Origin of the sequence: Acinetobacter sp. AOR34_HL (genome assembly GCF_027854795.1) — a bacterium.
Lineage (GTDB): Bacteria > Pseudomonadota > Gammaproteobacteria > Pseudomonadales > Moraxellaceae > Acinetobacter > Acinetobacter junii.
This window is the reverse complement of the sequence record NZ_JAKTID010000039.1, coordinates 1-57,671: the sequence shown is the minus strand read 5'-3', so window position 1 is coordinate 57,671 and position 57,671 is coordinate 1. Positions and strand designations below refer to the sequence as shown.

Sequence of the window (57,671 nt, the reverse complement as noted above, 5' to 3'; positions counted from 1 at the left end):
ATTATGATTTTCTTTAGCTATGATCTCGAGTGCTTTACTGATTTCAGCATCATATTCTCTTAAATCAAGTACATAATACAATTTCTGATGCGGAAGCTTTGAACGACCATATTTTCTTAGGTCGAGCGCATAAAAGTCATAACCATGTTGATTAAATTTTTCAGCCATTTCAGTTTGAAAAAAATAATCAGCAAAACCATGAATATACAAAACAGCTTTTTTTGTTGGGTTGTGGGCTTTTTTTCGAATTAATGTTGCCACGACTTTGCCATCGTAATCATCAGCAAAATTTAAAGTCAGTTGCTGATAATCCTCACCTAATATATCTGTTTGATATGTATGAAGGTTTGAAGTATTCATTGTTATAGATCGAGTCAAAATTCATTAGCAAACACATTAAATGAAAACCATAAGTTGTCAATCCAAATCTGCGACATTGGCAGTTCTCTAAACAGCTAGATTTTTATTTTTCTTAAAAAATCGTTAAGCTATGTGCTGTTGTTTTTGACTGACGAAATTATGAAACAAGAAACTGCACTGAATATACTCAAAGCTGGGGAAAATGTTTTCCTAACAGGTTCAGCTGGTGCAGGTAAAACCTATACGCTCAATCAATACATCATGTACCTCAAGGCGCGTAAAGTTCCAGTAGCGATCACTGCATCCACTGGAATTGCCGCGACGCATATGAATGGTATGACTATTCATACTTGGGCAGGGATTGGAATTAAAGATAGCTTGAGTGATGATGATCTTAAGCGTATGAAAGAGCGTAAGTATTTAAAAGAACATTTAGAAAATGCTCAGGTTCTTATCATAGATGAAATTTCAATGCTGCACGCTAAGCAGCTAAATCTTGTTAATCAAGTCTTAAAATATTTTAAAGAAAGCGATGAGGCTTTTGGTGGCATACAAGTGATTGTTGCGGGAGATTTTTTCCAGTTACCACCCGTAGGTCGAAACGGTGAAGCCAACCGTGATAAATTTTGCTTTATGTCTGATGCATGGGTTGAAGCTAAATTTCGAGTTTGCTATTTAACCGAACAACATCGTCAAGACGATGAAATTCTTAACCAAATTTTAAACGCTATTCGTGCTCAAAGTATTGAAAATCACCATATCTCAGCTTTGCAGCAGTCTAAACATCACGATATAGGTGAGACGTTTACACGTCTTTACACACACAATATGGATGTTGATAACATCAATTATCAGCATTTGAATGAAATTGATAACGAGAGTCATCAATTCAATGCGGTTGTTGATGGGAATGAAAAACTGATTGAAACCTTGAAATCATCTGTTCGCGCCCCTGAAGAACTTACCTTAAAAAAGCATGCCAAAGTTATGTTTGTAAAAAACAATTTTGATATGGGATATATCAATGGAAGCTTGGGAGAGGTGATTGGCTTCGAGGAAGATGATACACAAGGGATCTTGCCAAAAGTTAAATTGACGGATGGAACAACATTATTGGTTGAGCCAGAAACATGGTCAATTGAAAATGAAGCAGGCAAAGTGATTGCAAGTTTTCAACAAATTCCATTACGTCTAGCATGGGCGATTACGATTCATAAAAGCCAAGGAATGACTTTAGAAGCTGCCGAAATCAATCTTACCCATACTTTTGAAAAAGGTCAGGGGTATGTGGCTCTTTCGCGTTTAAAATCACTAACAGGTCTAAAACTTCTTGGATTTAATGAGCAAGCTTTAGAGTTGGATAGTTTAGCAATAAAAGCTGATCGCCGTTTTCAAGAGCTTTCGAGTGAGGCGGAAATCAACTTTGAACAAATGGATTTGACAACTCAACATAATGCCTTTATTCGACACTGTGGGGGGACTTTGAACCCGACTGAAATTAGTCGAAATGAGAAAAAATTAAGCAAAGGAGCTAAGCAAAGTTATGCGGCTGCTACTTTGGATGAAACGAAGGCATTGTTTGAGGGTGGTTATGAAATTGAAGATATTGCTCACGAGAGAGGTTTGACTCCAGCTACCATCATCAATCATTTATCGCGCCTTCACAAAGAGCAAGGTTTGGATATTTCAGTTGCACATCCTGGTGATGAAGTTGTTGAGGAAGTTCGAAAAATCTATAAACGATTGAGCAAGCGTAAAAATCCAGAACATTTTACGGATGATGGCTCTATTAAATTACGCCCGATTGTTGAAGCAACTAGTCCGAGAATGGCTTATGATCAGGTGCGTTTGGCATTGTTATTTATAGAATAGGATGATTGTATGCCTCATATCATAGTGAACTATTCAGCAAACTTGATTGATTTAGATGAAGTTCAATTATTAGAGCAAATTAATTCAACATTACTTGACTCGAAGCAATTTGTCGAACAGGACATTAAGTCACGAATTTTCAAAGATCAGAGTTTTTTAATAGGTATAGATCTGCCTTTAGAAGCATATATTCATCTCAAGTTATATCTGTTAAGTGGTCGAACTGCAGAACAGAAAAAGCAACTTGGTGAAGCACTTTTACAGGCACTTAAAATAAAAAAATATTTACAATCTGATTCAGATTTTAAAACACAAATTTGTGTTGAAGTTATTGATGTAGATAAAGAAAATTATTTTAAGTCTACCGTATGATTGAAATTACGAGATTAATTTTGAGAATTCAACAGATTAGTTAATTTGTTGCAATAAATTAACATTAAAAATATAGACAGATTAGTCTATGGTTTATAGAATGCGCGAAATTTAAGTCAATATTAAATAACAAGAGATGTTGAATAATATATTTCGCGCATTAGATCAATTAGGCATCACTTCACAAAAACGTGCCCTCCATATTCAATTTTCCAATCCTATATTAAATGCCGAAGTCTTTTTACAACGCATAGATGGGCAACATGAAATCAATCAAGGCATCCGTGCGGAACTGATTTGCTTATCCACTGATGCTACGATTTCATTAAAACAATTCATTGGTAGCCAAGTCGCGGTTGATCAAGTCACTGACTCAGGACAATTGTTTCGCACTACAGGTCTTATTACTCAGGCCTTTCAGGGCCAATCCGACGGCAGTTTAAGCCTCTATAAACTTACACTTGAAGATCCTACTGCACTGTGGAAAAAACGTCGCAATAGCCGTGTGTTTATCAATAAAACTGTGGTTGATGTTATAGAGATTGTATTTAAAGAATGGCAACAAAAAAGCCCACTCTTCGCTGCGAGCCTAAGCCTTGATTTAAATGGACTACAACAAGACGATGGTGTCCGTCCATTTATCATGCAACACAACGAAACGGACTATGAGTTCTTAACTCGATTATTACGTAGTGAAGGCATCAACTGGCTTATTGATGAAGCACTGCTGATCGTGCCAAACAGCAGTGCAGCCATCCAACCCCAAAAACTCCGTCTGATTGATGACAACAGTCAATACCGAACTTTAGCGCGTCGACAGATTCGATACCATCGCAGTAACGCCACAGAAAAATATGACAGTATGACTAGTTTGATAGGACAACGCTCACTGCAACCCAATAGTGTGTATATCCAACGCTGGCAAGCTGATGTACTGAAACAAGAACAGGGTGCAGGACGTGTACAAAGTACCCATCAACATAGTGCACACTACGACAATGCCAGTCTCAGCTTAGAGGATGCATGGCACTTTAGCCCAGCATGGATGCAAGACCTCAACGGAGAAGATGGAGCGACCGCATCAGGCAACTCACAAATCGAAAAGTTTAACCAAATCTTAGGACACTATCACGACCTACAATCCAAATACTTCACCGCTCAAACTACGGTACGTGATACACAAGTAGGCTACTGGTTTCAACTGACTGAACATCCTGCAATAGACCAACACAGTGGATCAGATCAAGAATTTCTGATTACAGGCAAAAGCTACTATAATCAAAACAACCTTCCCAAAGATCTGAACCAGCAAATTAACCAATTGCTGCAACAAAGCAATTGGCAAAATGCCAATATCCAAACCAATAAAGAAGAACGCCAAGCCAATACACTGACCTTACAACGCCGTAACATCAAAACAGTCCCTGAATATCAACCAGAGCAACACCGACCCACAGTACACCCACAACGCGCTAAAGTGGTAGGGCCAAGCGGTGAAGAAATCCATGTGGATGAATGGGGCCGTGTCAAAGTCCGTTTCTTGTTTACCCGTAGTGAAGACCATAACCACGATGGTGGTGCGGGGGCCAATGACAACGATACCGATTCAGCCTGGGTCGATGTACTGACCCCTTGGGCTGGTGAAGGCTATGGTGCACGCTTCCTGCCACGTATCGATGAAATCGTGGTAATTGACTTCTTTGATGGCAACATTGACCGTCCATTTGTGGTCGGACGCATTCACGAAGCCCATCGCAGTCCAACCAAGTTCGACAATGCCGGCAAGCTGCCAGACACCAAAAAACTGGCAGGGATTAAGTCCAGAGAATATCAGGGCGAAGGTTTTAACCAACTGCGTTTTGATGACACTACAGGTCAGATCAGTGCGCAACTGCAAAGCAGTCATGCTGCCAGCCAGTTGAATCTTGGTAAACTGAGCCACCCAAAAGCTACAGCGGAAAGCGAAGACCGCGGTGAAGGCTTTGAATTGCGTACAGATCAATGGGGTGCAGTACGTGCAGGTGAAGGTTTACTCGTTTCCACGCATAAACAGGATAAGGCGCAAGGTGAACATCTTGATGTACAGCCTGCCAAGCAGCAGCTGGAAGGCAATCAAAACAATGCCAAAGCCTTAAGTGAAGTGGCCAAGAACCAGCAGACCGATGAAATTGAATCCGTTGATCAACTCAAAGAATTCGCTGAGCAGATTCAAGATAAAATTGCTCAATTTAAAAAATCACTATTATTGCTGAACTCACGTGCGGGTATTGGTTTAAGTACCAATGAAGATATTCATTTATCTGCGGATGGGCAGATCAACCAGTTTGCAGGTGATAGTATCAATTTAAGTACACAGAAGGACCTGGTTACGCATGCACAAAACAGGATTAGCCTGTTTGCCGCAGAGAGTGGGATTAAGCAGGTTGCTGCCAAAGGTAAGTTTGAGGTTCAGGCTCAATCGGATGGCATGGACTTACTGGCCAAGCAAGGCATTCAGATTATTTCAACCGAAGACCGCATTGAGATCACTAGCCCCAAAGAAATTGTGATTACTGCCGGTGGTTCTCAGATCAAACTGAATGGTTCAGGTATTTTCCCTGTGACCAGTGGCAAGTTTGAAGCAAAAGTAGGGCAGCATTTGTTTATGGATGGGGCAACTATATCACCACAAATGCCTGTTTTGCCTGAAATGGATAACCCCTATATTCTTCAATATTTAGTTAAAAATAAAGAAAATCAGGCATTAATGAAAAGACCTTATCTTCTTATTGATGAAAGTGGGAATATCCAAAAGGGTGTAACGGATAGAAATGGGTTTATGAATTTAAAAACCACGGCTTCAGCTCAATCCCTGACAACAAGGGTCATGGTCAATGAGATTGAAGAAGCTGAAGAAGCTGAAGAAGATGGAAATGCGGAAGAATAAGGAGCAGATATGCATCACAGTCGATTAAAGCTTAATGTACAAGCTCCTTTAAAGTTAAAAGATTTGACATATAAGTTTGTTGTTCATAACAAAAGTACGAATAAACAAACAATTTTTGAAGGCCGTTTTGATGAACAAGGTTTTACTCAATGGTATGAAATTCATAATATAAATACTGTTTTGATTTATGAGGTTTATATTCGGGGAGAGCCACTGCAAAAAATTTCTGCCAAAGCCTATTCAACAAAAAGTAATTGGAGTGCTTTTAGCATAAAAACGACAAGTGCGATTACTAAAAAAGCTACTGAAAACATTAAAGAAATTTATTTAAACGATGGTAAAGTCGGTTGGTATTTGGTTAAACAAAAAGAAACAATGATGGATTGGTCTAAACGAGTATTTAAACGTCCATTAACATGTTCTGATTGGGATGTTTTAAGAAGTAACAATGCACACATTGAAAATATCGCGCCTATAAAAATTTTAATACCAGGCCAAATTCTTATTTTGTCTAACAGTACTACTGCAAAGGACTTAGCTGATTATCGTGTAAAAGCAAGTCAAGCTGAGTCTAAATTAAAATCGCTGTTAAAAGACTCGAGTTTTGATCCTTTATATTTTGCTAACACATACGATCAATTACAAGAAATAAAGAAACAGAGTGATCTAGTTGGTTTTGTAAAGGAACCCATAACTCCTGATTTTCATGAACTTTTTGCAGAAAATTTAAAAAAAGATCCATTTGTTTTTGCTGCAAAAGAAGGGGTGGATAGTGCCGTTAATTTAATAGGACATGCAAATAAGGAAGCTGCTAGTAGCTATACTGCTTTACTTAAATATATGGACTATGAAAAAAGTATAAAAAGTAAAATATCGACAAGGAGACACTTTGCTGGCTTTGAAAGGCAATATGCCAGTGATATAAAAAGAATGAACCAAGCTGCAGGCCAAAAATTTTTTTCATGGAATCATGGAATTAATTATAAGAATGATAGAGATGCAATAAGACGTACTGTTTTTGTTCGAGCTAAAAATAATAGTAGTATTGATGAATATATTAAAAATATGGATGAAACCTCGAAAGTTAGTAAAGGTTTAAAATATGGTGGTCGTTTAGTTTTTGCTTGGGATATTATTAGCAGCGGGCAATCTGTTGCAGATGCTTATAAGACTGGTGATTCAGAGGCTACTAGAAAAGAAATTATTAAGCAAACTGGAAAAATTGAGGGGGGGCTTATTGGTGGAGTTCTGGGAGCTAAAGCTGGAGCTGCAGTTGGTGCTATTGTAATAGGTGTTGCTGGAGGAACTGTTGGACTTCCAGTCCTTGTTGTATTAGGAGTAGCTGGTGTTGTATTTACTTTGGGTGGAGGATATTTGGGTGGAGTTACTGGTGCGACAATTGCAGAATATAGCTATGAAAGACTTAAATAATTGGGATTTATATGTTGCTTAAAGATTTATTAGTAATTTATTTATTATTATCTGTTGTGTTGTGGGCGATTTTTCACCAATTGGCTGCAAGATACGTGAATAGTAATGAAGGTTTGAAGAGTATATTTTATGGAAACTTGTATAAAAACAAATCAATGGATGTTGCTAATATTGAGGCAGTAATTTTAGGTGTTACTTTTATCAATATAATTTTCTTTATTTCGGAAAAAAGCTTAGAAAACTTTTTTGAAAAAAGAAAACTATTCTATGGGTTGAATTTTAACTCGGCAATAGAAGTAATAGATCAACATAAAAAAATATGGTTTTATATTAAGTCGTCAATGTTTTTTGGTTTTGCAATAGTAATAAGTTCCATTTTGTTCTTTTGGTTGTAAACGGCTTTGTTGCACAAAGGTTTGAAAGATAATGCTACCCTAATTGAGCTAAATTCAAGTGACAACTTCGGTATGAGGGCGACCTAATTCTGTGAATTTATTCAAAACTGCTACATGTGCATGAATCTCATTCACATGAATAGGAAAACTCCTTGCTGTTAATTTATCGTCTAATAATTTGATGCAATGCATTTTGGTTTCCGCTAAACTTCGACGATGATAACCAGACCATTTTTTCCAAAGTAACCTACCTAGTCGTTTGACTGTTTTTAATAATTCATTCCTCTCTAAAGATCTCAATTTCTTATCTTTCCCAAGGCTTTGCATTCTTCCTAGGTGGAATGGCTGCATGTGCATCTCGATCTAAAATGACTTGTCGGCAGTGCTTTGTGTCATAAGCACCATCTGTATAGACTGAATCAATTTGTTCATTCAACGGAATTTGATCAAGCAAATCACCAAGCACCTGTGAATCACTCACATTGTTTGTTGTGAGCTGAACTGCTCGAATTTGAAGGGTCTTAGCATCTATACCAATATGCAGTTTGCGCCATTGGCGACGATATTCAGGCTGATGTTTCTTACGCTTCCATTCGCCTTCATCTAAAAAATTTTAACCCTGTAAAGTCGACGAGTAGGTGTAACCCGTCACGACTTTTCTGATAGCTTATCGCAATATCAATATGCTTTTGTCGTCTACAGAGGGTGGAGTAATCTGGTGTGTCCACTTCAAACCACAGAGTTTAATCAGGCTTTGAGCAAAGCCAGTGACCATATGTTTAAAAAGACAGAATAGAGATTTAATCATTAAACAGCATTAAATCGCTGTATCGAAGCCTTCAAGAATAGCTTTGTGCAACAATGCCGTTTGAACTCAACTGATAGCCTTAATATTTATTTTTTTAAAATTCTATGGCTCATCCATAATTCGGATTATAACAATTCAATATCGACATATTGCCGAATCAAATTATCATCCAACATATGTACATAATCTAAAAATGCGACATTGAAACTACCCACAGTCTGAGCATGTTCATACGCCAATTTTCCAGCTATAGCAAAATGTATATGGGATGCAAGTGCAGCAATTGTAGGCGTGCTTACAGCGTGATACGCAGCAGTCAATGCGCCTAATGCACAGCCTGTTGCCGTTATTTTAGGTTGAAGATAGCAACCACCATTCACCTGAATCACTGTATTTAGTTGTTTTGAAATGATGAAATCGGATTCGCCAGAAATCGCAATACACTCTGAATATTGCAATAAGCTTTTTGCTTGTTCATAAACATCTTGGCTGTTTAATGTGCTGTCTACACCTTTCGATTCTGTTTGATTACCAGCTAGGGTGCTAATTTCAGAAGCATTTGCCCGAATAATATTGGGTTTAAAGTTTAATAACTGGTCTACTGTCTCGCTCCGCCATCGCAAAACTGCTCCATAACCTACTGGATCAAGTACCCAAGGCGTTTGCTGCTGCTGTGCTGTCCGTGCAGAAATGAGCATCGCTTGCGTTTGTTCCGTCGTGGGGGTCCCAGTATTGATACTAAGCGCGGAACTAATTTTAGTGAATGCTTCAGCTTCAAAAGGATTGTCGATCATGGCTGGAGAAGCACCAGCAGCAAGCAAGATATTCGCAGTGTAATTCGTTGCAACGCTATTGGTGATACATTGAACAAGAGGAACTTTGTCTTGTAAGGAATGCCAAGCCTCAATCACTTGATCAATAAGCTGTTGTTTTAAAGACATATCGAATCCTTACTTTATGAAACTAGTTGCTAAATTTTAGCGTGTAAAATAGTGGTCTTGATGTTTACATTGGCGACAAATCAACGAAACATAATCTTTTGCATCATAATCAACCGCAAGATCATTCGAACCACAATACATACAACGCTTTACTGAATAAAAATTTAAACGTGGTTCAATCTTGCGCCATGACTTCCAAATTGGTTGGAAAAAAATACTTTCATCATAACCAAGAAATTTAAATAACAAGACTTCACTCATTTTACTCAACGGAATGTTATGAGGTCTTGGTAAAGTGCTTGTTTCCCAACGCTCAGTTGTTGCTCGTTCTCGATACTGCTCTAAGGTTTTTTTCAAGAGATTAGTGTTAATAAACTTTTCATTTTTAACTTGTAGCGCTTTTTGCTTATACAAATATTCCAATGCAGTTTGAATCAAATAAAAGAGTTGACCAACAGCTAGATTTTCCATTAATCGATAGCAAAAGCCTTGAAAAGAGCGATTACCTGCAATTTGGATACCCCACGTACGACAGTAAAATTGCATAAACTGGACAATTTCTTGATATAAAACAAGATAAAGTGCATCTTTTACTTCATCTACTGTTTTAAATGGAATACCTAAACTTAAATTTTCGTAAAACCAATATCGAAGTTGCTGAGCAACACTGAATAAACTCGGATCAGAATAGCCATCAAGTCTTATATTTAAGTAAAAACTTTCTGTCTCGATACTTGAATCTGGAGATTTTAAGATTCCACTATTTAATAGCTCTTTAACAATTTGATTTTGAAATAAATAGTTTGGAGTAATCTCATGGTACTTAATATTTTTCCAATGAATGAGTTCATCATGTTGAACATCTTCACGGGCATATCCATCAAGTAGACTTAATAAGAACAACTTATGAATAAAGCTGAGCTGATTCAAGCTGTAGATGACTTCGTCTTTGACTTTGTATTTACGTTGTTCTTGAATTTTTGTTTGTTGTGTTTGTTTCTTACGCTGAGCTGTACATTGATCACAATGGCAATTTAACTTACTGCTATTTGTAAATACTCGATGTTGGCAATGGCTACATTCGTGAAATTGAATTTCTTGTGAATATTGTTCAGCTTCAATCCAATACATTGAAGCGTGGCATAAAGGGCAATGGCTACTTTCATCTAACTGTTTTTGTAGAATCTGTAATTCCATTGAATTATTACCTCTGAACCTCAAAACGGTAATTATACATGTAGAGCATATTCTATGATGTAAAGATTAAAATAGATTTACAACGATGGGAGGAGTTGTATATGTGGCAATAGTTTTGAGGTGAAATTGAAGATATTTAGATTGGATAGAATCTCAAATGGTGTTGTTGAATAATGCTAAAATGTGAAGTGGTTAATATTAGTTTTTCAATATGTGATTTTATTAAGAAATATTTTGATTTTAAGTAATTAAATATGCTCAAGTCTGATTGACTGCCAGTCAGCATTGTAATACATATGTATCTTAGATGGATCTATTTTGCATTACGGAGCGATTTATGCAAAAAAACTCACTCATGAAAGGACTCATGAGCATGTCATTAGCCTTATCTAGTTTGATGACTTTTGCAGCTACACCTGAAGGTTTTTGGAAAAGTATTGACGATCGAACAGGCGAACAACTTTCAATTATCGAATTAAAAAAGAAACCTGATAATACGTATACTGGAACGATTGTGTATCGCTATCCAGTGCCAGGTGGAGCAGTATTGACGAACTGTGTTAAATGTCCTGAACCTTTTAAAAATAAACCAATCTTAGGACTGCAAATCGCTTGGGGTTTGAAAGAAGATCCTAAGAAACCGAATCAGTATATTGATGGTCGGGTCTTAGAGCCTAAAACTGGTAATATTTACAAAGGTAAAGCTCAGTTAAGTGCAGATGGTAAGCGTATGCGTATGCGAGGCTATATGGGCATCTCTGCACTAGGTCGTACGCAGGTATAGATTCGTACTGAACGATTAATCATGTTGCTTTTATAGTCAAAAGAACTCATGCGTACAGTGTAAATTGTTTAAAACTATGTTAGTTTTCGCGCATTAAATCTATAAAGATGAATAATTTAGTTTTTAAAATGACGGGGTTAATATGTTGAATCAAATGCTCATGAAAGGAATCATGGGGCTTAGTTTATCGTTTGTGAGTGCGTTAGGTTTTTCTGCGTCTATCGAAGGTTACTGGAAAAGTATAGAAGAGCGTACAGGTGAGCAGCTTTCAATTGTTGAGATCCGTAAAGGAAATGATGGGCGTTATCACGGGAAAATTGTCTATCGTTATCCAAATTCACATGGTATTGCCTTAACAAACTGTTCAAAATGTCCTGCACCTTTTACCAATAAGCCGATATTGGGACTGCAAATTCTTTCAGGATTTAGAGAAGATCCAGATAAACCTGACTCATATATTGATGGTCGTGTGTTGGAACCGACTTCGGGTCGCATCTACAAAGGCAAGGGTGTTGTGACTGGCGAAGGAAAGCGTCTTCGTATGCGTGGTTATATGGGTGTTTCTGCTCTCGGGCGAACGGTTGTTTGGCTAAGAACGGATAGTGCTAATCCATAACTTCTAAATGAATAAAAAAACCTCGATTAATTCGAGGTTTTTTGTTGGGTTGAATTTGATTAAACAGGGCATGGTAAATTTTCGTCCTCCTGACAGATTTTTTTAGCAGCGAGTAAGGCTTGTACTTTTTTTGTTGGGACTTTTTCTTTACCTAAGGCATCGTAAGTATTCACAATATTTGTTACTTCAATTGGTGTAATACAAATGCCTTCTGCTGATAAAAAGACTGAAATAACTTGATGATCAATTCCAGCCGTTGCGAGATCGTGAATTGCTTTAATGTTTTCTAAACGATATAGATGCGCTTTTAATTCCATAATAAAACCCTCACTTGTTATTTTTACATACCTACTTTGGCATATATGATTAAGCAATAACCGTGCACAAAATGTTAAACACAGCAAAAAAATGTAAGTTAGTCGATGAGTGACATTTGCTTTTGTATTTTTGATTTAAGAATGGAAAACAGTGTTGTAATTTTGTCTAAACGATAAGTTGATTCAACGTTTAAATTTGAAATTCGTTTATACAAACCCAATACTGTGGTTCTAAAGACAGGATTTATAAGTTGGCGTATGATTTGCAAATCAAGAAGTCTTGCCAACAAGACCATCTAACGACATGATGAAAGATTAAGGATTACTGATGAATATTGCGGCGCAACCTCCTGTACAAGCAGATCAAACCATTTATTTGAAAGACTATCAAAAACCATCTTTTTTTGTTGAATCAATCAACTTAGATATACAAGTCTATGATGATCATACGATTGTTGATTCAACATTAGTGATGAAGAGACAAGCGGCAGGTGCTTTAATCTTATTAGGACGTGATTTAGAACTTAAATCTATTCAACTCAACGGTGAATTATTAACTGCCGATCAATATGAGTTAGATACAGAGCAATTAAAGATCACCGATGCACCAAATGAGGTCATTATTCAAACTCAGGTGATCATTCACCCAGAGTCTAATACCCAACTGGAAGGTTTATATAAGGCAGGTGATTTATTTGTTACCCAAAATGAACCTGAAGGTTTCCGCAAAATTACCTTTTATCCAGATCGTCCTGATGTATTGTCTGTCTTCACAACGCGTGTAGAAGCAGACAAAAAATATCCTGTTTTATTGGCAAACGGTAACTTACTGGAAACGGGTGAGGCAGGTGAAGATCGTCATTTTGCAATTTGGCAAGATCCAACCAAGAAACCAAGTTACTTATTCGCCTGTGTCATTGGTGATTTAGCGGTATTGAGAGATCGTTATACAACTTCTGAAGGTCGTGATGTTGCCTTAGAAATTTACGCGATCGAGAAAGATATTCCAAAATGTCATATTGCGATGGAAGCATTAAAGCATTCGATGCGTTGGGATGAGGAACATTATGGTCGTCCTTATGATCTCGACAACTATATGATTGTGGCTGTCAGCCAATTCAATATGGGTGCGATGGAGAATAAAGGCTTAAATATCTTTAATACTTCTTGTGTACTTGCTGATGAAGAATATACGACTGATGCTGCAATCATGCGTGTTCAATCGGTGATTGCACATGAATATTTCCATAACTGGACTGGTAACCGTATTACTTGTCGTGATTGGTTTCAGCTTTGCTTAAAAGAAGGCTTAACTGTATTCCGAGATCAGTCTTTCTCTGAGGATTTACAGTCGGCAGCAGTACAGCGTATCGATGATGTTGCTGTATTAAAAGCACATCAATTCCCTGAAGATGCAGGTCCTTTATCTCATCCTCCTCGTCCAGATCATTTTGTGGAAATCAATAATTTCTACACAGCGACAGTTTATGAAAAAGGTGCGGAAATTAACCGCATGATGGCAACACTTTTAGGTAAAGAAAAATACCGTAAAGGCACAGATGAATATTTCCTTCGTCATGATGGTCAAGCGGTTACTGTTGAAGATTGGGTTGCTGCACTCAGTGCAGGCTCAGGTGTGGATTTATCAAATTTCCTTACGTGGTATAACCAACCTGGTACACCTAAGCTAGAAGCAAAAGGTGAATACGATGCGGCTGCAAAGACCTATCGTTTAAGCTTGAAACAAAGTCTAAAAGCACATCCTAAATATCCAAATTTGAAAGCTGTGCCAATCCCAGTTGCTTTAGCATTGTTCAATGCAAAAACAGGTGAGCAGTACACTTTGAATAGTGCTGATCTGTTTGTAAATGATGTAAAAGATGGCGTTTACCTATTTGATCAAGATGAAGCTACTATTGAATTCACAGATGTGACCGAACAACCAGTCGCTTCATTACTACGTAATTTCTCTGCACCAGTGAATTTAAGCTTTGATTATTCAAATGATGATCTGGCTTTCTTGATTCAACATGAAACCAATGGTTTTAACCAATGGCAAGCGACACAAACGTTGCTAGAACGTATTTTATTAGAAGATCATCAAGCAGATACCTACATCCAAGCAATTAAAAATACTTTGCCTGATTTGGTTAATAAAGATCCTTTACTTGCATCACGTTTGTTTGATGTTCCAAGTGAAAGTTACTTAGGTAGCCGTATCGATCAAGATTATGAACCAGAATTAGTACGTGAAAAACGTGAAGCAGTTATAAATCGTTTGGCACGTGAACTTGGCTCGTTCTGGAAGGAAACCTATTTAGCGCTTGATCCTGACTTGCAGAAAGAGTTTTCTTTGGCTATGGGTGTACGTGCACTGAAAAACATCATGTTAAATATGTTGGCACGTCAAGGTGATGAATCTGCTTTCGATTTGGCTTATCAGCAATATCAGCAAACAGGAAATATGACTGAGCGTTTAGGTGCTTTGCGGGTTCTTGTTTGGAATGATGCACCTCAAGCCCAGTCGGTATTGGATGATTTCTATAATCGTTTCAAAGATGAAGCTTTATCTTTAGATCAATGGTTTACGATTCAATCATCTAACCCTAATGCGACTGCAGAAACCATAGAATACCTCACTAAGCATCCTGATTATGATCTAGGTACACCGAATCGTATTCGCTCTGTGAGTGGTGGATTATCTAATAGTCCCGTGAATACATGGAGTTTTGGCGTTGAACATTTCATTAATCTTGCGACTTATCTTGATGAGAAAAATCCAATTTTAGGTTCTCGTTTATTACAAGTGTTGTCACGTTGGTACACCTTAGCCGAACCTCAGCGTTCTCAGGTACAGCAAGCACTTAAAGCGATGCAGCCGAAAGTTAAATCTAAGAATGTTTCTGAAACACTAAATTCTTTACTCAGTATTTAATCTAAAGTAAGTTTTACCTTTAACCACAATCGTTTACGGTTGTGGTTATTGTTTTTTATCATTTATAGAATTTCCCTCAATTAAAAAATTATAAAAAATAGAAATGGGAGCATTATAGGAATAATCACACATGGCTTTGAGTGTATTTGATCTTTTTAAAATCGGTGTAGGTCCTTCAAGTTCACATACTGTCGCACCGATGCGAGCAGCATATCGTTTTGTCGAGGTATTGCAACAACGCCGTGATTTAGAAAAGGTCAAACAGATTAAAATTTACTTATACGGTTCATTATCTTCAACAGGAATCGGTCATGCTACAGACAAAGCAACTTTACTGGGGCTAATGGGTAATGATCCTGAAACAATCAATATTCTAGAAAGTCATTTAACTCTTGAACACGATTTAAACTCTAAAATTTTAAAAATTGCAGGGACTCACTCCATTCCATTTGATGCAAATCAAGATATCCTCTTTATAGATGAAGCTTTGCCTTATCACCCGAATGCAATGAAAATTATTGCATTTGATCAGCAAAACAATGAAGTCTATGCCAATACTTATTATTCGATAGGGGGCGGTTTTATCTTAGATGAGAGTCATATAGACCAAGGAAGTTTTATTGAAGATAAAACTCGGATTCCTTATCCATTTCAAAGCGCAAAGGAACTTTTAGCACTTTGCAAAAAGTATCAGTGCAGCATTAGTTATTTGATGCTAGAAAATGAAAAAAGCTGGCGAACTGAAACTGAGATACGTGAAAAAATCATGGCAATTTGGCATGTGATGCAATCTTGTATTCAAAGTGGTTTACAGCATGATGGCATTTTGGCAGGTGGATTAAATGTAAAACGTCGCGCGAAAAGTATTCACCAACGGTTATTAAGAAAAGAACATAGCAATCTGATCGCGACCACTTTTAATGCAATGGAATGGGTGAATTTATTTGCACTTGCAGTAAATGAGGAAAATGCAGCAGGTGGTCGAGTCGTGACTGCACCGACCAATGGTGCGGCTGGCATTATCCCCGCAGTTTTATCTTATTACGTGAATTTTTCCGAAGATGAATCTGAGGATACGATTGTAAAATTCTTTTTAAGTGCCGCAGCCGTTGGGATTTTATGTAAATTGAATGCTTCTATTTCTGGTGCTGAGGTTGGCTGTCAGGGTGAGGTCGGTTCAGCATGTGCAATGGCCTCAGCTGGTTTAGCTGAAATTCTAAATGGAACACCTGAACAAGTTGAACATGCTGCCGAAATTGGATTAGAACATAATCTAGGACTGACTTGTGATCCTGTGGGTGGCTTAGTACAAATTCCATGTATTGAGCGTAATGCTATTGCTGCTGTAAAAGCCATTAACGCAGCACAGATGGCGCTCAATGGTGATGGTGAGCATTATGTTTCTTTGGATAAAGTCATTCAAACCATGAAAGAGACAGGCAAAGACATGTCCGATAAATATAAAGAAACCTCGAAAGGAGGTTTAGCTGTAAATTCGATAGAGTGTTAAGCATCATTTAAATGATTGAAAAACAGAAATTGGAAATCTCATAGAAAGGATGTTTATAGCATCTTTTTTTATTTGACAATTAATATTGTCATAAATAGTATGTGATTAATTTTAAAACAAGATGGATCATTAACATGGAAATAAAAACAATCACATTACCCACACGTGACATAGAAGTAGAAGTTTATGCACCTGCTGAAAAATCAGAAAAAGTACCTGCTATTTTATTGCTACATGAGTTGTTTGGCGTACTTGATGTCTATCGTGAAGATGCTCAAGATTTAGCAGACCGCGGCTATTTGGTTTATGTACCCAATTTATTTAGTGGAGGTGCAGTTAAATACTGTATTCGTGCAATGGTCAGTAAGGCTGGGCGGATCAATGCCGCTGATAGTGATGTTAATCAAGAGATTCATGTATTACTTGATGCATTAAAGGCTGACCCACGCTCAAATGGTCGACTTGGTATGCTTGGTCAATGCTTAACAGGTGGTTACGTTATCCAAATGGCAAAACGTGAGGATATGCTTGCACCTGTGGTTTATCATCATTCTTTGGGCATTCAGGGTGCAGGTGTACCGAAAAAAGAATCCTTAGATGATATCCGAATTCTACAAGGTCATTGGTCAACTGTAGACCCATTTTGCCCAGCAACGAAACGTAACAAACTCATTAATCAGTTAGGTGATCGTGTAGAAGCTTATACTTATAATATGCCGCATGGTTTCCGCAGTGTGAGTCGAGGTTTACCCGAGGCGAAAGTCGTTTGGCAGCGAACCTTAGATTTCTTTGAAAGAGAACTAAAACAAAATTCAATATAAATAAAATTAAGAGAAGTTTATTATTCTTCAATGTTTATGAATATTTACAAAGAAAAAGGAGAGGGGTAAATGTCTTATAAATACGAATATGCTGGTTTTTGGATTCGTTTAGTTGCTTCCATTATCGACTCAATCATTGTCGTTGTTGCTTTGCTACCAATTACGCTTTTATTTGGTAGGGAAGCAACGAGCTATTCATTTCAAATGACTACAGCATCAGATTGGTTTTGGCAAATTTTGATGGCAGTGTTCTATATTTTTTGTTGGGTTAAATTTGCAGGTACACCTGGAAAACGGTTATTACGTTTAAAGGTACTGGATGAAAAAACAGGTGAAAACCTGACGGTTGGGCAAGCCATTCTTCGTTATATCGGTTATTTCCCATCTACGCTGGTTTTCTTTCTAGGTTTTATCTGGATTGCATTCGATAGCAAAAAACAAGGTTGGCATGACAAAATCGCAAAAAGCGTAGTGGTGCGTGAGCTATAACTTTAGATTTTCAAGATGAACACAAAAAAGTCGTCATGGTTGACGGCTTTTTTGTTTCTATCCGCATGAAAATAAATGAATTGATAGGTTATGTCTCATAAATGATATATCAGTCTTTTAAGCTTTCACATAGAATAAAATCGCATTGATAAAAATGAGAACAACATGAGTTCAGAGGCACATTCAATTAGCTTAATTGCACCCGTGGTTTTATTGGCCGCGGCTGTGATTGCAGTCCCTATTTTTAAACGAATAGGTTTGGGGTCGGTATTGGGTTACTTAATTGCAGGCTTGATCATTGGACCATTTGGCTTTGCTTTTTTCCACGACTCCACATCAATTTTACATATTGCAGAATTAGGGATTGTCATGTACCTGTTTGTGATTGGTCTAGAAATGCAGCCTTCACATTTATGGGGACTCAGACGCGAAATCTTTGGCCTGGGGACATTGCAGATAGTAGTCTGTGCGACCGCATTAACAGGTGTGGGGCTATTATTTGGCTTCACATGGCAGGTGGCTTTTATTGGGGCGGCTGGTTTTGTACTCACTTCAACAGCAATTGTGATGCAGTCACTGGGAGATCGGGGTGATATTGCCCAGCCACAGGGCCAGAAGATTGTTGCCATTTTATTGTTTGAAGATTTATTGATTGTACCTTTATTGGCTATCGTAGCATTTATGGCGCCCAACCATGTGGTTGAAAGTACCTCGGCGCGTTTAGAAAATATTGGTATTGGTTTAATTGCAATTGCAGGTTTGATTGCAGCAGGTTACTGGTTGCTGAATCCTCTGTTTAGATTGCTGGCGGCTGCAAAGGCGCGGGAAGTCATGACCGCAGCAGCGCTGCTGGTTGTGCTGGGTGCTGCATTGCTGATGCAAGTCAGTGGTTTGTCTATGGCGATGGGTGCTTTTCTTGCAGGTGTGTTGTTATCTGAATCAACATTCAGGCATCAAATCGAGGCGGATATTGAACCATTCCGAGGGCTGTTACTGGGCCTGTTTTTCCTCGGGGTCGGGATGTCGCTTGACTTGTCCGTGGTTGCCCAAAACTGGCAGCTTATTCTAAGTGGTGTGTTGGCGATGATGTTTGCCAAGGCACTGATGATCTATATTGTTGCTCGCCTGACCAAAAGTAGGCATACGGAAGCTTTGGATCGTGCTTTATTGATGGCTCAAGGTGGTGAGTTTGCCTTTGCTCTGTTTTCTACTGCTGTCTCCGCTCAAGTCATTGATAATACCGTTAAGTCGAATCTAACAGCAATTATTGTACTGTCTATGGTATTGACTCCAATCTTAGGCATTGTGTTTAAACGTTTTACCGAAACCAAAGATCAGATCAATTTAGACAATGTCAATATTGCTGAAGGCTTGAGTGGCAGTATTCTAATGATTGGTTTTGGCCGTTTTGGACAGGTGACCAGTCAATTATTACTGGCAAGAGGCGTTGATGTCACCATTATTGATAATGACATTGACATGATTCAAAACGCGGAAAAATTCGGTTTTAAAATCTATTATGGTGATGGTTGCCGTCTGGATATTCTGCATGCTTCAGGGGCTGCTACGGCGCAGGCAATCGTGGTGTGTGTCGATAGTAAAGAAACCACCAATCGAATTGTGAAGCTGGTGACGCACGAATTTCCACTGGCCAAGCTGCTGGTACGTTCCTATGACCGCGAACACTCACTTTATTTAGTCAAGCAAAAAGTGGATTATATGATTCGTGAAACCTTTGAATCTGCAATCAAGTTTGGCGGCGTGATTTTGCAAGAACTGGGTGTCGATGAAGATGAGGTTCAGCGCATCACCGATGAAATTCGTGAGCGTGATGATGAGCGTTTTGAAACAGAAATCGCTGCGGATGACGTTTATGCAGGTGTGGGTCTGCAATATACCAATGCACATCCACGTCCAACTGCACCATTAATTCGACCTAAACAGGCTGGACGCATTTTAAATGATGAAGAGGCGCAGAAAGATTTGGATGAAAAATAACGGTTAGCCAATTATATTCTTAAATAAGCCTTAGGATACTAAGGCTTATTTTTGAGTTTAAACTTGAATAAGATTAAAACAAAAATACCTAAGATCAATCCCCAAAAAGCAGAACCAATCCCCCAGAACTGCACACCAGAAGCGCTACATAAAAAAGTCAGCAAGGCGGCTTCACGTTCTTCGACATCGGCAAAAGCAAGTGCAACGTTATGGCTAATGGTTGCAAACAGGGCAATTCCAGCCAACGCCACAATAAAGATTTGTGGAAATGACATTAGCAGGCTAACCAGCGTTGCTGCAAACAGTCCCATCAAAATATAGAAAACGCCGCAACTGATGCCAGCAATGTAACGTTTGGCGGGGTCAGGGTGAACTTGATCATCCAGACTGACAGCCGCACTAATCGCAGCCAAATTTATCGAAAAACAGCCAAACGGGGCAAAGATGGTATGGGCAACACCCGTCCAGCCGACCAGTTGATTGACATGCGGTTGATAGCCATAACTCTTGATCATCGCAATCCCAGGCAAGTTTTGTGAGGTCATATTAATTACAAACAAGGGTAATGCTAAACCAAGAATTGCGGACCAAGAAAATGACGGCTGCATCCAAATCGGTTGAGTGAGTGACCAAGAAATTGCTTGAAGTTTAAAATCAATAAACAGTGGGCAAATTGCTGCACCTAAGATTACGGTAAATACGATGCTATATCGAGGAAATAAGCGTTTTGAAACCAGATAAATAATGAGCATGCTAAGAATGAAACCAAGGTGAGTTTCTAAGCTACTAAATATCTGAATTCCAAATTTTAATAAAATTCCTGCCAACATGGCACAAGTTAGACTTTGAGGAATATGTGCTAATAACTTTTGGAAAATACCTGAGAATCCAACTAGTGCGATTGCAACCCCACAGACAAGGAAAGCACCTATAGCCTCATATAAATCGTAATGTCCTGTAGAAGCGATAATCAACGCAATCCCAGGGGTCGACCATGCTGTTGCAACGGGATATTTATATTTCCATGACAGGATTAAGCCTGATAGACCAATTGCCAAACCCAGTGCCCAAAACCAAGAGCTGATTTGTGCTGTATTTGCCCCTAAAGATTGTGCGCCTTGGATCACCAAGACCGCAGAAACGCTAATCCCGATTAAAAAGGTGATAAAACCAGCAAATACCGCAGGAATGGAAAAATCTTGAATAAGGCGTTGCATCTATGCATCTATAGTTGATTAAAATTTGTTGAAAAGTATATCGTTAATATCCGCTAAATCGTAGTTCTAAAATGATTGGATAAATTGATCATTCGATCAAAAGTAGCATTAAGCCAGCGTTGAGCTTGCGAGTTTAAGACCGAAACCAAAAAACAGGATACCGACCAGACAAATACCACTTGCTGCCAGTTTAAGGTTATGTTTAAAGAAAGCTGCCAATTTAATACCAGAAAAGATCAAGGCGGTTAAATAACTAAAGCTAATCAATTGCAGAATAATCGCCAGAATTAAAAAACTTAATGCAGGATAGGCATAGTCTGGCTTGACGAACTGCACAAAGAAAGACAGAAAAAATAGGATGGCTTTGGGATTAAGCAAGCTGATACTCAATGCTGTACGGTAAGGATGAACTTGATCTAATTGAGGTAAATCAGGCAGTTCAGCATGCTGTTGTGGTGTGTTCCATGTTTGATAAGCGCCCTGTAATAATTTAAAACCTAAATAGGCTAAGTAGGCACCCCCGATTATTTTTAAAATCACAAATAAAATTGGAAAAGCTTGTAACAGGGATGCTGCTCCAAAAATAGTCAGCAGGATTAAAATAGAATCACCTGTTAATACGCCTAATGCACCCCAAAAACCTGTTCGGATCCCATAACGTGAGGCAACCGACATTACATATAACGAGTTGGGGCCAGGTAATAAGATGATCAACACTGTACCAATGATGTAAGCGGTTAAATCTGTGATACCAAACACAATCAACTCATTAAAAAACCGATTCTTGCTATAGTAACAAAAATCGGTTTTTTATAGTTGAAAAATCGACTAATTAAGGCTTGATTTCAGCATCAATACCAAAAGATTGGCGCAGTAATAAACTGAGCTGGTCACGCGCCTTGATAAAGCCATCAATACCGCTTTGCAGTAACTGGAAAGCCATCAAGTCGTGTTCAAGTTCTGCCTTAAAGCTTTCTTTGCTTTGGGCAGGACGTTCAATTTTTTCTGCCTGTTGTGCTGCTTCGGTACTGAGTTGAGCTGTAACCGTTTGCTGATCCTGTTCCAGTTGCGCCAATAAATTTGGCGCAATGGTCAATAAATCACAACCTGCCAAGCCTAAAACTTGCGCTGTGCTGCGGAAGCTTGCACCCATGACCTGTGTTGGAATGCCGTGTTGTTTGTAGTAGTTATAGATTTTCTTAACCGACAGCACTCCAGGGTCTTTTTCAATAGGATATTGATCAACACCCTCAGCTTTTTTATACCAATCCAGAATACGACCTACAAATGGGGAAATCAGCGTGACTTTGGCATCTGCGCAAGCTTGTGCCTGATGCAAACCAAACAATAATGTTAGGTTACATGGAATCCCTTCAGCCTCTAAAACTTTAGCTGCTTGAATGCCTTCCCATGTTGACGCAATCTTGATCAGGATGCGTGACTGTTCAATGCCATAGCCCTGATAAAGCTTGGAGAGTTCACGTGCCTTGGCAATCGTCGCTTCGGTATCATAAGACAGTGAGGCATCTACCTCAGTTGATACACGGCCATCAATCAGCTTTAAAATTTCAACACCAAATTTCACAGTTAAAATATCAATGGTGCGTTCAATCAGTTCATCACTTTGATAACCTTCTTGTTTTGCCTGTGCATAGGCATCTTCAATCAGTTCTTTACTTTCTGGTTGTTCAGCAGCAGCCGTGATCAGAGATGGATTGGTAGTCGCGTCCAAAGGGCGGAATTTTTCAATCGCTTCCAGATCGCTACTATCAGCAACCACAGTGGTTAATTTTTTTAATTGATGTAATGCAGATTCAGTCATTGCTATAGGTTTCTTGCTAAACAATATTATTGGTAACTTCTGTTATAGCATAATCTCCGTGAAAGCAAAGCCCTGCTTTCATTACAGATTAAGATTTATCTATTCGCTTTTGATTATTTGTGGTCAAGCTGACGTTTTTGGCGAACATGTTCAATTAAGAAACGTGCTGCTGCACCCAGATCACTTTCACGGCTCCAGACCAAGTCTACATAATATTCAAACTTTGGCGTAAAATCATAAAGTTCCATGATTTTTAACTTTTTCTTCAATTCTGGATTTTCATTAAACATTTCAAGAGGCAATACTCCCCAGCCAAGATTTCGCACAATCATCATGCAGGCGGAATGATGGTTATCGGTGCGCCAGTAATCTTTGGAAAATAACAGTTCAGGCTTGATGGTATGGTCTCGACTCGCCACCACAATCTGACGGGTTTGCACCATTTGCTCAAATGACACTTGTTTGAGTTGAGCAAGAGGATGATGTTTTGCAATAACAGGAACCAAAGCCTCTCTTTTTAATTCAACAAACTGTTCCCGACTATCTAAATGCTCCCGTTCAAACATCAGTGCTAACTGGGCGGTTTGATCAAGTAGCATTTGCAGGGCATCTTCCTGTGGGGCAGAGACAATATTGATTGCTAAACTCGGAAAGTTTTGTTCGAGCAATGTGATGTAATCTGTCCAATTGGTGTGCAATAGTTCTGATACCACGACAATATTTAATGTGGATTCCAGACCATTACTCAACTCGTGAGCATGCTGTTTCCATTGATTCATTTCAATCAAAAGCAAATGAGTTTTTTCATACAGCATTTTTGCTGCATCAGTAGGAATAGGTTCTCGTCCGATACGGTCAAATAAATTGAGGTTTAAATCAATTTCTAAGTTTGCAATCGACATGCTTATCGCAGATGGGACTTTACCTAACTTTCGTGCTGCTGCTGAAAATGAACCTGTTTCCATGACGGTTTGGAACATGAGTAGTTGTTCTTGATTTATATTCATCTGTCAATAAAACTGAAAGAATCTGATTGGATTGATCAAAATTATAAAAATAAAATGAGCCATATCCAAACAAAAGAGTGTTTTAAAAATGTTGATTTCCAAAAGAAGGCTCATTCATGCGATCAGTTATGAAGTGATTTTATTGGTCATCATCGCTATCGCGTTAAGTTTTATTTTTAGTATGCCACTTGAGATCACAGGTGTTTTAGGTGTGATCATGGCTGTTATTTCAGTGATCTGGAATATGATATTTAATCACTATTTCGAGAAAATTGAGTTTAAATATCAGTGGGAAAGAACGATACCTGTTCGTATTATGCATGCTATTGGGTTTGAGGGCGGTTTGATGCTCGCAACTATTCCAATTATTGCTTATATGATGAATATGTCATTTATCGAAGCATTGATTCTAGATTTTGCTTTGACCATGTGTATTCTGGTTTATACATTTATTTTCCAATGGTGCTATGACACGATTGAAAACCGTTTCTTTCCAAATGCAAAATTTGCTTCTTAAAAGTAAATGAGTTTATAAAAAGCACTTTTCTGAGTGAGTTGAAGAGTGCTTTTTTTATGCAAAGAGATTCAATTTAGTGAGCATAAAGCTTGGATTATAAATTTAGATTTTAAAATTGAACTATCAAAATGCGATCTTTTTATTAATCTTCAAAAATAGCCTAAGTGAAATTCAATGATAATTATCAAATATAGAATTTCTTATTTATCTAAAAAACATCATGCTAAACTAAGCCACTTGTCCTTTAAATTGCACGATTTTCTCTATGTTTCAACAAGAAATCTCTCAATTAAACTTACAACAATTCAAAGCTGGCGAAAAACGCTGGATTGGTTCGCTTCTTGGGTCATCTGCTGCACTACTATTCAAAGAAATTGCCACTCAGAATTCTAATTTATATGTAATTGTTGCACGAAATAATCAACATCTTGCACAGCTTGAAAGTGAGCTTGAATTTTATGGCATAAAACCAACAATCTTTCCTGACTGGGAAATTTTGCCATATGATCGCTTATCTCCGCACCAAGATATCGTCTCCGAGCGTTTGGCTATTTTATCTAATATGCCACAAAAGGGGATTTTATTAATTTCTGCTAGTACTTTGGCTCAACGTGTTGCACCTTACTCATGGGTTGTTGGTGAGCATTTTGATATTAAAGTTGGTCAAAAACTTGATTTAGAAGCACAGAAAAAACAATTAGTCCAAGCTGGTTATCGCTTAGTTGATACTGTTTATGATCATGGTGAGTTTGCAGTTCGTGGCAGTATTATGGACATATATGCATCTGGACAAGATCAACCTATTCGTATCGACTTATTTGATGATGAAATTGAAAGCCTGAAGTTTTTCGATCCTGAAACGCAAAGAACAACTGAATCATTAAAGAATTTTACTGTATTACCTGCCAAAGAGTTCCCTCTCAAAGAAGGTAGATCAACATTCCGAGATCGCTATGCGGAAAGTTTTCCTACCGCAAATCCCAAGAAAAATCCTATCTATCAAGATGTACTCGAAGGTATAGCAACACCGGGGTTAGAGTTTTATTTTCCTTTATTTTTTGATAAAAAGTTAATGGAAGCGCAAAGTATGTTAATGACATACTTACCAAAGAATTGCGTTGTCATTACAAATAATGAAGTTGAAGATGAATTAATTAGTTTTTGGAAGGAAGTCGTTCGTCGTTACGAAGATCGTCGACACAATATTGATCAACCGATCCTACCTCCTGAAGATCTATTTTTAATGCCTAATCATGTTTTGCAGGCATTAAATCAATTTCCAAGAATTCTTGCTTCGGCAGATACTTTCGACGAGAAAGCTGGTGTTCTAAATTTATCAGCAGAGCAACCTCCAAAACTCGCTGTAGATCCTAAAAAAGAGCAGCCTTTTCAAGCTGTTAAAAATTATATCGATCAAATTAAATTTCCTGTGCTTTTAGTCGCTGAAAGTGCAGGACGACGCGAAACTTTAAAAGATGCGCTGCGCTCAGTTTTAGGAGAAATTCAAACAGTCGATAGCTTTGCTCAATTCCAAAAGGATAAGCTAAAAGTTGCGATTACCAGTGCTCCTTTAGACCGTGGTTTACTTCTCACAGATCAATTATCAGTTATATCTGAAAATCAACTTTACGAACACAGAGTTGTTCAACGTAGACGAAAACGTCAGCAAGAAGTTTCCGAAGAGTTTTTAATTCGGAGTTTAACCGAACTGAGTATAGGTGCGCCTGTCGTACATATTGATCATGGTGTTGGACGTTATGCTGGATTAGTCACTTTAGAGATTGATCAGCAAGATCATGAGTTTTTACAACTTGATTATGCTGATGGGGCTAAGGTCTATGTTCCTGTCACCAATTTACATTTGATCAGTCGCTATAGTGGTGGAGATCCTGATCTTGCACCTTTGCACAAGTTGGGTACAGATACATGGAGTAAAGCTAAGCGCAAAGCCTTAGAGCAAATTCATGATGTAGCGGCTGAGTTATTGCATATACAAGCTCGTCGACAATCAAAACCAGGTTTTGCATTTGAGCTAGATCACACGGCATATATGCAATTCGCAAGTGGCTTCGCTTATGAGGAGACACTAGACCAAGCCAATGCGATTGAATCAACTCTTCATGACATGCAACTTGCGAAACCTATGGATCGTTTGGTTTGTGGTGATGTTGGTTTTGGAAAAACTGAAGTTGCGATGCGAGCAGCCTTTGTAGCAGTACAAAACAATAAACAAGTTGCAGTTTTGGTACCGACGACCTTACTTGCGCAACAACATTATGAGTCATTCAAAGATCGCTTTGCGGATACAGCAGTTCGTATCGAAGTTTTATCACGTTTCGGAAGCAACAAAACGCATCTAAAAATCATTGAAGATTTGGCTGATGGCAAAGTTGATATCGTGGTCGGAACCCATAAAATTCTGCAAGAAAATGTACAGTTTAAAAATTTAGGTTTAATGATCGTCGATGAAGAACATCGTTTTGGTGTGCGTGATAAAGAGCGTATCAAAGCACTTCGTGCCGATGTGGATATGCTTACGCTCACAGCAACCCCAATTCCTCGTACCTTGAATATGGCATTCTCTGGAATGCGTGATTTATCTATTATTGCGACGCCACCAGCACGCCGTTTAGCCGTAAAAACTTTTGTTCAAGAGCATACGGATGACTCTGTGAAAGAGGCAATTCTGCGTGAATTATTGCGTGGTGGACAAGTCTACTTCTTACATAATGAAGTCGATACAATAGAACGAGCTGCAGAAAGTATTCGAACCTTGGTTCCAGAAGCTCGTGTAGCAGTTGCTCATGGACAAATGCGTGAGCGTGAACTTGAACAAGTCATGCAGCAGTTCTACCACAAAGAATACAACGTACTGGTTTGCTCTACGATTATAGAAACGGGTATTGATGTACCGAATGCCAATACAATCATTATAGAACGTGCCGATAAACTAGGTTTGGCCCAGTTGCATCAACTTCGCGGTCGTGTTGGGCGTTCACATCACCAAGCCTATGCTTATTTGCTCGTACCATCACTCAAACATTTGAAAGGTGATGCCGAAAAACGTTTAGATGCAATTCAAAGAGCTTCAACACTTGGTGCTGGTTTTATGCTGGCGACAGAAGATTTAGAGATTCGCGGTGCTGGTGAGCTCTTAGGTGAGCAGCAAAGTGGTTCAATGCAAGCAATTGGCTACAGCTTGTATATGGAGATGCTTGAAAAGGCAACCAAGGCGATTCAAAAAGGTAAAACTCCTAATTTCGATGCTCCGCTTTCACTTACCGCTGAAATTAACTTACATATGCCAGCATTGATTCCAGATGATTATTTGGGCGATGTTCATCAACGCTTATTGTTCTACAAGCGTATTAGTAATACAGACACACAAGAGAAACTGGATAATATCCGAATGGAGTTGATTGACCGTTTTGGTATTCCACCTCAAGCAGTTAAACAGTTGTTCAGCGTTCATCAAGTGCGCCTTAAAGCGGAACAACTTGGAATTACAAAAGTCGATGTGAATACAAACGGTGGGTATATCGAGTTTTCTCCTGATACACCTGTACAAGCAATCAGTATCATTCAGTTGATGCAGAAGAATCCAACTCACTATCGTATGGAGGGTGGTCAGCGATTGAAATTGACAGTTCATTTGTCAGAATATGAAGAGCGTATCCAGTTTATTGTGACCTTGTTGAACAAGTTATTAAGTGAGTTGAATGGCTAATTAGAAAATCAGATTTGAGGGGAGAAGTATCATTCGATACAGAATCATTTTTTGGTCGGATGATGCATCAATAACTGAGGAAAATCATTGTTATTTGTAATCAAACAGGTTACTAATAATATTCACATCACAACTGATGTGATAGTATTGACCATTATTATTTTGCATCATTTATAAAGATATGTTTAGTTTGCATCCACAACTTGCTCAAGATACATTTTTTGTAGGCGACTTTCCGCTTTCAACATGTCGTTTAATGAATGATATGCAATTTCCTTGGCTAATTCTTATACCACGTGTTCCTGGAATCACTGAGTTATATGAACTCAGTCAAGCTGATCAGGAACAATTTTTACGTGAATCGAGTTGGTTGTCTAGTCAGCTTTCTCGCGTATTCCGTGCTGACAAGATGAATGTAGCGGCACTTGGTAATGTTGTACCACAGCTTCATTTTCATCATGTTGTACGTTATCAAAATGATGTTGCGTGGCCTAAACCAGTTTGGGGTACTCCAGCTGTACCATACAGCAGCGATGTTCTTGCTCATATGCGTCAAACCCTTATGCTTGCATTACGTGGTCAGGGTGATATGCCATTTGATTGGCGCATGGACTGATTTAGTCAAGAGGATTGTAGGTCTTCTTAGATAAGGAAGGAGTAGAGGGTGCCACTAGATAGGTTAATCGATAAAGAACCTAGACAGTTCGCTTATTTCCATCGTTTGATGGGATATTCGATTTTGTCATTAATTTTGGTTATTTATACTTTTACTTCTTCTAGCGCTAATCACCAACTCTATATTCTTCCAATTTTATTAGTTTTCTTTTTACTGTCTCCTAAGCTTGAAAAATGGCTTCAATACAAATTTGATCGTGATACAGAGAAGAACGTTTTATTTGGCATAGAAGCTGTTATCGTTGCCATTGTTTTAGCTGGATTACATTTAAGCCTAGTACCTACATTTACAATCCTATTTGCACTACTTTATGTAGGTTTAAACAATAAAATTACTTTGCCAGTAGCATCATTAATTATTTTGATTGGTGTGCTGACCTTTTATTTTTCAACATTTTTTATATTTGGTGCGGAAGAATATTTTGAACCGACTAATCCTGAACTTACAGTGGTGAGTTTACTTGGATTGATGATGTTCATTGTGATTGGTAACTACTATCAACATCGTCGTTTGAATATTCTAGGTCAGCAACGTCAGCATTATCATAATCAGATGACTCGTTATATTGCCTTTGCAAATCAACTAAGTCGTTATGCTCCATTACAGTTGTGGCAGTCGATTATGCGTGGCGAGGCTGAAGCTAAAATTGAATATAAACGTAAAAAATTAACGATCTTCTTCTCTGATATTCAAGGTTTTACAGAGCTTTCTGAAAGCTTAATTCCAGATGATTTAGCCTTCTTATTAAATGATTATTTAAGTCATATGACGGAAATTGCAAAACAGTATGAAGCAACCGTCGATAAGTTTATGGGTGATGCGATCCTGATTTTCTTTGGTGATCCAAACTCTCAAGGCGTAGAACAAGATGCGAAGTCTTGTGTTGAAATGGCTATCGCAATGCGCCAACAGATGAAATTGCTACGCGAACGCTGGAAAAAAATGGGTTATCCAGCATTACATATTCGCATGGGAATAAGTACGGGATATTGTCACGTTGGAAATTATGGTGCTTCACATCGTATGGCATATACGATTGTAGGTCGTGATGTAAATCTGGCAGCCCGTTTGCAATCAGCTGCTGAAGTTGATGAAATTTTGATTGCAGATGATACACATCAGTTAATTAAAAATGAATTTCTGTGTGTTCCTAAAGTGCCGATCTATTTGAAAGGGATTCAAGGTCCTGTGAAAACATGGCAAGTCATGGAGAAATTCACAGGCAAAAAATCAGATACACAAAAATGGTTTGATTTTGAATATAAGGGTTTTCATTTGGTGCTGAATTTTGAAGAAGTACAAAATTATGAATACCCTGAGCTGGTAGAAATTCTAGAGAAAATGATTCAGAGAATCAAAACACAGCAAAAAATTACCAATGCACAAGGCATTCCACGTTTAAATCTCGATGATGAGGTTAAGCAATAGATTATTTTTTTTCTTCTGTATGCAAAACTCTACCACATAAAAAAACTCCTCATTTAGAGGAGTTTTTTTATGTCACTAATTTTTGAAAATTTAGTGATTTTCTGAAGCATGGTTGATTGTGTATTTAGGAATTTCAATTTCTAAATCTTCATCAACAATTTCAACTTGACACGAAAGGCGAGAGTCTGGCTCCAAACCCCATGCACGGTCAAGTAAATCGGCTTCCACGTCATTCATTTCTTCGAGACTGTCAAAACCTTTACGGACAATGACGTGACATGTGGTACATGCGCATGACATATCGCATGCATGTTCAATTTTGATGCCTTGCTTAAGTAAGCTTTGGCATAAATTTGCATTTTTTTCCACTTCGAATTCTGCACCTTCAGGACAGAATTGAGCATGAGGGAGAACTTTAATACGTGGCATATTGATCACCTATACCTTTAGTTTGAGTTTGACCAATCTTCGAGTTTTGTACCCTTTAAGGCATGGTCAATATGTCGATTCATACGAAGTGCTGCAAACGCATCGCTGTGAGTTTTAAGTTGTTGAACAGCATTTTCAATTGCTTCTAACTCATTGGTTTTCAAGCGAGCTTTAAGTGCTTCAGCAGCAAGAATTAAATCACGAGCTTGTTGCTGAGAAAGTAAATCTTTATCAGCTTTTAAAGCTTGTTCTAGAGCTTCTAATTCACGTTCTGCTTCAACTTTTGTTTCTTGCAAATGGCGAAGTTGTTTATCTTCTTCAGCATGCTGGAAACCTTCAATTAATAGACGTTCCGTATCTGCAGCTGATAAACCATAAGAAGGTTTGATATCAATTTGTGCTTGAACACCAGAAGTTGTTTCTTTTGCAGATACTGTTAGTAAACCATCAGCATCAACTTGGAATGTAACTTCAATACGCGCTTGACCAGCTGTCATCGGTGGAATGCCATGCAAAACAAAGCGACCTAGTGAACGACAATGTTCAACTAAATCTCGTTCACCTTGTACGACATGAATCAGCATGGCAGTTTGTCCATCTTGATAAGTCGTGAATTCTTGACGGCGAGCTACAGGAATTGCTGTATTGCGCGAAATCAAACGCTCTACCAGACCGCCCATAGTTTCTAAACCTAATGAGAGTGGAGTAACATCAAGCAATAAAGAGCCATCTTGGCTGTTACCGATGAGCTGATTTGCTGTGATTGATGCACCAATTGCAACTACTTCATCTGGATTAATTGTACATAAAGGTTCACGTTTAAATATATCGCGAACTGCTTTTTGTACTGCATAAGAACGAGTAGAACCACCAACTAAAACAACATGTTCAATTTCATCTAATTCAAGTTTTGCATCGCGTAATACGCGTTTGCATACACTGATTGTTTTATCGAGTGCGACCTGAATGATTGATTCAAATGTTGGACGATCCAAAACTAGACGATCATCGAATAATTTTAATTCAGCAGATTCATAATCAGTGAGTTGTTCTTTAGCTTGGCGTGCAGCAACGACAAAAACTGCGTATTCTTCATCACTTAGAGTTTCAATGCGAAGCTGTTTTTTTGCCCATTTCACGATTAAGCGGTCGAGGTCATCACCACCTAATGCAGTATGACCACCTGTGGCTAATACTTCAAACACACCTTGTGAGAAGCGCAAGATAGATACGTCAAACGTACCACCACCTAGATCATAAATTACATAATTACGATCTGTACTGAGATTGGTATCCTGATCTAAACCATAAGCTACAGCAGCAGCTGTTGGTTCATTGAGTAAGCGCAATACATTTAAACCAGCTAATTGAGCAGCATCACGAGTCGCTTGACGTTGTGCTTCATCAAAATATGCAGGAACGGTAATAACTGCACCATTAACTGGATTTTTTAAGCTTGCCTCAGCACGTTCTTTTAATTCTTTTAAAATCTCAGCGGAAATCTCAACAGGTGTTTTTCGACCTGCAGCAGTTTCAAATGCTGGCATTTCATTTTCAGCACCAACAAGCACATAAGGATGTTGGAATTTAATATCTGCTTGAGAACGTCCCATGAAACGCTTAACAGAAACAATTGTATTTTTAGGATCAGTCAACATGTACGGCTTAGCTTCATAGCCGAATGTAGTTGTATCCTTTGCATAATGAACGATAGAAGGGAGTAAAACTCGGTCTTTATCGTCTTGTAGAACTTTCGGTTTTCCCGATAGCACTGTCGCCACTAAAGAGTGGGTTGTTCCTAAGTCTATACCGATCGCAATTCGATGTTCGTGCGGCGCAGTAGATTGACCAGGTTCAGCAATTTGCAAAAGTGCCATGCGTGAGGTATCCCTTGAAAATAATTGGTAACGGCAGACTAAAAATCATCATCTAAGTCGAAGCTATCTTCTTCGTCTAACATGCGATCTTCGGCTTTATCAATATCGCTCATTACGCGTTGGAAAAAGCGTAATTTACGTACCGTATCACGAGCTTCAGCCCAATCTTCGTCAGCATAATCAATTTTGAATTCGCGGACTAATCCATCAATCCATTGTTGAACGTCTACTTTTAATGTACGTAATTGATCTGTTGATCTAGCCTCATCAAGTTGCTCGCGCATCTCAAGTGCTGATTGTAGAAATTCAAAATCATTGATGGATTGATCAAGATGGTGATCTTGCTTTTTTAAAGCAAGTAAATATGCAGCACGACTATCAACTTGTGAAAGTACTTTAAACGCTTGATTGATTTCACTTGACTTAATTAACGCCTGATCTTTGTCAGCAGCTTTATCTGGATGATATTGCTGTTGCAAATTCAAAAACTGTTTTTTTAAAGCTGCCAAATCTATATCGAGTGCTTCGGGTAATTGGAACAACTCAAAATGATTCATGGGAGATGAATTCCGCTATTGATAAATACATTAAAACAGTGCGGAACACACTGTTTTAATGAATAAAAAAGAGGGTGATGTAGTTTTAGACTGTAAATGATTCACCACAGCCACATTCACCTTTTTGATTTGGGTTGTTGAACTCAAAGCCTTCATTGAGACCATTTTTAACATAGTCCATCTCTAAACCTTCGAGATAAACTAAGCTTTTAGGATCCACAAAAACTTTAACACCGAACTGCTCAAATACTTGATCATGTGTGTCAACATCGTCAACAAACTCAAGTACATAAGCTAATCCAGAGCAACCCGAAGTTTTCACACCAACACGAATGCCTTCACCCTTACCACGATTCTGTAGGTAATTGCTGATGTGAGTCGCAGCATTTTCAGTTAAATGGATCATGAAAACTCCAATGTGTTACGTCGTTAAACTATTAAGCTTTCGCTTTTTTGCCACGATAATCTTCAATCGCAGCTTTAATCGCATCTTCAGCCAATACAGAGCAGTGTACTTTTACTGGTGGAAGGGCAAGCTCTGTTGCAATATCAATGTTTTTGATTGCTTGAGCTTCATCAAGAGTTTTACCTTTTAACCATTCAGTTACAAGGGAGCTTGATGCGATTGCAGAACCGCAACCATAAGTTTTGAAGCGAGCTTCTTCAATTACGCCATTATCATCGACTTGGATTTGTAAGCGCATTACATCACCACAAGCTGGTGCACCGACCATGCCTGTGCCAACGTTTTCAGCATTTTTATCCAAAACACCCACATTACGAGGATTTTCGTAATGATCAATTACCTTTTCACTATAAGCCATTTTGCTTCTCCAAACCTCGGGGTCAGCCTAATATTAATATGAGGGTTAAAACACGTTTTTCAATTCAAGTTCAATGAATTAGTGTTCAGCCCATTCAACTGTTGAAAGGTCGATACCTTCTTTGTACATATCCCAAAGCGGAGAAAGTTCACGAAGTTTCTCAACAGCAGCTTTGGTAATTGTCAATACGTGATCGATATCAGCTTCAGTGGTGTACTTACCAAAGCTAAAGCGAATTGAACTATGTGCCAATTCATCAGATAAACCTAGAGCACGTAATACATATGATGGTTCAAGTGTTGCAGAAGTACATGCAGAACCACTTGAAACGGCTGCATCTTTCAATGCCATCATTAAAGATTCACCTTCAACAAAGTTGAAGCTGACATTTAAATAATTTGCAACGTTTTGAGTAGGGTGGCCATTTAAGAAAACTTGTTCTAAGTCTTGTAAGCCATTCCAAAGTTTGTCGCGTAATTGGCGTAGACGTTCTTGTTCAGCATGCATGGTTTTACCAGCAATTTCGAACGCTTCACCTAAACCAACGATTTGATGTGTTGGTAAAGTACCAGAGCGCATACCACGTTCATGACCACCACCATGCATTTGCGCTTTTAAGCGAACGCGTGGATTACGACGAACATATAATGCACCGATACCTTTAGGACCATAAATTTTATGACCAGAGAAACTCATTAAATCGATTTTCATAGTTGAAAGATCGATATCTACTTTTCCAGCAGCTTGAGCGGCATCTACGTGGAAGAATGTTTTATTCGCACGTGTTAATTCACCGATTGCAGCAACGTCAGTAATTGTACCAATCTCATTATTCACCATCATAAGTGAAACAAGGATCGTATCTGGACGTAAAGCAGCTTTTACCATTTCAGGTGTAATTAGACCTGTACGTGGTTCTGGCTCGAGATAGGTGATTTCAAAGCCTTCTTCTTCAAGCTCACGACATGGGTCTAAAACAGCTTTATGTTCAATTTTACTTGTAATAATGTGCTTGCCTTTTGAACCATAAAACTGAGCGATACCTTTGAGTGCTAAGTTATCAGATTCAGTCGCACCAGAAGTCCACACAATTTCACGTGGATCAGCTTTGATAAGATTAGCGACTTGTTCACGCGCGTATTCAACTTTTTCTTCGGCTTGCCAACCATAAGCATGCGAGCGAGATGCAGGATTACCAAAAGTCCCTTCGAAGGTTAAGCATTCCATCATACGTTCTGCAACTTCAGGAAGGACAGGAGTGGTTGCTGCGTAATCAAGATAAATTGGACGTTTCATGTCAAATACCTGTAACCGATAAAAGAGCTGAGTCAAAGCTTGTAGAGTTTTGGCGCAGAGCGACAGTTTGTACATTGTCGCGTGCAATTAAATCTGCAAGTGTGATTTTGGCGAGATAATCGGCAATATGGTGGGAGAGTTCTTGCCATAAGTCATGCGTTAAACACATTGCACCATTTTGGCAGTTTCCTTTATGGTCGCAACGAGTCGCATCAACAGTTTCATTTACAGCTTCGATGATTTCTAGCACTGTGATCTCACTTGCAATACGCGCAAGATGATATCCGCCATTTGCACCACGAACGCTTGAAACTAACCCATGGCGCTTAAGCTTTGCGAATAATTGTTCGAGATAAGCGACAGAGATGGATTGGCGTGCTGCTATTTCCGCAAGCGTGATCGTTTGTTCAGTTGGCTGCAAAGCTAAATCAAGTAGAGCAGTCACTGCGTAACGACCGCGAGTTGTAAGACGCATGATTCGGTACACATGGTTAGACTAGATGTCTAAATTTTATGAATTCCGACTAAAATAGTCAAGTTTTTTAATTGCCAATATGTGTGTGAAAAGTGAAATATAAAGTTTTTATTGTATCCATATATTATATACAAAAAAACCAATCAAAATAAAGCTAAATACAGCAAAGCTGATATTGATCAAGCGTTGGCGCTTTTGGAGTCTATGGATTCGATTTTGATATTGTTTAACTTCCACGAGTAATGAGTTTATTTCAGAACGTTGTTGATCAATTTTATCTAGCAAGGGTGCAATTCTTTGCTGAGAAGCTAAGGTTTCAGCATCATCATCGAATGCACTAAACCACTGTTTCCAGTTAGCAAATATGCTTGGGAGTGTCAAATGCGGTGCTAAATCTAAAAACTCTTCGGCAAGTGAGGTTTCACCTAAAAGTCGCATGTTGTGAATGCTGCGCTGATTATTAAACACAAATATTTTAGTAAGATCGATCAGCGTACTATTGATTTCAAGGTCAATTTTTCGATCTAAAGACTGCATATCAAATAGCAATCCTTTGTCTGTGAACTGAATATAAAAATCAAAGAAAGGGATATAGCTATTGATGCGTAAAGTTACACGCTGGTCAATAAATCGTTTCGCCTGTAGACGAAGTGCTGAATCATGAGTCAGGATAAATGAGAAAAAAGTTTCTAAAACAATGATAACAAAGTTTAGCAACAAATGAGGATGTCTATGTCTTTGTTGCGTTTCACTCATGAGTCTCTTTTTCCTTACCAGTCAATAGATACAACCATAAAGCATATAAACTTGAGCATCCTTGCTCAATGATTAATATTAATTTACATGACTTTGTAGCTTTGTAGAACAGTTTTTTAAAACGATCAAGTCTTAACTTTGATATTATAAAAACATTTTTATGGTTAAATACGACATACTGTTTGTAAAGTGCTTAGGAGCATTGGTCTATGGATAACACTAACCTTGAAAATTCAGGTGAAGAAGCCGAGGTGAAAACCAAATTAAAATCAAAGAGTTCTAAAAAATCTGCTTTGGATTTCAAAAAATATACACAACAAATTTGGCTGGCAGGTTTAGGTGCATTTTCACGAGCTGAAGAAGAAGGAAATAAATTATTTGACTCGCTTGTAAAAGTTGGTGAAGAGCTTGAGTCAAAAACTGTTGATTTTGCAGATAACACCGTTGGGAAAGTCACTGAGAAGGCAAAAGAGTCTGTGACTGACACTAAAGACAAAGTAGAAAAAATTTTAGATACAGGTGTAAATCACTCTTTAAATCGAATCGGTTTGGTTACTCCTAAAGATCTACAGCATATTGAACAGCTTTTGGTGCAGCTTCATATCAAAGTTGATGCTTTAATTGAAGAAAATAACCAATTAAAGGCCAAATTGAATAAAAAGTAAAAAAACTCCTGACGCTCGTCCGTTTATGTCGTATTTCAGTATTTATTTTGGTTAAAACGCCTTTCTAGTATTGCGTTCTCCCCTAAAGCATTGCTATAAAGGCGGCATGGCCTTTTAAACTATAGCCTTGGATCTTAACAAACGATATTAAGAGGATATTTTTTATCATGAATAAATCAGAATTAATTGATGCGATTGCTGAAAAAGGGGGAGTATCTAAGTCGGATGCTGGTAAGGCACTTGACGCAACAATTGCATCGATCACTGAAGCACTAAAAAAGGGTGATACGGTTACTTTAGTCGGTTTTGGTACTTTTAGTGTTAAAGAGCGTGCTGCTCGTACTGGTCGTAATCCTAAAACTGGTGAAGAGCTACAAATTAAAGCTAGCAAAGTACCAAGTTTTAAACCAGGTAAAGGTTTGAAAGATTCAGTTGCGTAATCTTTTTAAATCAATAAACGCACCATCTCGGGTGCGTTTTTTATTTATCGAATGAAAAAGTTGATTTGAGCTTTATTCTGCATTCATTCGCTTTTATTTTTCAGTTAAAATTGCTCCGAAATAAAATATTGGAATTCTCATGGAATCTTTTCGTACACTCATTAAGGGTTGGCTTGGCAAAGTCCTTCTAGTTTTGTTTTTGACCCCTTTAGCGCTTGTAGGTATTGAAGGATATTTTAGTGGAGGCAATAAAGCAGATGTTGCAAAATCTGTAAATGGCCAAGATATTTCTAATAAAGAATTAGAAACAGCAACTAAAAATTATAAAGATCAATATTTATCCTTAGTAAAGGGTGATGAGTCTCTTTTGAACCTCTCTCTTATTCAAGAAAAAGCATTAGATGCACTGATTGCTCGTAGCTTGTTACAACAACAAGCAGAAAAACTAGGGATTTCCCTAAGTGATACGCAACTTGAGCAAATGTTGGCTCAACAACCTAGCTTTCAAGAAAACGGACAATTTTCACAAAAGCTCTATGAAAATTATCTACGCTCTCTTGGTATGACCAATCAAAGCTTGATTGCTAGTCTGCGTCAAGATCATGCTTTAAAAATGATTTCATCGACATTGATGGATTATGCTTTGGTGAGTAAATCTGATTTACAGCAACTTGCTAATTTACAAACAGAACAACGTACTTTGCATTTAGCCAGCATTAAGTTAGATGATTACAAAAAGGGTATTACTGTTTCTAATCAAGAAATTGCAGATTATTACAACAAGCATAAAAACCAATTTAAACAAGTTGCTAATGTTGATGTTGATTATGTGGTTTTAACACCAGCATTATTGCCACAAGCAAATGTAGCTCCTTCTGAAGCTGAGTTACAGCAGGCATATAAAGCATTCGTTGATAAACAACAGAAAGATGTGAAGCGAGAAGTTAAACATATTCTGATTACAACGGATTCAAGAGATGCAGCGACAGCTCAGAAATTGGCAAACGATGTATACGCTAAAATTCAGTCAGGTATGTCATTTGCTGATGCTGCGGCACAATTTTCAGAAGACCCTTCTTCTAAAACACAAGGTGGTTTAGTTGAAGCTTATGCTCCTGGTGTGTTTTCAGCAGACTTTGATAACGCTGTTAATTCTTTGAAGAATGGTCAGATTTCTAAACCAGTTAAGACACAGTACGGTTATCATATTATCGCTGCAAACGCTCCTGCAATTGATATTCCATCGTATGAAGCTGAAAAACCGCGCTTAATTGCTGAAGTGCAGAAAACAAAACAAGCCAATTTATTTAGCGATACAGTGAATAGTCTAAATGAAATGGTTGTGGGGAATGATTCATTAGATGCCGTGGCTCAAGAAGTTAAAGGCGTTCGTGTTGAATCTGCGAAAGGTGTGACTTTAACAACGCAAAATCCTTATTTAAGCGATTTAAATGTAAAAGCAAAGTTGTTTAATGATGATGTAAAAAATGGTGATCGCAATGCATCATCAAGTATTCAATTAGCAAATGGTGATACGATCTGGATCAAGGTGCGTGATTATCGTGCTGCTGGAGTCAAGACACTTGCTCAAGCAACTGCTGAAGTAAAAGCTAAGGTGATTGAGGAAAAAGCATATAAGGCTGCCCAAGCGAAAATCTCATCAACTTTAGCTGAATTTAAGACTCAACCTGCTGCACAAGTTGTTGCAAAGTCAAAAATTATTTTTGAGGATGCAGGTACTTTTGCTCGTTCACAAGGTTTAAAGCGTGCTATCGAACGTGCAGCGTTTAGTATCCCTGCGCCAACTAAAGAAGGTATGTGGTCAGTTACAACGACTCAACTACCTAATGAGTTGGTAATTGTGGCGGTCTCTACGGTGAATACAAATGCCGCAAGTGCTTTACAACCAGAACAGTTGAATGAGTTAACCAAGTTATATCAGCAGTTCCGTGGTCAGCAGATTTTAGAGGACTATACTGAGTATCTAAAATCACAAGCAAAGATTAAATAAGACTTAAGCAAAAAACCAGTTCAAATGAACTGGTTTTTTTATAGGTAAAAGTTTTAAATTACTTCTTCTGAATAAATTTTGCTTCTTCTGTTTGTGGGTATTGGCTTATCAGCTTGTTTTTATACTGATTGGCTAGAGCTGTATTTTTGTCCACTTCTTTAGCAATGCTATACAGTTGGTAAATCGCTCTTGGTGCTTTAGCAGAGTTTGGATAACGTGTAGCCACGATATTGTAATTCTGTTTTGCAGCTTTATAGTCAACAGGCTCTACAGCTAGATAAAATTCAGCTAACCAAAAATATGCATTTCCAACATAAATACCATTCGGATGATTTTTAATAAAGTTTTGCATCGGTTGGATCGCTTTTTTTGCTCCACCTTGTTTGTAAGCATCTAAAGCAACGGTATATGCAGCTTTTTCTAATTCGATTTGAGCGTTTGTTGTATTCGTGGTTGCAGTATTTTGTGTTGCCTGTACCACAGGTGTAGATGTTGAATTAGTGGTGTTTTTAGGGGAGTCTGGTTGTATTGTATTGGCTGGAGAAGGAGGTTCTGATTTTGGTGCTGCTGCAGCTTCTGCTGTTGACTCTGTTGTAGCTTCCGTTGTTTCTTCAGGTGGATCAATTTTTTGTGATAAAAGTTCTAAGCGTTGATCTAAGTCTGTATATCGATTAGCTAATTCTTTCTTTAATAGTTCAATAGAGTTTTCATGCTCTTCCAATTGACCACGTAATCTACGAACTTCTTCTTCGAGCTTCTGATTTTTCTGAATCAAATCCCAGTTTAGATTTGTGCTTACGGGTGCTGAAGTTGTGTTGTCATTAAATTGTTGGCTTAACGCACGAGATTCAATAGGAATATTTGCATACAAATGTGTACTGCTAAGTAGTGCAATAAAAATTGCAGAATGCTTTTTTAGCATGAAAATTCATCCATAAAGTTGAAAATAAAGCTGTGGGGTGAATAAGCTTTGTTTTTTACTTGAGACACACCAAACAAACATTTTTAGATTTAGCCATTAAAACAGCAACACATTTAAATGCAATACGTGTTTACAATCTTCAAGCACTTTTGGAGAAAATACGTTTTGTTTTGTATAAACATTAAACAAATTATAATGTTCTCAACGAGCCAAAAAACATAGTTGGTGTTGATTTAAGCAGTTGAATCAAAAACTGAATTAAAAATGGAGACAAGCCTTGCAACTCCAATAAAAATCTCTATACTTTGTCAGGCAATGGTAGCCCTGCTGGTAGCTTCGCAATTGTACTCTATGAACCCCGCCAGGACCGGAAGGTAGCAACGGTAGTAGATCTATGATGTGCCGGAGTCTTGCTGGTAGGGTTGCCACCAATTATTCTTCATCGCTCGTTCGAGCAATCGCTTTCATAATTACACTCATATCAAACCCTCTATACTGCAAAAATCGAATTTGTTTTGCCTTGATCTTTTGATCTTTTGAAACCTCAGTACCAAATTTTTTGACCTTTAGTTGATATGCTTGTTCTAACCAATCAACTTCTTTTAACTCTTCTGTAATAAGCTCTTCATCTAATTGTTTTGCTTTCAAAGCTTGTTTTATGCGTTGTAGACCTTTCCCTTTGCGTATTTGACTTGCTAAGGTTTGCTCAGCAACACGTTGATCGCTTTGATAGTTATTTACTGCTAGCTCTTCGACGAGTTTTGCAACTTCATCAGGATTAATCGCATATAGATTTAGTTTTGCTATAAGTTCAGCTTGCGAATAATCGCGACGAGTCAGGAGTGCAAATGCATAAGAACGAAGTCTTTGACCTGTGAGTGTTTTAGGTTTCTCTGTTTTCTCATAATTAAACAAGTTTTATATCCTCATGAAAGAAAAACGCCCCGAAGGGCGTTTCAGTTTAACTTTCTAAAAAATCTGGTTCTTCTACATCTTCTGTAGGGGCTGCTTCAAGATTGTTTTTAGTGAGTAATTGCTCGCGAACAACCTTCTCAATTTCAGCAGCGATTTTCGAATTCTCTTCAAAATAACGAATTACGTTGTTTTTACCTTGTCCGATTTTGTTGCCTTGGTATGAGTACCATGCACCCGCTTTTTGAACAATATCTTGTTGTACGGCGAGGTCAACTAATTCACCTAGTTGATTAGTTCCTTTACCGTACATGATTTGGAATACTGCTTCGCGGAAAGGAGGTGCCATTTTGTTTTTTACAACTTTGACTTTAGTTTCAGAACCAACGATTTCATCGCCTTCTTTAACTTGTCCAATACGACGGATATCTAAGCGCACTGACGCATAGAATTTAAGTGCATTACCACCTGTGGTTGTTTCTGGACTACCAAACATCACACCAATTTTCATACGAATTTGGTTGATGAAGATCACCATACAGTTAGAGCGTTTTGCGTTACCAGTGATTTTACGTAATGCTTGGCTCATCAAACGAGCTTGTAAGCCCATATGAGAGTCACCCATTTCGCCTTCAATTTCAGCTTTTGGTGTTAATGCTGCAACTGAGTCGACAACGATTAAATCAATTGCACCTGAACGAACGAGCATATCTGCGATTTCAAGCGCTTGTTCACCATTGTCGGGTTGAGAGACTAGTAGGTTGTCAATATCAACGCCTAATTTGCGTGCATATTGTGGGTCAAGCGCATGTTCAGCATCGATGAATGCACAAGTACCACCATTTTTTTGACATTGAGCAATTGCTTGCAATGTCATTGTTGTTTTACCAGATGATTCAGGACCATAAATCTCAATAATACGACCTTTCGGTAATCCACCAATACCTAAAGCGATATCTAGTGTTAATGACCCTGTAGATACAGCTTCAACTGCTTGTACAGTATTGTCACCTAAGCGCATCACAGTGTTTTTGCCAAATTGTTTTTCAATCTGGCTTAACGCAGCTTGTAACGCTTTACTTTTATTATCATCCATCTCAAAACCTCAAAACTTTATATTCTTAACGACTAACCCAAGTGGATGTATTGAATCTCAACTTGTTGGGACTTGAGTATAGTGGCAGATTCTAGTTGTTTATTCTACATCTGACCTGCGTCAATACGACACAAGATGACGCACCTTAAATTAGAAAAAATTACTCATCATGATAAGACCATGATTGAACATTTTCTTGTTTAAAACGATTGATATCACGACGATCTTTTTTGCTTGGTCGATGATCAGGTCGGGCTAGATTATGCAATTTTCGTTGCGATGCATGCAACTCTCTACGCTCAATACTTTCAGTTGTTTCTTCATAGAGTAACTGAGCCATAGGAGCACCGCCACGTATAGACGATAGGGCTTTGACGATGACAGTTTTCTTGTCAAATCCTTGTTGAATGGTCAGTTCCATTCCAACCCGAACATCTTTGGATACTTTGACGCGTTCATTATTGTGATGAACTTTACCACCTTCAATGGCTGCTTTTGCGATGGAGCGTGTTTTGAAGAAACGAGCAGCCCAAAGCCATTTATCAATTCGCATGGCTTCCATGCTTTCTGGTTCATGCTGTTTTGGCATCTGTTACCTGTAAATGGGTTTCTAGACAATCAAATAAATCAGTGAGTTCATCAAGTGCGGGGTAAGGAAGTTCATTGGAATTCCTTGCAGCTTTGCTACTTGATGGTTGTACTATGCTAAATAGTTTTGAAATTCCAAAACTTTCTGCGCCTTTCAATACGGCAACTGTATCATCAATAAAAATTGCTTTCGTTGGATCAAATGGATGCAGTTGCTGAAGTTCACGCCAAAAAGAAACATCTTCTTTTGCGTATCCTAATTCTTCACTACTAATCATAAGTTCAAAGTAAGGGCTCAGTGCAACATTTTCAAGTTTTAGCTGTAATCCTGCTTTATCCGCGTTAGTAAGTAACCAACAACGATAGCCCTTTTGTTTGAGTTGTTCTAATAATTCAAAGCAACCGGAACGCGCTTTGATTTTATTTCGATGCTCGTATTGGAGTTGCAAAACATCGACTCCAACTTTTGTAGTCCAGTAAGCAGAAGAATACCAAGATAGTGTATGCTTATGTTGTTGGTAAAATTGAAATAGTGTCTGTTTACTCTGTTCTAGAGTGCATTGATGTACTTGAGCATGGCGTTCAGGTAGACACTCATTCCAAATAAAATCATCAAAGGCTAAATCGAGTAATGTGCCATCCATGTCGAACATGGCAATAGGCTTTTGCTGTAAATCTGAATATGACATAAGGTTGGTCTATGTTTATAAAAACGCTCGCTCCACAAGATGACTTGATTATGCAACTTGTTCCAATTATGGCGCAGGCTAGTCAAATATTGTTGGAAGAATACCAAAGTTATTGTGCTGGTTGCGAGTTTAATATTCAGGAAAAAAGTGATGATTCTCCAGTGACTCAAGCTGATTTAAAGGTAAATCATTTTCTACTCAAGCATTTGGCAACAATAACGCCGCAATTACCTGTCTTATCGGAAGAGAGTGATTATTCTGAGCGGAAGTCATGGAAAAAATGTTGGATGCTTGATCCACTAGATGGAACGAAAGAGTTTATACATGAGCGAGATGAATTCACCACTAATTTAAGTTTGATCGAAGACCATCAGACAACTTTTGCGATTATTGCAGTGCCTTGTGAACAGGTCATGTATATCGGTTATCGCAATCAACTTCCTTATAAATACAGTTTTAGCCGTAATGAATGGTTTCAATACAAAATAGAAGAACATGACTTAAATACGCCTCTCCAAATTGGATTAAGTCACAACAGTAAAAATCCTAAATATCAAAATTTTATTCAACCATTACTCAAGCATCGTGCTGTTGAGCGACGTGAAGCTGGTAGTGCTTATAAGTTTTGTATGATGCTTGAAGGTGATATAGATATTTATCCACGGTTTCATCCAACATCGGAATGGGATACGAGTTCAGGTCAATCATTATTAGAAAGTATTGGCGGTGGTCTACTGACTCTAGAAGCTAAGCCATTTTTGTATAATCAGCGAGAAACTGTTCTTAATGGTGGCTTTATCGCATTTAAAGATCAGTACTGCAAAAAAATTGCATATGAAGCATTAAAGCATTCTGGGATTTTAGATTGAGAGTTATATTACCCATGTTATAGTGAGTTAAATTTTTATATTACATAAATATTATGGCGCTACATTTATTGCCTAAAAGTATGTTTGAAGCTGTGGATTTATTGCCAGACACTTCAACTCCAGTCACCTTATTTACACGTCATTCATTGCGAGAACTTGTCAATGGGCAGGGATTTGCTGGTTATGATTTGCAGTTGACTGAGCAGGGGCGAGAGCTTGCATATGCTTGGGGGCAATATCTCATACAAAATACAGATCGAGCCATACATCACTGTATTTCTAGTCCTATCCAACGATGTGTTGATACTGCAGCCTTAATGATTGAAGGTGCTGATCAGTTACGTAAGGGTGAAAACACTCATACGATAGAGATTGTTGAACAGCGATTATTGGTTGAGCCAGGTAGTTTTGTATTAGACATTCAACAAGCTGCACCATATTTTCGTAAACAAGGTGCATTGGGGTTTATCAACAGTTTTGTGAATAATGCTTTGCCTGGCATGAAACACCCTATTACAGGTGTATTTGATGTACTTGAGTTGCTTTATCACACACATCCAACACATCAAAATGGTTTAAGTATTGCTGTTAGTCATGACACTATTTTGGCTGCAATTGTAGCTGTCATTTCAGGTCAAACAGAAATTCAACAATCAGACTGGCCAGATATGATGGAGGGATTATTTGTTTGGTTTGAGGGTGAGGATTTTGCAAATAGCAAGTTAAAATGGATTTGGCGTGGTCAAAAACAAGAATTATTAATTAAAGATTTTAAAGAAAAATAACTAACCCTTAGAGCTGACCAGATCACGATAACTAAATCTTTTAGATATTTTAAGATATTCTAAATTCATATTTTTTATCTTTTAGTAAAGATGATATTATTTTTAAATGCATGATTTTATTAATATTAACTAATAATCATAAACTTATCTTTATTGATAATTTATTACGGTTTATTGGGGGAAATGTGATGTATTTAAAACTTAAATATTTGTCATTATCTGTTCTTGCAGCAATGTTAAGTGCTTGTGGCGGCGAGTGCTTGTGGCGGCGGAAGTGGTGGTATTTCATCAACAGAAAGTAATATGGGGTCAGGAAGTGCGGGTGATTCTCATCCATCTTTTTCTGAAAAATACCCTGAGCCAACAAAAGATGTTATCGATGATACGGTTCTTGGTTTTTATGATTACGATAAATTAGGTTTAGTTCGTACTTTGAGGAATGATTTGAATGGAAGCTTTTTCAGCTATGATTCAATTTGCTCAAAGTCATGTGGTTAATCCAAAAAATAATGAAAAAGATTACATGCCTCGTTTAACCTCTGAGAAAGAGGCTCTTTTATTGGTGACACCATTAATCGAGATGGGGAATATTCAATCTTTAAAAGCTGAAATTTATCAGGGCAATCAATTGCTGAGAACGGTAGATTTAGATGATCCGTCTCGTTTGGCTGCATCTGATCAATCAAATAATGATGGACGACCACAGGTGAACTATTCAAAACGTGCTTGGAGCACTGCTTTGAATTGGAATGAAGTTAAAGCTGGTTTGCATATTCGAATTATTGATCCCTTAACTAATCGTAGTGGTGACTTAGCAGAGATAGATATTGATTTTGCTGCTCCAGGTGAGTTAGTTGTGCAAAATATTCGTTTGGGATTACTTACCGATCCACCTCAGTCTAACGGTCACTATATGCTGTTAGAACCAGCAAAAGCAGGAACAGATTATTTTCAGACTATTCCAGCTGCTTGAATGATTGTCACCAAATATGACGATTTAAAACTCGATAAAGTCATGGTTGCTAGTGGGGTAATTTATGATGCTGCCAGTGTAACGATTGGAGATGTCTATAGTGGTGATATGCGTGAAAACACGGCAAAGTCAACTTTTGGGGTAGGTATTAATCTAGCAAATTGGGGAATTACCAGTGCCTCTATGGCGAGTCAAGAACAACCTCAACTGACACAAAGTGTAGTTACACATCATGCTCGCGGTAAATACAGTAATGGTGACGTCACGCATGGTTTGAGTGGTGGTAATGGAATGCTAACACTGATTGACTCTGTAGGTAATGAGTTTAGTCATGAGATTGGACATCACTATGGTTTGGGGCATTATCCTGGTTCCGTGGATAATAATATGTTTTAGGCTGCACATCATGCAGATAGTGGCTGGGGATATATCGCCTTTAGAAATAAAATGCGTGGTAATCTCAATTGGACATCGACAAATCTTGGAGATGGTAGTAATGGCGTTCTAAACTTTTTAAATAAGTATGCTTATGGTTGGGATGCGATGTCTGGCGGTTCGACTGCGAGTTCGATTTCAAAATATACACATTACACAGGCTATAGTACGTATCTCAAGATTCAACCTGCCTTTGATCGTTATGTCTGGGATAAAAACTCACCAACTGGTTATAAAAAGTGGAATGCTACAACACGAGCTATGGAAGTTGCACAGCCCAAAGTGCCGAACTCTGGAAATGTTTGGTACAACACAGTTGATGGGAATTACTTAAAGCCAAGACTATTCGGTGTTCCTGTTTATACGATTCTGGGTGGATATGATCCTGTGAATCAAATGGGTTTAATTTATCCAGCCGCAAGAGGGAATTGGGGTAATGTGTTTAACTCGCCTCAAATCAATCCAAATGATTCTACGGCAAGTTGTTGGTTAAATATTCGATTCGCATCAAATGAGCAAAATATTGCTCTAGCACCTCAACGTATGAATACGAATAGTAATGCCAATAAGTTCCATATCAATGTGGCTCAAAGTGAATCACCACAGCAAGTAAATTTGTATTGTAGAAAAGCCAATCAGAAAGCAGTTTTACTTTCAACAATAATGATTCAAGCAAACAATATACAAATTTCACCTTATGCAGAAATTGGTAAAAATGTTGGGTATTCAGCATTAAAACAAATTGAACTTCCAGTACTTGAGCAAGCTCTTTTGGAAAATGCTACAAGACCCGTGGTGAATTTGTCAGCTGATAATAAATTGTTGTTCGATTCATATCAAAAATTCAAAGATCAGCTTTCGATTGCAGCGCAGAACGAAATGAATCGTTATACCCAACAGCAAAACACGCTGTATCGTTTGAATCGCTGGATGAATGTATATCGCTCTGATTTAGTGAATCTAAATTCTGATGCAGTTAACGCTTTTCATGCTTTTCTAGATAAGCTAGAACTGAAAAGTGATTTTAATTTGGGTTCTGCGATGAGTTTAATGAATCGAACAAATTGTTTAAAAGCTGAAAAACTTGAAAATGGTCAATTCAATGCATTTATTAGTGGTGCTTCGGGTTGTATAGGCGATGACTCAGAAAAATGGGTTTACGATGCATTAGGAAAAATTCACAGCAAAAAATATATAGATCAATGCTTAGCAATTACTTCGGGCAATGTAATTAATTTACAGCCTTGTAGTAACAATCAAACTAATCAAGTTTGGACTACCGACATCAATGCTCAAGCGATTAAGCAGGCTAATCAATGCTTTGATTTGGAGGGTGGTTATCTGACGAATAATCGTGCACGCTTAATTCGCTATCGTTGTACAGGAGGAGCTAACCAAAAATGGACGATTCCAACTGCTAATAATAGTTTGATTCTTTCAGGTCTAACGGCTAAGAATTTAGCATTAACGACTAAGGTATTTGGATTAAACGAATAGCTTATACAAAAGAAAGGGGTGGTAGATCTGCCTCTTTCTGTTTTGATAAAATTTGAAAATCAAGAGACAATAAAAAAGCCCGAAAATCGGGCTTTTTTATGTGCAACAAATTAGTTAGCTAATGCTTTAATTTGAGCGTTTAAGCGGCTCTTGTGACGAGCAGCTTTATTTTTGTGGATGATGCCTTTGTCAGCCATACGGTCGATTACAGGTACAGCTGTTTTGTAAGCTTCAGAAGCTACAGCATAATCACCAGCAGCGATCGCATTTACAGTACGTTTGATGTAAGTACGAACCATAGAACGCAAGCTTGCGTTGTGTTTACGTGCTTTAACGTTTTGACGAGCACGTTTTTTAGCTTGAGCAGAGTTTGCCACTCGTGCACTCCTTGAAAATAAGTTGGTCTGGGCGGGCTGAAGTTAAAACTAATAAAATATTAGCAACATTCACCAGCCCGTAAACAAGTGCCATATTTTGAGGAAACTAAGCCCCGAAGTCAAGCCTTGTGATACTTTTAAGTACATTTAACAGGTGATTATCTTGCAAGAAAACGTTACATTAGTCCAAGTGATAACTTGAGCGAAATAAAAATGAAAATAGGTGCGAAGAAGGCAATTATTATTGGTGCGACAGGTTTAGTCGGTTTGGCTTTGATTGAACAATTACAATCGTCTGATGACTTTGAATCAATCACGGTGGTTGTTCGTAAAAAAACTGATAAATTAGATGCTTATACTAAAGTGACGCAGTTCGTTCTTGAAGATTTTTTATTACTTAATGACGAAGATGTAAATGGTTTTACCCATGCTTTTAGCTGTTTGGGAAGTACGATTAAACAGGCTGGTTCTAAAGATAAATTTTATGCAATTGATTATGAAATTAATGCGCATTTTGCAGATTTAATTCAAGATAAAAACATTCATCTGTTAATTGTTAGTGCGCTTGGAGCGAATGCTAATTCGCCGATTTTTTACAATAAGGTAAAAGGTCAGTTAGAAGATTATTTAAAAAAATTGTCAATTTATAAGTTATCGATCTTTCAGCCTTCTTTGTTGATTGGAAAACGCAGCGAAGTTCGTTTATTGGAAGATACAGCGCAAACACTGTTTAAGCTTGTAGAAAAAACGTGGACTAAGCCGTTTAAATATAAGCCTATCAGTGCAGAACAATTGGCGCATACTATGGTGATTGCGGCTCAAACACAAACAGCAGCATTTAAACTATATGATAATTTAGCGATTCAGCAGACCCAATAAAGGAGAACTTTTGTGACAACAGTACCTTTCGTTACCTGTGACTTATTAGATGATAATCCAGATAAAGAGTTGCAAGTTGTAACACCTTGCATGGATGGTAAATTTTTTAAGAGCTACGGCGCACGTAAGACGTTTGGCGGTCAGATCGTTACCGTTAAATGTTATGAAGATAACTCTCGTGTTAAAGAACTTTTAGCGACCGATGGTACGGGTAAAGTCTTGGTTGTTGATGGGGGTGCATCAATGCGTTGTGCTTTGATGGGGGACTTAATTGCTGATTCGGCTGTAAAAAACCATTGGAATGGGGTGGTAATTTACGGTTGTGTACGTGATGTCGATGCAATTGCGGAATTAGACCTGGGTGTGCATGCATTGGCTGCAATACCGCAAAAAAGTAATCGTAAGGGCATAGGTGAAGTAGACATCACATTGTATTTTGGTGGTGTGACCATTAATTCTGGAGATTATATCTATGCAGATAATAACGGAATTGTGATTGCCAAAGAAAAACTAGTCGACTGCTAAAAGGATAACAGTATGCTTAAAATGATAAGCCATCAGTTTAAAGTTTTACAATCAGTAGCTGCAACACTTATCGAAGGTGGGCGTGGTGTGTCAGGAACACCATTTCCGAATCAGCCTGAAAAACCAATCAAGCTATATGAATTTGAAGGTTCACCATTTTGCCGACGTGTTCGTGAAGTTATTACGCTTCTGAATTTGGATGTTGAAATCTATCCATGTCCGAAAGGTGGTGAAAAATACCGTCAAATCGTAAAGCAAAAAGGTGGTAAAAAGCAGTTTCCATTTTTAATTGATGAAAATACAGGTGATCAGTTATACGAATCACAAGACATTATTCATCATTTATTTAAGCATTATGGAAAAACGGGACAAACTCCAAAAAAATATAGTCATTATCCTAAATTGCCGTATGTATCGACTTTGGCTACTGTTGCAAATGCAGCTCGTGGTGTTTGGATTAATAAGAAAATTATTAATCGCCCAGCGCCAACGCAGCTTTTAGAGCTATGGAGTTTTGAGGCTAGTCCGTATACGCGTTTAGTCCGTGAAGTATTATGTGAATTAGAATTACCTTATGTGTTGCACAATGTGCCGAAAGAGCGTTGGCAAGATATGGGTCCTGCGATTTTACGTTTAAAACCAGGAAAATATATTCCACTACCAAATGGTAAGCGTGAAAAGACTGTTGAAATCATGGGGCGTGATATTCAGGTTCCATATTTGGTTGATCCGAACACGGGTGTGAAAATGTTTGAGTCAGCTAAAATTGTTGAGTATCTAAAGAAACAGTACGGACAATAAATATTGAAAAAGCACCTTCAAGAAGGTGCTTTTTTTATCATTTGGTTGTTGCACTCATGATTGTTTTGCAGCTTAAATACTTTAGTTAATATTGTGATGTGATCAACTAATGTTTAGTCAGTTATCTAGTTTATTCAAAAGCTCAAAAGAGACACCAGAACAATTGTTTTTGAAAGAGCATGCTTTAGCCTTTGATAAGGAGCATGGTGCTATATTGAAGAGTATAAAACTGAATGAATTGGGTTTTCGTCTGGAGTATTTTTCAAATCGAAAATTAGATCACTTTGATGATTTGGCAAAGTTGTTTGAAATCAGTCCACAGATAAATGAAAAAATTGATTTAGAAATTCATTCGCAACGTTTTGTAGAACGTTTGGGGAATACAGAAGAAAATCTCAAAGAGTTTAAAGAAATGATCAAAATTTTGAATGATTATTATGTGAAATTTCAAAGACCAAGATAAGCCAATATGTCCTTATGAATAGTAGTATAAAAAAAGCTGAATCAGATGATTCAGCTTTTTTGTGGGTAATCTAGCAATTATTTTTCAATAATTGCTGTTACACCTTGACCGCCAGCAGCACAAATCGAAACTAAGATACGACCTGAACCTTTTTGGTTTAAGATTTTCGCAGCAGTCGCGATGATACGACCACCAGTTGCAGCGAATGGGTGACCCGCAGCTAAAGAAGAACCTTTAACGTTTAATTTGCTACGATCAATTGAACCTAAAGGTGCATCTAAACCTAAACGCTCTTTACAGAATTTCTCATCTTCCCAAGCTTTCAAAGTAGAAAGTACTTGTGATGCAAACGCTTCGTGGATTTCATAGTAGTCGAAGTCTTGAAGTTTAAGGCCAGCACGCTCAAGCATACGTGGAACTGCATAAGCAGGAGCCATCAATAAGCCTTCTTTTTTACCAACGAAATCAACCGCAGCAGTTTCAGTGAAAGTTAGGTAAGCAAGAACTTCATGACCATTTGCTTTAGCCCATTCTTCAGAAGCTAAAAGTACGCATGAAGCACCGTCAGTAAGTGGAGTAGAGTTACCCGCTGTCATTGTTGCAGCTTCGCCATTACCAAATACTGGTTTTAATTTTGCTAATTTCTCAGCAGTTGAGTCAGCACGTAAGTTGTTGTCACGGCTTAAACCTAAGAATGGTGTGATTAAGTCATCGAAGAAACCTTCTTCGTATGCTTTTGCCATTTTTTGATGAGAAGAAGCTGCTAAAGCATCTTGATCTTCACGGCTAATGCCCCACTCAAGAGCAGTAATTGCCTGATGGTCACCCATTGAAAGACCTGTACGGGGCTCACCATTTTTCGGTGCATCCATCAAATCTTTAACATTGATTTTTTTCAATGCTTTCAGGCGGTCTTTACCTGTTTTAGCGATGTTCAGCTCAAGCAAAGCTTTACGTAAACCGTCACCCAATGCAATCGGTGCATCAGATGTGGTATCAACACCACCTGCAATACCCACTTCGATTTGACCCAAAGCAATTTTGTTTGCAACAAGGAAAGCTGCCTGTAAGCCAGTACCACATGCCTGTTGAATGTCATAAGCTGGAGTTTCTGCTGCAAGCTGAGTATTTAAAACACACTCACGAGTCATGTTGAAGTCACGGCTGTGTTTTAATACTGCACCTGCAACCACTTCACCTAAACGTTGGCCTTGTAGGTTAAAACGCTCAACTAAGCCGTTTAATGCCGCGGTGAACATATCCATGTTTGAAGCAGTGAAATATGCGCCGTTTGAACGTGCGAAAGGAATACGGTTACCGCCAATAATGGCAACACGGCGAACAGTGTTTTGGCTCATGCTTTTATCCTGTTGAACAGAAGGTTTGGTTGTTTTAGCTGGTGCTACTTTTGTAGATGTAGAAGAAGCAGTGCTTTTTGTACTACGACTGGTAGAACGAGGACGAGTCGTTTTAGTTGTCGTACTTGCTGCTTTAGGAGTTGCGTCAGCACTTTTACTTGGAGTAGAAGTTGCTTTTGATGTATTTGACACAGTCTCTTGAGCAGAATTCTCGACTGCTGGATTTTCTTGAGTTGTTTTGCTCATAAGGCTTTTCCAAGCATAATTGCGATATTCTTGCTATAACCATAGCATATTTCCAATACTGCTGTATTGACTAGAATGACGATTTAGACCACATTCAGGTCAAGACATCCAGACATGAAGTCAAGTATGATTTATTGTGAGTCAATCAAACATTGGTTTCATGTTATTTTGCTGACATGGTTTAGATGTTTGTAAAAAATTCATTTGTATGAGAGATAATAATCATGACCGATCAATACCAAGCATTTACACAATCACCTTTGGGTAAATTTGTTGTAAAAAATTTAGGTTTACCGTCACCAGTTAGCTTAGATCGTTTTGAAAGTGGCCAACCTGTTGTAAATGGTGCCGTATTGCTTGGCGCAGCACCTTCAAGTACGATTTCCGCTTCTATTGCACAGGTTCTTAGTAATATCCATGCAGATAGCTACGTAGGCAATAACGTTGAATTACAACAAACTGCTGCAAAAGTAGGTTTAAACCTTCGTCCTTTGAATGCAGATGATAAAGAATCTAAGTTTAAAGCAGTTGTATTCGACGCTTCTGGTATCCAAAATTCAGAACAATTAAAAGAGTTGTACAACTTCTTTAATCCAATCGCTCGTCAAATCTCAAGTTCTGGCCGTGTAATTGTCATTGGTACAACACCTGAAACAGCTAAAACAGTAAAACAAGCGATTGCTCAACGTGCGCTTGAAGGTTTTGTGAAGTCTGTTGGTAAAGAGTTCAAAAAGGGTATCACTGCTCAAGTGGTTTATGTAGATCAAGGTGCTGAAGCAAACTTAGAGTCTACTTTACGTTTCTTAATTTCACCACGTTCTGCTTATGTATCTGGTCAAGTGATCCGTATTTCTAAAGCAGAAACAGTGAAATTAGATTGGGCTAAGCCACTTGCGGGTAAAACCGCACTCGTAACAGGTGCAAGCCGTGGTATCGGTGAAGCAATTGCACAAGTATTGGCACGTGATGGCGCACATGTGATTTGCTTAGATGTTCCTCAACAACAAGCTGATCTTGAGCGTGTTGCCGGTTCAATTGGCGGTTCAGTATTGGCAATCGATATTACTGCTGCTGACGCTGGCGAGAAAATCAAAACTGCTGCTGCTAAACAAGGTGGTTTGGATGTCATCGTTCACAATGCAGGTATTACTCGTGACAAAACTTTGGCAAACATGAAACCAGAGCTTTGGGATTTAGTGATTAACATTAACTTATCTGCTATCGAGCGTGTTAATGATTACTTACTATCTAATGATGGTTTAAATGCAAATGGTCGTATCGTTTGTGTATCATCTATCAGTGGTATCGCTGGTAACCTAGGTCAAACGAACTATGCTGTTTCTAAAGCAGGTGTAATTGGCTTGGTTAAATTTACTGCACCAACTTTGAAGAACGGTATTACGATCAATGCTGTAGCACCAGGCTTTATTGAAACTCAAATGACAGCTGCGATTCCATTTGCGATTCGTGAAGCGGGTCGTCGTATGAACTCAATGAACCAAGGTGGTCAACCAGTCGATGTAGCTGAAGCGATTGCATGGTTTGCTTCAACGGGTTCAACAGGCGTAACGGGTAATGTTGTGCGTGTATGTGGTCAAAGCTTACTAGGTGCTTAAGCATTAGGGTTTTGAAGAGGGGTGCGATAGCATCCCTTTTTTATAGAAAAATATCAAAAGGTTAACTATGAATACTCGTCATTTTAGTGAATTACCAAAGCCTTACTTAGCTTATCCAAAAGTTATTCAAGGTCTTATCTTTAAAAAGCCAAAAGGCGAAAAAGTATTACCACAAGTTGAATACGTGGTTGATACTCTTAAAATTGATACGAAACATTTAGAAAGCTATAACGAAATTTGTGGTTTCAAAAATGATGGTTTCGTGCCAGCAATTTACTTAGCTGTTTTATCTCAAAGTTTACAAATGCATATGATGACCAGTGAAGCATTTCCATTTGCAATTTTGGGTTTGGTTCATATCCGTAACCAAATTAAACAAACTCGTAAAATCGGTGTGAATGAGCAAATTACGCTTTCTTGCAAATTTGGTGAGCTTAAACCACATGATAAAGGTTTGCAGTTTGATTTTATCACGACTGCAAAAGTAGGTAGCGAAGTGGTGATGGAAAGCTTAACGACTTATTTATCTCGTCAAAAGGTTGAGAAAAAAGCTGCTGAAAAATCTAAAGAAGCTCAAGAACCTTCATATCAACCTCAAGCTGAATGGAATATCTCTGAGAATACTGGTCGTCGTTATGCGATGATTTCTGGCGATTTTAACTTGATCCATATCCATGCTGTTACAGCAAAAGCATTTGGTTTTAAACAAGCGATTGCACACGGGATGTGGAGTAAAGCAAAAGCTTTGGCGAACGTTCAACTTCCAGATGCTTATGAAGCGGATGTATGGTTTAAATTGCCTATGTTCTTACCATCTACAGTTGAATTTTTAACTGCTACAGATGCTAAGCAAACTGATTTCCTGATCCGTAACGTGAAATCGAAAAAACCTCATGTCGCTGGGACTGTAAAAGCAATTTAAGATGTAATTTTGATTGAGATCTATCTCTTCTGTTCGCAGGAGAGATTTTCTTAAAAATAATATTATAAGGATGTGTGCTTTGATTAAAGAATTTCTTTTTGCCAATACTGAAAACTGCCATGGCACTGTTGATGAACGATTCAAAGATTTAGCGACTCAATTTAGCCGATTCCAAGATGCTCGAAGCCATGAAGGCGGAGCTGCTTTGGTTGTGTATTTCCAAGGTCAAAAAGTTGTTGATATTTTTACTGGTAAGAAATCACAAAATGAAGCTTGGCAAGCTGATACTTTAGCAATGTGTTATTCAACGGGAAAAGGGATTCTAGCGACTCTTGCACATATCTTGGTCAGTGAAGGTCTATTAGACTATGATAAGCCAATTGCAAAATATTGGCCTGAGTTTGCTCAAAACAATAAAGAAAATATTACCTTACGTCATGTCCTTTCACATCAAACTGGTTTATTTGATATTCGTAATCTCATCGAGACCGCAACAGAAATGCTCGATTGGCAACATATGTTAGATGTTGTAGCTGCTGCGACACCGAGATTTGCAGCAGGACAAAGTTATGCTTATCAACCATTAACCTATGGATGGATTCTTGGTGGTGTAATAGAGAAAGCAGCCAAGCAACCTTTAGGTTGGTTGATGCAACGTTATCTAGTCCAACCTCTTGAATTAGATGGTGCTTATTTTGGAACTCCGACTAGTGAATTAAGTCGAGTGGCTCGCTTATTGGAAAGGCCGAAACCTGCAACATCAGCTAAACCTCATTCCAAAAAAGACAAGCAACCACGTAAAGCCTCATTGTCTGAAAAATTATTAGAATTATCTGGTCAAAGCCCGCAAGATTTTCAGGATGCCATGATTCCAAAAGGTATGCGGAATTTTAGTTTTTATAGTGATGAAGGATTGCAAGCTGTTATTCCAGCAGCAAATGGCGTATTCACAGCGAATAGCCTTGCTAGAGTCTATGCAATGCTTGCAAATAAAGGACAATGGAATAATCAGCAACTGATTCGCCCAGGTGTATTTGAGCAGTTAAGTACAATTCAAACCACTTCACGAGATCGTGTTATGCCAATTCCGATGCACTGGCGTTTAGGTTATCATCGTATTTTGACGATGGGTAAACGCGCACCACATGGCTTTGGACATGTCGGCTTTAATGGTTCTGGTGCTTGGTGTGATTCAGATCGAGAGCTTAGTTTTGCTTATACACATAATTTTAATATTACCTCCGCAACAGGAGATTATCGTTTGTGGGGGCTAAGTCAAGAAGCTTTACGCTGTGCAGATGCAGTGATTAAAGGAAGAAAAGGGTGGTTTTAACCACCTTTGTTTATTATTAGAACATTAAGCTGCTTCTAGTTTCTCTTAGAAAACAACTCATTTTCAATCATAAAGTATGGCTGCTTATAATTAGGGTCTGTTGACATTTACTGTTCATAATTAAACCTATAAAGGTAGCCATAAAAATATACAGGCTAAGGCAACAGCACTTTGATAATTTCTTTTGAGCTTGTCATATCGAGTAGCTATCCCTCTAAATTGTTTTAATCTACAAAACATATTTTCAACTAAATGCCTGATTTTATATAAATACCAGTCCATATGATCATTGTTCGATTGGCTATTTATTTTCTTTGGTATATTCGCTTTTGTTCCTGTTTTTCTGATCTGCTCACGCAGTGGTTCTGAATCATAGCCTTTATCTGCGCATACCACTTCTGTCTCTTTTAAATCTAATGTTGCTATTAAATCAGGTGCAACTTTGATGTCATGTGTAGTGCCATCGGTAATCATGAAATCAATAGGATTGCCATGTGAATCAACAATCAAATGTATTTTTGAGGAGTTTCCTCCTACACTTTTAGAAATGGATTGATTCGCTATACCGGCAGAATGTTGATGAGCACGTACGTGAGAGCCATCAATAAAAATCCACTCCATATCGGGGCATGATGCTAATAATTTGAATAATCTAAGCAACTTACCGCTGCTTGACCAACGATTAAAACGTTTGAAAATAGAGTTTGATTGACCGAAATAGGAAGGAATATCTCGCCACGGACAGCCTGTTCTAATTCTATAGAGAATAGCTTCAATAAAATTACGTAAATTTGAGTTGTGATGAATAGATAAATTACGCAAAATAGTTTTCAACTTTTGCCAGTGTTGATCTGTCAGCATGGTACGAGGCATAGCGAATAGTAAAATT

51 protein-coding genes, 1 other RNA gene and 4 pseudogenes (1 of these 56 running past the window's edge) are annotated in these 57,671 nt (G+C 38.2%); 30 read left to right on the top strand and 26 right to left on the bottom strand.

Going from position 1 to position 57,671, the window contains the following annotated elements; all coding sequences use genetic code 11:
- Positions 1–360: the 5' portion of an alpha/beta hydrolase gene (locus MKL32_RS06540; RefSeq protein ID WP_004912105.1), read on the bottom strand. Its footprint begins 606 nt before the window's first position; 360 of the gene's 966 nt are visible here — the first part of the coding sequence; its start codon is at positions 358–360; the stop codon falls past the left edge of the window.
- 159 nt (positions 361–519) lie between these two features.
- On the opposite strand from MKL32_RS06540, the gene MKL32_RS06535 reads away from it, so the two are divergent.
- The 5 genes from MKL32_RS06535 to MKL32_RS06515 all read left to right on the top strand — a co-directional run bounded on the left by MKL32_RS06535 (position 520) and on the right by MKL32_RS06515 (position 7,356).
- Positions 520–2,232: an AAA family ATPase gene (locus MKL32_RS06535; protein ID WP_151959132.1), complete on the top strand. Its 1,713-nt coding sequence runs from the start codon at positions 520–522 to the stop codon at positions 2,230–2,232.
- A gap of 9 nt (positions 2,233–2,241) precedes the next feature.
- Positions 2,242–2,604, top strand: coding sequence for a 5-carboxymethyl-2-hydroxymuconate Delta-isomerase (locus MKL32_RS06530; protein WP_005402382.1), 363 nt, complete (start codon positions 2,242–2,244; stop codon positions 2,602–2,604).
- A gap of 136 nt (positions 2,605–2,740) precedes the next feature.
- Positions 2,741–5,530 (top strand): type VI secretion system Vgr family protein, encoded by a 2,790-nt coding sequence (locus MKL32_RS06525; RefSeq protein ID WP_270900321.1) that lies wholly within the window; start codon positions 2,741–2,743, stop codon positions 5,528–5,530.
- Positions 5,531–5,539: 9 nt separating this feature from the next.
- On the top strand, positions 5,540–6,961 hold the full coding sequence (locus tag MKL32_RS06520; RefSeq protein WP_270900320.1) for a hypothetical protein: 1,422 nt from the start codon (positions 5,540–5,542) through the stop codon (positions 6,959–6,961).
- Between the two features lie 11 nt (positions 6,962–6,972).
- Positions 6,973–7,356, top strand: coding sequence for a hypothetical protein (locus tag MKL32_RS06515; protein WP_005402385.1), 384 nt, complete (start codon positions 6,973–6,975; stop codon positions 7,354–7,356).
- A gap of 54 nt (positions 7,357–7,410) precedes the next feature.
- On the opposite strand, the pseudogene MKL32_RS06510 reads toward MKL32_RS06515, so the two are convergent.
- From MKL32_RS06510 to MKL32_RS06500, 3 genes and pseudogenes are all read right to left on the bottom strand, one after another.
- Positions 7,411–8,173: pseudogene (locus MKL32_RS06510) on the bottom strand (IS5 family transposase); the annotation flags it as partial.
- Positions 8,174–8,289: 116 nt separating this feature from the next.
- On the bottom strand, positions 8,290–9,105 hold the full coding sequence (thiM, locus tag MKL32_RS06505; RefSeq protein WP_126132144.1) for a hydroxyethylthiazole kinase: 816 nt from the start codon (positions 9,103–9,105) through the stop codon (positions 8,290–8,292).
- A 36-nt stretch (positions 9,106–9,141) separates the two neighbouring features.
- Complete coding sequence (locus MKL32_RS06500; protein WP_126132145.1) at positions 9,142–10,302, bottom strand: hypothetical protein; 1,161 nt, start codon at positions 10,300–10,302, stop codon at positions 9,142–9,144.
- Between the two features lie 337 nt (positions 10,303–10,639).
- Here MKL32_RS06500 and MKL32_RS06495 point away from each other — a divergent pair, with 337 nt between their 5' ends.
- Together MKL32_RS06495 and MKL32_RS06490 are read left to right on the top strand one after the other, a co-directional pair.
- On the top strand, positions 10,640–11,086 hold the full coding sequence (locus MKL32_RS06495; RefSeq protein WP_262578974.1) for a DUF2147 domain-containing protein: 447 nt from the start codon (positions 10,640–10,642) through the stop codon (positions 11,084–11,086).
- A gap of 142 nt (positions 11,087–11,228) precedes the next feature.
- Positions 11,229–11,702: a DUF2147 domain-containing protein gene (locus MKL32_RS06490; RefSeq protein WP_270900319.1), complete on the top strand. Its 474-nt coding sequence runs from the start codon at positions 11,229–11,231 to the stop codon at positions 11,700–11,702.
- Positions 11,703–11,761: 59 nt separating this feature from the next.
- On the opposite strand, the gene MKL32_RS06485 is transcribed toward MKL32_RS06490, so the two are convergent.
- Positions 11,762–12,019 (bottom strand): hypothetical protein, encoded by a 258-nt coding sequence (locus MKL32_RS06485; RefSeq protein WP_004955000.1) that lies wholly within the window; start codon positions 12,017–12,019, stop codon positions 11,762–11,764.
- Positions 12,020–12,347: 328 nt separating this feature from the next.
- Between MKL32_RS06485 and pepN the strand changes: the two genes are divergently transcribed.
- The 5 genes from pepN to MKL32_RS06460 all read left to right on the top strand — a co-directional run bounded on the left by pepN (position 12,348) and on the right by MKL32_RS06460 (position 19,772).
- Entirely contained in the window at positions 12,348–14,954 is a 2,607-nt protein-coding gene (gene pepN, locus MKL32_RS06480) for an aminopeptidase N (RefSeq protein ID WP_270900318.1), read from the top strand.
- 130 nt (positions 14,955–15,084) lie between these two features.
- The gene (locus MKL32_RS06475) at positions 15,085–16,464 is read left to right on the top strand and encodes an L-serine ammonia-lyase (protein WP_125318537.1); all 1,380 of its coding nucleotides are present in this window, start codon (positions 15,085–15,087) and stop codon (positions 16,462–16,464) included.
- A gap of 134 nt (positions 16,465–16,598) precedes the next feature.
- On the top strand, positions 16,599–17,285 hold the full coding sequence (locus MKL32_RS06470) for a dienelactone hydrolase family protein (protein WP_004912073.1): 687 nt from the start codon (positions 16,599–16,601) through the stop codon (positions 17,283–17,285).
- Between the two features lie 69 nt (positions 17,286–17,354).
- Positions 17,355–17,774 carry an RDD family protein gene (locus MKL32_RS06465; RefSeq protein ID WP_004912070.1) on the top strand — a complete coding sequence of 140 codons (420 nt, stop codon included), beginning with the start codon at positions 17,355–17,357 and terminating at the stop codon, positions 17,772–17,774.
- Positions 17,775–17,939: 165 nt separating this feature from the next.
- Positions 17,940–19,772 (top strand): monovalent cation:proton antiporter-2 (CPA2) family protein, encoded by a 1,833-nt coding sequence (locus tag MKL32_RS06460; protein ID WP_005402395.1) that lies wholly within the window; start codon positions 17,940–17,942, stop codon positions 19,770–19,772.
- A 38-nt stretch (positions 19,773–19,810) separates the two neighbouring features.
- On the opposite strand, the gene MKL32_RS06455 is transcribed toward MKL32_RS06460, so the two are convergent.
- From MKL32_RS06455 to MKL32_RS06440, 4 genes are all read right to left on the bottom strand, one after another.
- Positions 19,811–20,989, bottom strand: a complete 1,179-nt coding sequence (locus MKL32_RS06455; RefSeq protein WP_126132150.1) for a benzoate/H(+) symporter BenE family transporter — start codon at positions 20,987–20,989, stop codon at positions 19,811–19,813.
- A 108-nt stretch (positions 20,990–21,097) separates the two neighbouring features.
- A complete protein-coding gene (gene leuE, locus MKL32_RS06450) occupies positions 21,098–21,748 on the bottom strand; it encodes a leucine efflux protein LeuE (RefSeq protein ID WP_004962781.1) in 651 nt (216 codons plus the stop codon).
- A 73-nt stretch (positions 21,749–21,821) separates the two neighbouring features.
- Positions 21,822–22,811 carry a transaldolase gene (tal, locus tag MKL32_RS06445; protein WP_004962779.1) on the bottom strand — a complete coding sequence of 330 codons (990 nt, stop codon included), beginning with the start codon at positions 22,809–22,811 and terminating at the stop codon, positions 21,822–21,824.
- A gap of 113 nt (positions 22,812–22,924) precedes the next feature.
- On the bottom strand, positions 22,925–23,818 hold the full coding sequence (locus tag MKL32_RS06440) for a LysR family transcriptional regulator (protein ID WP_126132151.1): 894 nt from the start codon (positions 23,816–23,818) through the stop codon (positions 22,925–22,927).
- Positions 23,819–23,906: 88 nt separating this feature from the next.
- On the opposite strand from MKL32_RS06440, the gene aceI reads away from it, so the two are divergent.
- The 4 genes from aceI to MKL32_RS06420 all read left to right on the top strand — a co-directional run bounded on the left by aceI (position 23,907) and on the right by MKL32_RS06420 (position 30,166).
- On the top strand, positions 23,907–24,335 hold the full coding sequence (gene aceI / locus MKL32_RS06435) for a chlorhexidine efflux PACE transporter AceI (protein WP_126132152.1): 429 nt from the start codon (positions 23,907–23,909) through the stop codon (positions 24,333–24,335).
- A 265-nt stretch (positions 24,336–24,600) separates the two neighbouring features.
- The gene (mfd, locus tag MKL32_RS06430; RefSeq protein WP_004912056.1) at positions 24,601–28,062 is read left to right on the top strand and encodes a transcription-repair coupling factor; all 3,462 of its coding nucleotides are present in this window, start codon (positions 24,601–24,603) and stop codon (positions 28,060–28,062) included.
- A gap of 181 nt (positions 28,063–28,243) precedes the next feature.
- Positions 28,244–28,678, top strand: a complete 435-nt coding sequence (locus MKL32_RS06425; protein ID WP_004912054.1) for an HIT domain-containing protein — start codon at positions 28,244–28,246, stop codon at positions 28,676–28,678.
- 48 nt (positions 28,679–28,726) lie between these two features.
- A complete protein-coding gene (locus MKL32_RS06420; RefSeq protein ID WP_004954970.1) occupies positions 28,727–30,166 on the top strand; it encodes an adenylate/guanylate cyclase domain-containing protein in 1,440 nt (479 codons plus the stop codon).
- A gap of 90 nt (positions 30,167–30,256) precedes the next feature.
- Here MKL32_RS06420 and fdx read toward each other — a convergent pair whose 3' ends face one another.
- From fdx to MKL32_RS06380, 8 genes are all read right to left on the bottom strand, one after another.
- Entirely contained in the window at positions 30,257–30,595 is a 339-nt protein-coding gene (fdx, locus tag MKL32_RS06415) for an ISC system 2Fe-2S type ferredoxin (RefSeq protein WP_004912046.1), read from the bottom strand.
- A gap of 17 nt (positions 30,596–30,612) precedes the next feature.
- A complete protein-coding gene (gene hscA, locus MKL32_RS06410; RefSeq protein WP_270900317.1) occupies positions 30,613–32,472 on the bottom strand; it encodes a Fe-S protein assembly chaperone HscA in 1,860 nt (619 codons plus the stop codon).
- A gap of 38 nt (positions 32,473–32,510) precedes the next feature.
- Complete coding sequence (gene hscB, locus MKL32_RS06405; RefSeq protein ID WP_270900316.1) at positions 32,511–33,029, bottom strand: Fe-S protein assembly co-chaperone HscB; 519 nt, start codon at positions 33,027–33,029, stop codon at positions 32,511–32,513.
- Positions 33,030–33,114: 85 nt separating this feature from the next.
- Positions 33,115–33,435 carry an iron-sulfur cluster assembly protein IscA gene (iscA, locus tag MKL32_RS06400; RefSeq protein WP_004912036.1) on the bottom strand — a complete coding sequence of 107 codons (321 nt, stop codon included), beginning with the start codon at positions 33,433–33,435 and terminating at the stop codon, positions 33,115–33,117.
- A gap of 31 nt (positions 33,436–33,466) precedes the next feature.
- Positions 33,467–33,853, bottom strand: a complete 387-nt coding sequence (iscU, locus tag MKL32_RS06395; protein ID WP_004639432.1) for a Fe-S cluster assembly scaffold IscU — start codon at positions 33,851–33,853, stop codon at positions 33,467–33,469.
- 78 nt (positions 33,854–33,931) lie between these two features.
- Positions 33,932–35,149 carry an IscS subfamily cysteine desulfurase gene (locus MKL32_RS06390; RefSeq protein ID WP_004954960.1) on the bottom strand — a complete coding sequence of 406 codons (1,218 nt, stop codon included), beginning with the start codon at positions 35,147–35,149 and terminating at the stop codon, positions 33,932–33,934.
- A 1-nt stretch (position 35,150) separates the two neighbouring features.
- Positions 35,151–35,624, bottom strand: a complete 474-nt coding sequence (locus MKL32_RS06385; RefSeq protein WP_004912027.1) for an Rrf2 family transcriptional regulator — start codon at positions 35,622–35,624, stop codon at positions 35,151–35,153.
- Positions 35,625–35,732: 108 nt separating this feature from the next.
- Positions 35,733–36,380 (bottom strand): hypothetical protein, encoded by a 648-nt coding sequence (locus MKL32_RS06380; protein ID WP_004962757.1) that lies wholly within the window; start codon positions 36,378–36,380, stop codon positions 35,733–35,735.
- Positions 36,381–36,589: 209 nt separating this feature from the next.
- Between MKL32_RS06380 and MKL32_RS06375 the strand changes: the two genes are divergently transcribed.
- The 3 genes from MKL32_RS06375 (at position 36,590) to MKL32_RS06365 (ending at position 39,496) form a co-directional block, all read left to right on the top strand.
- Positions 36,590–37,045, top strand: coding sequence for a phasin family protein (locus MKL32_RS06375; protein WP_004912022.1), 456 nt, complete (start codon positions 36,590–36,592; stop codon positions 37,043–37,045).
- 167 nt (positions 37,046–37,212) lie between these two features.
- Positions 37,213–37,485, top strand: coding sequence for an HU family DNA-binding protein (locus tag MKL32_RS06370; RefSeq protein WP_004878739.1), 273 nt, complete (start codon positions 37,213–37,215; stop codon positions 37,483–37,485).
- 139 nt (positions 37,486–37,624) lie between these two features.
- Positions 37,625–39,496, top strand: a complete 1,872-nt coding sequence (locus tag MKL32_RS06365; RefSeq protein WP_270900315.1) for a SurA N-terminal domain-containing protein — start codon at positions 37,625–37,627, stop codon at positions 39,494–39,496.
- A 58-nt stretch (positions 39,497–39,554) separates the two neighbouring features.
- Here the strand turns inward: MKL32_RS06365 and MKL32_RS16205 are convergent.
- Both MKL32_RS16205 and MKL32_RS16200 read right to left on the bottom strand, forming a co-directional pair.
- Positions 39,555–39,974, bottom strand: a pseudogene (locus MKL32_RS16205) (tetratricopeptide repeat protein); the annotation flags it as partial.
- A 119-nt stretch (positions 39,975–40,093) separates the two neighbouring features.
- Positions 40,094–40,418: pseudogene (locus MKL32_RS16200) on the bottom strand (YbgF trimerization domain-containing protein); the annotation flags it as partial.
- A gap of 325 nt (positions 40,419–40,743) precedes the next feature.
- Here MKL32_RS16200 and ffs point away from each other — a divergent pair.
- Positions 40,744–40,840: signal recognition particle sRNA small type (gene ffs / locus MKL32_RS06355), an RNA gene on the top strand.
- 10 nt (positions 40,841–40,850) lie between these two features.
- Here ffs and MKL32_RS06350 read toward each other — a convergent pair.
- From MKL32_RS06350 to MKL32_RS06335, 4 genes are all read right to left on the bottom strand, one after another.
- Entirely contained in the window at positions 40,851–41,333 is a 483-nt protein-coding gene (locus MKL32_RS06350; protein ID WP_005402405.1) for a regulatory protein RecX, read from the bottom strand.
- Between the two features lie 46 nt (positions 41,334–41,379).
- Positions 41,380–42,426, bottom strand: a complete 1,047-nt coding sequence (gene recA, locus MKL32_RS06345; RefSeq protein WP_270900314.1) for a recombinase RecA — start codon at positions 42,424–42,426, stop codon at positions 41,380–41,382.
- Between the two features lie 160 nt (positions 42,427–42,586).
- A complete protein-coding gene (locus MKL32_RS06340; protein ID WP_004912009.1) occupies positions 42,587–43,015 on the bottom strand; it encodes an RNA-binding S4 domain-containing protein in 429 nt (142 codons plus the stop codon).
- Positions 42,999–43,703 (bottom strand): HAD-IA family hydrolase, encoded by a 705-nt coding sequence (locus MKL32_RS06335; RefSeq protein WP_005402406.1) that lies wholly within the window; start codon positions 43,701–43,703, stop codon positions 42,999–43,001. The genes MKL32_RS06340 and MKL32_RS06335 overlap by 17 nt, the downstream gene beginning before the upstream one ends.
- Before the next feature lie 11 nt (positions 43,704–43,714).
- Between MKL32_RS06335 and MKL32_RS06330 the strand changes: the two genes are divergently transcribed.
- From MKL32_RS06330 to MKL32_RS06320, 3 genes and pseudogenes are all read left to right on the top strand, one after another.
- A complete protein-coding gene (locus MKL32_RS06330) occupies positions 43,715–44,572 on the top strand; it encodes a 3'(2'),5'-bisphosphate nucleotidase CysQ family protein (RefSeq protein WP_005402407.1) in 858 nt (285 codons plus the stop codon).
- A gap of 53 nt (positions 44,573–44,625) precedes the next feature.
- Positions 44,626–45,357 (top strand): histidine phosphatase family protein, encoded by a 732-nt coding sequence (locus tag MKL32_RS06325; RefSeq protein ID WP_004912000.1) that lies wholly within the window; start codon positions 44,626–44,628, stop codon positions 45,355–45,357.
- Positions 45,358–45,545: 188 nt separating this feature from the next.
- Positions 45,546–48,262: pseudogene (locus MKL32_RS06320) on the top strand (M66 family metalloprotease).
- Between the two features lie 110 nt (positions 48,263–48,372).
- Here MKL32_RS06320 and rpsT read toward each other — a convergent pair.
- On the bottom strand, positions 48,373–48,639 hold the full coding sequence (rpsT, locus tag MKL32_RS06315) for a 30S ribosomal protein S20 (protein ID WP_004639414.1): 267 nt from the start codon (positions 48,637–48,639) through the stop codon (positions 48,373–48,375).
- A 213-nt stretch (positions 48,640–48,852) separates the two neighbouring features.
- Between rpsT and MKL32_RS06310 the strand changes: the two genes are divergently transcribed.
- From MKL32_RS06310 to MKL32_RS06295, 4 genes are all read left to right on the top strand, one after another.
- Positions 48,853–49,518 carry an NAD(P)H-binding protein gene (locus tag MKL32_RS06310; protein WP_004911991.1) on the top strand — a complete coding sequence of 222 codons (666 nt, stop codon included), beginning with the start codon at positions 48,853–48,855 and terminating at the stop codon, positions 49,516–49,518.
- 12 nt (positions 49,519–49,530) lie between these two features.
- Positions 49,531–50,043, top strand: coding sequence for a ribonuclease E activity regulator RraA (gene rraA / locus MKL32_RS06305; protein ID WP_004911989.1), 513 nt, complete (start codon positions 49,531–49,533; stop codon positions 50,041–50,043).
- Between the two features lie 12 nt (positions 50,044–50,055).
- On the top strand, positions 50,056–50,844 hold the full coding sequence (locus MKL32_RS06300) for a glutathione S-transferase N-terminal domain-containing protein (RefSeq protein ID WP_270900313.1): 789 nt from the start codon (positions 50,056–50,058) through the stop codon (positions 50,842–50,844).
- A gap of 109 nt (positions 50,845–50,953) precedes the next feature.
- Positions 50,954–51,307 carry a hypothetical protein gene (locus tag MKL32_RS06295; protein ID WP_270900312.1) on the top strand — a complete coding sequence of 118 codons (354 nt, stop codon included), beginning with the start codon at positions 50,954–50,956 and terminating at the stop codon, positions 51,305–51,307.
- Positions 51,308–51,384: 77 nt separating this feature from the next.
- Here MKL32_RS06295 and MKL32_RS06290 read toward each other — a convergent pair whose 3' ends face one another.
- Complete coding sequence (locus tag MKL32_RS06290) at positions 51,385–52,911, bottom strand: acetyl-CoA C-acetyltransferase (protein ID WP_270900311.1); 1,527 nt, start codon at positions 52,909–52,911, stop codon at positions 51,385–51,387.
- A 224-nt stretch (positions 52,912–53,135) separates the two neighbouring features.
- Here MKL32_RS06290 and MKL32_RS06285 point away from each other — a divergent pair, with 224 nt between their 5' ends.
- From MKL32_RS06285 to MKL32_RS06275, 3 genes are all read left to right on the top strand, one after another.
- Positions 53,136–54,527, top strand: coding sequence for a 3-oxoacyl-ACP reductase (locus MKL32_RS06285; RefSeq protein ID WP_270900310.1), 1,392 nt, complete (start codon positions 53,136–53,138; stop codon positions 54,525–54,527).
- 67 nt (positions 54,528–54,594) lie between these two features.
- On the top strand, positions 54,595–55,449 hold the full coding sequence (locus MKL32_RS06280; RefSeq protein ID WP_004962709.1) for a MaoC family dehydratase: 855 nt from the start codon (positions 54,595–54,597) through the stop codon (positions 55,447–55,449).
- Positions 55,450–55,528: 79 nt separating this feature from the next.
- Positions 55,529–56,782 (top strand): serine hydrolase domain-containing protein, encoded by a 1,254-nt coding sequence (locus tag MKL32_RS06275; protein ID WP_270900309.1) that lies wholly within the window; start codon positions 55,529–55,531, stop codon positions 56,780–56,782.
- A 126-nt stretch (positions 56,783–56,908) separates the two neighbouring features.
- Here the strand turns inward: MKL32_RS06275 and MKL32_RS06270 are convergent, their stop codons facing one another.
- On the bottom strand, positions 56,909–57,655 hold the full coding sequence (locus MKL32_RS06270; RefSeq protein WP_004912080.1) for an IS5 family transposase: 747 nt from the start codon (positions 57,653–57,655) through the stop codon (positions 56,909–56,911).
- Positions 57,656–57,671: the final 16 nt, after the last annotated feature.

Excerpts from the sequence above, each read along its gene's own strand:
- MKL32_RS06340 (WP_004912009.1), bottom strand. The coding sequence starts at position 43,015 with ATGCCAAAACAGCATGAACCAGAAAGCATGGAAGCCATGCGAATTGAT.
- pepN (WP_270900318.1), top strand. The coding sequence starts at position 12,348 with ATGAATATTGCGGCGCAACCTCCTGTACAAGCAGATCAAACCATTTAT.
- MKL32_RS06525 (WP_270900321.1), top strand. The coding sequence starts at position 2,741 with ATGTTGAATAATATATTTCGCGCATTAGATCAATTAGGCATCACTTCA.
- MKL32_RS06495 (WP_262578974.1), top strand. The coding sequence starts at position 10,640 with ATGCAAAAAAACTCACTCATGAAAGGACTCATGAGCATGTCATTAGCC.
- hscB (WP_270900316.1), bottom strand. The coding sequence starts at position 33,029 with ATGAATCATTTTGAGTTGTTCCAATTACCCGAAGCACTCGATATAGAT.
- MKL32_RS06440 (WP_126132151.1), bottom strand. The coding sequence starts at position 23,818 with ATGAATATAAATCAAGAACAACTACTCATGTTCCAAACCGTCATGGAA.
- aceI (WP_126132152.1), top strand. The coding sequence starts at position 23,907 with ATGTTGATTTCCAAAAGAAGGCTCATTCATGCGATCAGTTATGAAGTG.
- fdx (WP_004912046.1), bottom strand. The coding sequence starts at position 30,595 with ATGCCACGTATTAAAGTTCTCCCTCATGCTCAATTCTGTCCTGAAGGT.
- MKL32_RS06310 (WP_004911991.1), top strand. The coding sequence starts at position 48,853 with ATGAAAATAGGTGCGAAGAAGGCAATTATTATTGGTGCGACAGGTTTA.
- MKL32_RS06490 (WP_270900319.1), top strand. The coding sequence starts at position 11,229 with ATGTTGAATCAAATGCTCATGAAAGGAATCATGGGGCTTAGTTTATCG.
- MKL32_RS06485 (WP_004955000.1), bottom strand. The coding sequence starts at position 12,019 with ATGGAATTAAAAGCGCATCTATATCGTTTAGAAAACATTAAAGCAATT.
- iscA (WP_004912036.1), bottom strand. The coding sequence starts at position 33,435 with ATGATCCATTTAACTGAAAATGCTGCGACTCACATCAGCAATTACCTA.
- thiM (WP_126132144.1), bottom strand. The coding sequence starts at position 9,105 with ATGTCTTTAAAACAACAGCTTATTGATCAAGTGATTGAGGCTTGGCAT.
- MKL32_RS06365 (WP_270900315.1), top strand. The coding sequence starts at position 37,625 with ATGGAATCTTTTCGTACACTCATTAAGGGTTGGCTTGGCAAAGTCCTT.
- MKL32_RS06460 (WP_005402395.1), top strand. The coding sequence starts at position 17,940 with ATGAGTTCAGAGGCACATTCAATTAGCTTAATTGCACCCGTGGTTTTA.
- MKL32_RS06390 (WP_004954960.1), bottom strand. The coding sequence starts at position 35,149 with ATGAAACGTCCAATTTATCTTGATTACGCAGCAACCACTCCTGTCCTT.
- MKL32_RS06475 (WP_125318537.1), top strand. The coding sequence starts at position 15,085 with ATGGCTTTGAGTGTATTTGATCTTTTTAAAATCGGTGTAGGTCCTTCA.
- MKL32_RS06425 (WP_004912054.1), top strand. The coding sequence starts at position 28,244 with ATGTTTAGTTTGCATCCACAACTTGCTCAAGATACATTTTTTGTAGGC.
- MKL32_RS06295 (WP_270900312.1), top strand. The coding sequence starts at position 50,954 with ATGTTTAGTCAGTTATCTAGTTTATTCAAAAGCTCAAAAGAGACACCA.
- MKL32_RS06285 (WP_270900310.1), top strand. The coding sequence starts at position 53,136 with ATGACCGATCAATACCAAGCATTTACACAATCACCTTTGGGTAAATTT.
- MKL32_RS06300 (WP_270900313.1), top strand. The coding sequence starts at position 50,056 with ATGCTTAAAATGATAAGCCATCAGTTTAAAGTTTTACAATCAGTAGCT.
- MKL32_RS06535 (WP_151959132.1), top strand. The coding sequence starts at position 520 with ATGAAACAAGAAACTGCACTGAATATACTCAAAGCTGGGGAAAATGTT.
- MKL32_RS06465 (WP_004912070.1), top strand. The coding sequence starts at position 17,355 with ATGTCTTATAAATACGAATATGCTGGTTTTTGGATTCGTTTAGTTGCT.
- MKL32_RS06375 (WP_004912022.1), top strand. The coding sequence starts at position 36,590 with ATGGATAACACTAACCTTGAAAATTCAGGTGAAGAAGCCGAGGTGAAA.
- iscU (WP_004639432.1), bottom strand. The coding sequence starts at position 33,853 with ATGGCTTATAGTGAAAAGGTAATTGATCATTACGAAAATCCTCGTAAT.
- recA (WP_270900314.1), bottom strand. The coding sequence starts at position 42,426 with ATGGATGATAATAAAAGTAAAGCGTTACAAGCTGCGTTAAGCCAGATT.
- MKL32_RS06515 (WP_005402385.1), top strand. The coding sequence starts at position 6,973 with ATGTTGCTTAAAGATTTATTAGTAATTTATTTATTATTATCTGTTGTG.
- hscA (WP_270900317.1), bottom strand. The coding sequence starts at position 32,472 with ATGGCACTTTTGCAAATTGCTGAACCTGGTCAATCTACTGCGCCGCAC.
- MKL32_RS06325 (WP_004912000.1), top strand. The coding sequence starts at position 44,626 with ATGGCGCTACATTTATTGCCTAAAAGTATGTTTGAAGCTGTGGATTTA.
- MKL32_RS06500 (WP_126132145.1), bottom strand. The coding sequence starts at position 10,302 with ATGGAATTACAGATTCTACAAAAACAGTTAGATGAAAGTAGCCATTGC.
- MKL32_RS06470 (WP_004912073.1), top strand. The coding sequence starts at position 16,599 with ATGGAAATAAAAACAATCACATTACCCACACGTGACATAGAAGTAGAA.
- MKL32_RS06330 (WP_005402407.1), top strand. The coding sequence starts at position 43,715 with ATGTTTATAAAAACGCTCGCTCCACAAGATGACTTGATTATGCAACTT.
- mfd (WP_004912056.1), top strand. The coding sequence starts at position 24,601 with ATGTTTCAACAAGAAATCTCTCAATTAAACTTACAACAATTCAAAGCT.
- MKL32_RS06530 (WP_005402382.1), top strand. The coding sequence starts at position 2,242 with ATGCCTCATATCATAGTGAACTATTCAGCAAACTTGATTGATTTAGAT.
- tal (WP_004962779.1), bottom strand. The coding sequence starts at position 22,811 with ATGACTGAATCTGCATTACATCAATTAAAAAAATTAACCACTGTGGTT.
- MKL32_RS06455 (WP_126132150.1), bottom strand. The coding sequence starts at position 20,989 with ATGCAACGCCTTATTCAAGATTTTTCCATTCCTGCGGTATTTGCTGGT.
- MKL32_RS06380 (WP_004962757.1), bottom strand. The coding sequence starts at position 36,380 with ATGAGTGAAACGCAACAAAGACATAGACATCCTCATTTGTTGCTAAAC.
- MKL32_RS06370 (WP_004878739.1), top strand. The coding sequence starts at position 37,213 with ATGAATAAATCAGAATTAATTGATGCGATTGCTGAAAAAGGGGGAGTA.
- MKL32_RS06520 (WP_270900320.1), top strand. The coding sequence starts at position 5,540 with ATGCATCACAGTCGATTAAAGCTTAATGTACAAGCTCCTTTAAAGTTA.
- MKL32_RS06335 (WP_005402406.1), bottom strand. The coding sequence starts at position 43,703 with ATGTCATATTCAGATTTACAGCAAAAGCCTATTGCCATGTTCGACATG.
- MKL32_RS06270 (WP_004912080.1), bottom strand. The coding sequence starts at position 57,655 with ATGCCTCGTACCATGCTGACAGATCAACACTGGCAAAAGTTGAAAACT.
- MKL32_RS06290 (WP_270900311.1), bottom strand. The coding sequence starts at position 52,911 with ATGAGCAAAACAACTCAAGAAAATCCAGCAGTCGAGAATTCTGCTCAA.
- MKL32_RS06385 (WP_004912027.1), bottom strand. The coding sequence starts at position 35,624 with ATGCGTCTTACAACTCGCGGTCGTTACGCAGTGACTGCTCTACTTGAT.
- MKL32_RS06280 (WP_004962709.1), top strand. The coding sequence starts at position 54,595 with ATGAATACTCGTCATTTTAGTGAATTACCAAAGCCTTACTTAGCTTAT.